54 protein-coding genes and 1 other RNA gene (2 of these 55 running past the window's edge) are annotated in these 56,115 nt (G+C 59.2%); 19 read left to right on the top strand and 36 right to left on the bottom strand.

Annotated elements, in window-relative coordinates; all coding sequences use genetic code 11:
• Window positions 1-20, bottom strand: partial view of a transporter gene (locus ARC85_RS05735; protein WP_286714491.1) — the 5' portion only. Its footprint begins 1,042 nt before the window's first position; 20 of the gene's 1,062 nt are visible here — the first part of the coding sequence; its start codon is at window positions 18-20; its stop codon lies off the left edge, out of view.
• The gene (locus ARC85_RS05740; protein WP_286714492.1) at window positions 17-1,399 is read right to left on the bottom strand and encodes a sigma-54 dependent transcriptional regulator; all 1,383 of its coding nucleotides are present in this window, start codon (window positions 1,397-1,399) and stop codon (window positions 17-19) included. The genes ARC85_RS05735 and ARC85_RS05740 overlap by 4 nt, the downstream gene beginning before the upstream one ends.
• 261 nt (window positions 1,400-1,660) lie before the next feature.
• On the opposite strand from ARC85_RS05740, the gene ARC85_RS05745 reads away from it, so the two are divergent.
• Window positions 1,661-3,475, top strand: coding sequence for an SLC13 family permease (locus tag ARC85_RS05745; protein WP_286714493.1), 1,815 nt, complete (start codon window positions 1,661-1,663; stop codon window positions 3,473-3,475).
• A gap of 7 nt (window positions 3,476-3,482) precedes the next feature.
• On the opposite strand, the gene ARC85_RS05750 is transcribed toward ARC85_RS05745, so the two are convergent.
• Window positions 3,483-4,091 carry a TetR family transcriptional regulator gene (locus ARC85_RS05750; RefSeq protein WP_014422725.1) on the bottom strand — a complete coding sequence of 203 codons (609 nt, stop codon included), beginning with the start codon at window positions 4,089-4,091 and terminating at the stop codon, window positions 3,483-3,485.
• A gap of 220 nt (window positions 4,092-4,311) precedes the next feature.
• Between ARC85_RS05750 and ARC85_RS05755 the strand changes: the two genes are divergently transcribed.
• From ARC85_RS05755 to senA, 3 genes are all read left to right on the top strand, one after another.
• Window positions 4,312-5,487, top strand: coding sequence for an efflux RND transporter periplasmic adaptor subunit (locus ARC85_RS05755; protein WP_286714494.1), 1,176 nt, complete (start codon window positions 4,312-4,314; stop codon window positions 5,485-5,487).
• On the top strand, window positions 5,487-8,597 hold the full coding sequence (locus ARC85_RS05760) for an efflux RND transporter permease subunit (protein WP_014422723.1): 3,111 nt from the start codon (window positions 5,487-5,489) through the stop codon (window positions 8,595-8,597). Before ARC85_RS05755 ends, ARC85_RS05760 begins: the two co-directional genes overlap by 1 nt.
• A gap of 295 nt (window positions 8,598-8,892) precedes the next feature.
• The gene (senA, locus tag ARC85_RS05765) at window positions 8,893-10,227 is read left to right on the top strand and encodes a selenoneine synthase SenA (RefSeq protein WP_286714495.1); all 1,335 of its coding nucleotides are present in this window, start codon (window positions 8,893-8,895) and stop codon (window positions 10,225-10,227) included.
• Here senA and ARC85_RS05770 read toward each other — a convergent pair.
• From ARC85_RS05770 to ARC85_RS05825, 12 genes are all read right to left on the bottom strand, one after another.
• Window positions 10,197-11,768 carry a cation:proton antiporter domain-containing protein gene (locus ARC85_RS05770; protein WP_286714496.1) on the bottom strand — a complete coding sequence of 524 codons (1,572 nt, stop codon included), beginning with the start codon at window positions 11,766-11,768 and terminating at the stop codon, window positions 10,197-10,199. The genes senA and ARC85_RS05770 overlap by 31 nt on opposite strands.
• 78 nt (window positions 11,769-11,846) lie before the next feature.
• Window positions 11,847-12,782, bottom strand: coding sequence for an alpha/beta fold hydrolase (locus ARC85_RS05775; RefSeq protein ID WP_286714497.1), 936 nt, complete (start codon window positions 12,780-12,782; stop codon window positions 11,847-11,849).
• A gap of 103 nt (window positions 12,783-12,885) precedes the next feature.
• Entirely contained in the window at window positions 12,886-14,172 is a 1,287-nt protein-coding gene (purD, locus tag ARC85_RS05780) for a phosphoribosylamine--glycine ligase (protein WP_286714498.1), read from the bottom strand.
• A 22-nt stretch (window positions 14,173-14,194) separates the two neighbouring features.
• On the bottom strand, window positions 14,195-15,775 hold the full coding sequence (gene purH / locus ARC85_RS05785; protein ID WP_286714499.1) for a bifunctional phosphoribosylaminoimidazolecarboxamide formyltransferase/IMP cyclohydrolase: 1,581 nt from the start codon (window positions 15,773-15,775) through the stop codon (window positions 14,195-14,197).
• A 104-nt stretch (window positions 15,776-15,879) separates the two neighbouring features.
• The gene (gene fis / locus ARC85_RS05790) at window positions 15,880-16,197 is read right to left on the bottom strand and encodes a DNA-binding transcriptional regulator Fis (RefSeq protein WP_011786861.1); all 318 of its coding nucleotides are present in this window, start codon (window positions 16,195-16,197) and stop codon (window positions 15,880-15,882) included.
• The gene (dusB, locus tag ARC85_RS05795; protein ID WP_153740511.1) at window positions 16,194-17,192 is read right to left on the bottom strand and encodes a tRNA dihydrouridine synthase DusB; all 999 of its coding nucleotides are present in this window, start codon (window positions 17,190-17,192) and stop codon (window positions 16,194-16,196) included. The genes fis and dusB overlap by 4 nt, the downstream gene beginning before the upstream one ends.
• A 208-nt stretch (window positions 17,193-17,400) precedes the next feature.
• A complete protein-coding gene (locus ARC85_RS05800) occupies window positions 17,401-18,666 on the bottom strand; it encodes a DUF3426 domain-containing protein (protein ID WP_153740512.1) in 1,266 nt (421 codons plus the stop codon).
• 73 nt (window positions 18,667-18,739) lie between these two features.
• A complete protein-coding gene (gene prmA, locus ARC85_RS05805; RefSeq protein ID WP_153740513.1) occupies window positions 18,740-19,636 on the bottom strand; it encodes a 50S ribosomal protein L11 methyltransferase in 897 nt (298 codons plus the stop codon).
• A gap of 2 nt (window positions 19,637-19,638) precedes the next feature.
• Window positions 19,639-20,979, bottom strand: a complete 1,341-nt coding sequence (gene accC, locus ARC85_RS05810; RefSeq protein ID WP_227499547.1) for an acetyl-CoA carboxylase biotin carboxylase subunit — start codon at window positions 20,977-20,979, stop codon at window positions 19,639-19,641.
• A 24-nt stretch (window positions 20,980-21,003) separates the two neighbouring features.
• Window positions 21,004-21,474 carry an acetyl-CoA carboxylase biotin carboxyl carrier protein gene (gene accB, locus ARC85_RS05815; protein WP_121207727.1) on the bottom strand — a complete coding sequence of 157 codons (471 nt, stop codon included), beginning with the start codon at window positions 21,472-21,474 and terminating at the stop codon, window positions 21,004-21,006.
• A 26-nt stretch (window positions 21,475-21,500) separates the two neighbouring features.
• Window positions 21,501-21,941 (bottom strand): type II 3-dehydroquinate dehydratase, encoded by a 441-nt coding sequence (aroQ, locus tag ARC85_RS05820; protein WP_011786855.1) that lies wholly within the window; start codon window positions 21,939-21,941, stop codon window positions 21,501-21,503.
• Window positions 21,942-22,196: 255 nt separating this feature from the next.
• The gene (locus tag ARC85_RS05825; protein WP_286714500.1) at window positions 22,197-23,810 is read right to left on the bottom strand and encodes a diguanylate cyclase; all 1,614 of its coding nucleotides are present in this window, start codon (window positions 23,808-23,810) and stop codon (window positions 22,197-22,199) included.
• A gap of 213 nt (window positions 23,811-24,023) precedes the next feature.
• Here ARC85_RS05825 and ARC85_RS05830 point away from each other — a divergent pair, with 213 nt between their 5' ends.
• Complete coding sequence (locus tag ARC85_RS05830; RefSeq protein ID WP_286714522.1) at window positions 24,024-26,015, top strand: bifunctional diguanylate cyclase/phosphodiesterase; 1,992 nt, start codon at window positions 24,024-24,026, stop codon at window positions 26,013-26,015.
• A gap of 22 nt (window positions 26,016-26,037) precedes the next feature.
• Window positions 26,038-27,090: a DUF2333 family protein gene (locus ARC85_RS05835; RefSeq protein ID WP_286714501.1), complete on the top strand. Its 1,053-nt coding sequence runs from the start codon at window positions 26,038-26,040 to the stop codon at window positions 27,088-27,090.
• An 87-nt stretch (window positions 27,091-27,177) separates the two neighbouring features.
• On the opposite strand, the gene ppa is transcribed toward ARC85_RS05835, so the two are convergent.
• From ppa to rpiA, 3 genes are all read right to left on the bottom strand, one after another.
• The gene (gene ppa / locus ARC85_RS05840; protein WP_014422707.1) at window positions 27,178-27,705 is read right to left on the bottom strand and encodes an inorganic diphosphatase; all 528 of its coding nucleotides are present in this window, start codon (window positions 27,703-27,705) and stop codon (window positions 27,178-27,180) included.
• 97 nt (window positions 27,706-27,802) lie between these two features.
• Entirely contained in the window at window positions 27,803-28,942 is a 1,140-nt protein-coding gene (locus ARC85_RS05845) for an acyl-CoA dehydrogenase family protein (protein ID WP_286714502.1), read from the bottom strand.
• Window positions 28,943-29,088: 146 nt separating this feature from the next.
• Window positions 29,089-29,766 (bottom strand): ribose-5-phosphate isomerase RpiA, encoded by a 678-nt coding sequence (gene rpiA / locus ARC85_RS05850; RefSeq protein ID WP_286714503.1) that lies wholly within the window; start codon window positions 29,764-29,766, stop codon window positions 29,089-29,091.
• 134 nt (window positions 29,767-29,900) lie between these two features.
• Between rpiA and ilvA the strand changes: the two genes are divergently transcribed.
• Together ilvA and ARC85_RS05860 are read left to right on the top strand one after the other, a co-directional pair.
• Window positions 29,901-31,436, top strand: a complete 1,536-nt coding sequence (gene ilvA, locus ARC85_RS05855) for a threonine ammonia-lyase, biosynthetic (RefSeq protein ID WP_153740524.1) — start codon at window positions 29,901-29,903, stop codon at window positions 31,434-31,436.
• Between the two features lie 150 nt (window positions 31,437-31,586).
• A complete protein-coding gene (locus tag ARC85_RS05860) occupies window positions 31,587-31,751 on the top strand; it encodes a hypothetical protein (RefSeq protein ID WP_022993092.1) in 165 nt (54 codons plus the stop codon).
• On the opposite strand, the gene ARC85_RS05865 is transcribed toward ARC85_RS05860, so the two are convergent.
• Window positions 31,733-32,368 carry a 5-formyltetrahydrofolate cyclo-ligase gene (locus ARC85_RS05865; RefSeq protein WP_014422703.1) on the bottom strand — a complete coding sequence of 212 codons (636 nt, stop codon included), beginning with the start codon at window positions 32,366-32,368 and terminating at the stop codon, window positions 31,733-31,735. The two genes, ARC85_RS05860 and ARC85_RS05865, sit on opposite strands and share 19 nt — an antisense overlap.
• 118 nt (window positions 32,369-32,486) lie before the next feature.
• Here ARC85_RS05865 and ARC85_RS05870 point away from each other — a divergent pair, with 118 nt between their 5' ends.
• The gene (locus ARC85_RS05870; protein WP_199454053.1) at window positions 32,487-34,271 is read left to right on the top strand and encodes a tetratricopeptide repeat protein; all 1,785 of its coding nucleotides are present in this window, start codon (window positions 32,487-32,489) and stop codon (window positions 34,269-34,271) included.
• 7 nt (window positions 34,272-34,278) lie between these two features.
• On the opposite strand, the gene ssrS is transcribed toward ARC85_RS05870, so the two are convergent.
• The 5 genes from ssrS to ARC85_RS05895 all read right to left on the bottom strand — a co-directional run bounded on the left by ssrS (window position 34,279) and on the right by ARC85_RS05895 (window position 37,129).
• Window positions 34,279-34,459, bottom strand: a non-coding RNA gene (gene ssrS, locus ARC85_RS05875) — 6S RNA.
• A gap of 61 nt (window positions 34,460-34,520) precedes the next feature.
• Window positions 34,521-34,817, bottom strand: coding sequence for a cell division protein ZapA (locus tag ARC85_RS05880; protein WP_023009596.1), 297 nt, complete (start codon window positions 34,815-34,817; stop codon window positions 34,521-34,523).
• On the bottom strand, window positions 34,817-35,023 hold the full coding sequence (locus tag ARC85_RS05885; RefSeq protein ID WP_011786845.1) for a TIGR02449 family protein: 207 nt from the start codon (window positions 35,021-35,023) through the stop codon (window positions 34,817-34,819). The genes ARC85_RS05880 and ARC85_RS05885 overlap by 1 nt, the downstream gene beginning before the upstream one ends.
• 118 nt (window positions 35,024-35,141) lie before the next feature.
• Entirely contained in the window at window positions 35,142-36,419 is a 1,278-nt protein-coding gene (locus tag ARC85_RS05890) for an ABC transporter permease (RefSeq protein ID WP_199454055.1), read from the bottom strand.
• Window positions 36,416-37,129, bottom strand: a complete 714-nt coding sequence (locus ARC85_RS05895) for an ABC transporter ATP-binding protein (protein WP_199454057.1) — start codon at window positions 37,127-37,129, stop codon at window positions 36,416-36,418. Before ARC85_RS05895 ends, ARC85_RS05890 begins: the two co-directional genes overlap by 4 nt.
• Window positions 37,130-37,198: 69 nt before the next feature.
• On the opposite strand from ARC85_RS05895, the gene ARC85_RS05900 reads away from it, so the two are divergent.
• Entirely contained in the window at window positions 37,199-37,714 is a 516-nt protein-coding gene (locus ARC85_RS05900) for a DUF3299 domain-containing protein (protein WP_014422699.1), read from the top strand.
• Window positions 37,715-37,718: 4 nt separating this feature from the next.
• On the opposite strand, the gene ARC85_RS05905 is transcribed toward ARC85_RS05900, so the two are convergent.
• Window positions 37,719-38,285 (bottom strand): ZrgA family zinc uptake protein, encoded by a 567-nt coding sequence (locus ARC85_RS05905; RefSeq protein ID WP_286714504.1) that lies wholly within the window; start codon window positions 38,283-38,285, stop codon window positions 37,719-37,721.
• Window positions 38,286-38,484: 199 nt separating this feature from the next.
• Here ARC85_RS05905 and ARC85_RS05910 point away from each other — a divergent pair, with 199 nt between their 5' ends.
• The 5 genes from ARC85_RS05910 (at window position 38,485) to ARC85_RS05930 (ending at window position 43,927) form a co-directional block, all read left to right on the top strand.
• Window positions 38,485-39,081: a UPF0149 family protein gene (locus tag ARC85_RS05910; protein ID WP_011786840.1), complete on the top strand. Its 597-nt coding sequence runs from the start codon at window positions 38,485-38,487 to the stop codon at window positions 39,079-39,081.
• A gap of 12 nt (window positions 39,082-39,093) precedes the next feature.
• The gene (gene pepP, locus ARC85_RS05915; protein WP_023009601.1) at window positions 39,094-40,413 is read left to right on the top strand and encodes a Xaa-Pro aminopeptidase; all 1,320 of its coding nucleotides are present in this window, start codon (window positions 39,094-39,096) and stop codon (window positions 40,411-40,413) included.
• Between the two features lie 4 nt (window positions 40,414-40,417).
• On the top strand, window positions 40,418-41,704 hold the full coding sequence (ubiH, locus tag ARC85_RS05920) for a 2-octaprenyl-6-methoxyphenyl hydroxylase (protein ID WP_286714505.1): 1,287 nt from the start codon (window positions 40,418-40,420) through the stop codon (window positions 41,702-41,704).
• Window positions 41,694-42,920: a UbiH/UbiF/VisC/COQ6 family ubiquinone biosynthesis hydroxylase gene (locus tag ARC85_RS05925; protein WP_286714506.1), complete on the top strand. Its 1,227-nt coding sequence runs from the start codon at window positions 41,694-41,696 to the stop codon at window positions 42,918-42,920. Before ubiH ends, ARC85_RS05925 begins: the two co-directional genes overlap by 11 nt.
• Before the next feature lie 92 nt (window positions 42,921-43,012).
• Entirely contained in the window at window positions 43,013-43,927 is a 915-nt protein-coding gene (locus ARC85_RS05930) for a DUF808 domain-containing protein (protein ID WP_199454065.1), read from the top strand.
• Between the two features lie 21 nt (window positions 43,928-43,948).
• Here the strand turns inward: ARC85_RS05930 and ARC85_RS05935 are convergent, their stop codons facing one another.
• The 9 genes from ARC85_RS05935 to ubiE all read right to left on the bottom strand — a co-directional run bounded on the left by ARC85_RS05935 (window position 43,949) and on the right by ubiE (window position 50,077).
• Entirely contained in the window at window positions 43,949-44,668 is a 720-nt protein-coding gene (locus ARC85_RS05935) for a 16S rRNA (uracil(1498)-N(3))-methyltransferase (protein ID WP_286714507.1), read from the bottom strand.
• Window positions 44,668-45,450 carry a twin-arginine translocase subunit TatC gene (tatC, locus tag ARC85_RS05940; RefSeq protein WP_206853479.1) on the bottom strand — a complete coding sequence of 261 codons (783 nt, stop codon included), beginning with the start codon at window positions 45,448-45,450 and terminating at the stop codon, window positions 44,668-44,670. Before tatC ends, ARC85_RS05935 begins: the two co-directional genes overlap by 1 nt.
• Window positions 45,447-45,902: a Sec-independent protein translocase protein TatB gene (gene tatB / locus ARC85_RS05945; RefSeq protein ID WP_014422691.1), complete on the bottom strand. Its 456-nt coding sequence runs from the start codon at window positions 45,900-45,902 to the stop codon at window positions 45,447-45,449. Before tatB ends, tatC begins: the two co-directional genes overlap by 4 nt.
• Before the next feature lie 11 nt (window positions 45,903-45,913).
• A complete protein-coding gene (tatA, locus tag ARC85_RS05950; RefSeq protein WP_222448658.1) occupies window positions 45,914-46,141 on the bottom strand; it encodes a Sec-independent protein translocase subunit TatA in 228 nt (75 codons plus the stop codon).
• An 86-nt stretch (window positions 46,142-46,227) separates the two neighbouring features.
• The gene (locus tag ARC85_RS05955; RefSeq protein WP_011786831.1) at window positions 46,228-46,557 is read right to left on the bottom strand and encodes a phosphoribosyl-ATP diphosphatase; all 330 of its coding nucleotides are present in this window, start codon (window positions 46,555-46,557) and stop codon (window positions 46,228-46,230) included.
• 12 nt (window positions 46,558-46,569) lie between these two features.
• Window positions 46,570-46,986 (bottom strand): phosphoribosyl-AMP cyclohydrolase, encoded by a 417-nt coding sequence (gene hisI, locus ARC85_RS05960; RefSeq protein WP_023009608.1) that lies wholly within the window; start codon window positions 46,984-46,986, stop codon window positions 46,570-46,572.
• A 27-nt stretch (window positions 46,987-47,013) separates the two neighbouring features.
• Window positions 47,014-48,657, bottom strand: a complete 1,644-nt coding sequence (gene ubiB, locus ARC85_RS05965; protein WP_286714508.1) for a ubiquinone biosynthesis regulatory protein kinase UbiB — start codon at window positions 48,655-48,657, stop codon at window positions 47,014-47,016.
• Entirely contained in the window at window positions 48,654-49,295 is a 642-nt protein-coding gene (locus ARC85_RS05970; protein WP_286714509.1) for a ubiquinone biosynthesis accessory factor UbiJ, read from the bottom strand. The genes ubiB and ARC85_RS05970 overlap by 4 nt, the downstream gene beginning before the upstream one ends.
• A complete protein-coding gene (gene ubiE, locus ARC85_RS05975) occupies window positions 49,295-50,077 on the bottom strand; it encodes a bifunctional demethylmenaquinone methyltransferase/2-methoxy-6-polyprenyl-1,4-benzoquinol methylase UbiE (RefSeq protein ID WP_014422685.1) in 783 nt (260 codons plus the stop codon). The genes ARC85_RS05970 and ubiE overlap by 1 nt, the downstream gene beginning before the upstream one ends.
• Before the next feature lie 116 nt (window positions 50,078-50,193).
• On the opposite strand from ubiE, the gene ARC85_RS05980 reads away from it, so the two are divergent.
• Window positions 50,194-50,472 (top strand): polyhydroxyalkanoic acid system family protein, encoded by a 279-nt coding sequence (locus tag ARC85_RS05980; protein ID WP_011786826.1) that lies wholly within the window; start codon window positions 50,194-50,196, stop codon window positions 50,470-50,472.
• Between the two features lie 6 nt (window positions 50,473-50,478).
• Here the strand turns inward: ARC85_RS05980 and ARC85_RS05985 are convergent, their stop codons facing one another.
• Window positions 50,479-51,228 (bottom strand): DUF8198 family protein, encoded by a 750-nt coding sequence (locus tag ARC85_RS05985; protein WP_199454085.1) that lies wholly within the window; start codon window positions 51,226-51,228, stop codon window positions 50,479-50,481.
• Between the two features lie 81 nt (window positions 51,229-51,309).
• A complete protein-coding gene (locus ARC85_RS05990; RefSeq protein ID WP_153740537.1) occupies window positions 51,310-52,233 on the bottom strand; it encodes an alpha/beta hydrolase in 924 nt (307 codons plus the stop codon).
• Between the two features lie 347 nt (window positions 52,234-52,580).
• Between ARC85_RS05990 and ARC85_RS05995 the strand changes: the two genes are divergently transcribed.
• The 3 genes from ARC85_RS05995 to acuR form a co-directional block, all read left to right on the top strand.
• Window positions 52,581-53,945, top strand: a complete 1,365-nt coding sequence (locus ARC85_RS05995) for a WS/DGAT domain-containing protein (protein WP_286714510.1) — start codon at window positions 52,581-52,583, stop codon at window positions 53,943-53,945.
• 124 nt (window positions 53,946-54,069) lie between these two features.
• Complete coding sequence (gene exaC, locus ARC85_RS06000) at window positions 54,070-55,590, top strand: acetaldehyde dehydrogenase ExaC (RefSeq protein WP_199454089.1); 1,521 nt, start codon at window positions 54,070-54,072, stop codon at window positions 55,588-55,590.
• Window positions 55,591-55,713: 123 nt separating this feature from the next.
• Window positions 55,714-56,115, top strand: partial view of an acrylate utilization transcriptional regulator AcuR gene (gene acuR / locus ARC85_RS06005; protein WP_199452770.1) — the 5' portion only. The gene runs 237 nt beyond the window's last position; the window shows 402 of its 639 coding nt (coding positions 1-402); the start codon lies at window positions 55,714-55,716; the stop codon falls past the right edge of the window.

The following is a 56,115-nucleotide window of genomic DNA, read 5'->3' on the forward strand; positions in this document are numbered from 1 at the left end:
AACAGGGCCAGACGTTTCATGACAGATCTCCATGATCGCGTTTCTTGGGAAGGCCGTGGTTCGACGGTGGTTGCAGCTGGTGTTTTTCCAGCAGTCGGTAAAACGACACTCGGGAAATATTCAGTAGCCTCGCCGCAGCCGAGACGTTGTGATGCGTCAGGGCGAGACTGGTCGCGATGGCTTCCTGGTCGGCCCGGGCCCGGTAGGCCTCCAGGCTGAACTGGTCGATGTGTGTGGGTAATGTGGCCGGAGGCAGCCCCAGGTCTTCGGGCTGGATGTTTAATTGCCGGGCAAGCAGAACGGCCTGCCGGAGCCGGTTCTGCAGTTCCCGCAGATTGCCCGGCCAGGAATGTGCGGCCATGGCCAGCAAAGTGGCGTTACCAAGCCGGTAGTGTTCTCCCTCCGATGTGCCCAGGGCCCGTTGGGCCAGATATGGCAGGTCTTCCAGACGTTCTCTGAGCGGTGGCAGGGTTACCGTGAGGTTGCCAAGCCGATAGAACACGTCGCTTCTGAAACTGCCCTCTGTGACTTTCTGGTCCAGTTGGGTATTACAGGTGGCGATCACCCGCACATCGACTTGCACGGCATGATTCGAGCCCACGGGTTCGATTGTGCCTTCCTCCAGGAAGCGCAGGATGGCAGATTGCTGCATAAGGCCAAGCTCATCGGCACCCAATAGCACCAGGGAGCCGCCGTTGGCGGCTTCGATACGACCTTTTCTGGATTTCAGTGCGTGCGTGAAGGCACCGCGCTCATGGCCGAACAGTTCGCTCTGGGTCAGGGGCTCGGGTAGCGCGGCGCAGTTGATGACCGCTATGGGGCCATGGTGGCGCGGCGAGTGTTCATGGATAAACCGGGCTGCTGCCTCCTTGCCGGTGCCGTTTTCCCCGTAGACGATGACGGGTTCCTGAGTTGCGGCGAAGCGTCGCAACAGGCTGCGGGCCTGACGAATAGCCGGTGACGGACCATCCAGTACATAGTCCTGGTAACTGAGCAGTTCCGGGCCAGTCAGGTTCGCGCTCAGGGCGTGCATGCCCCACATATGGCCAAGGCTATTGATCAGTCGTTGATGATCCAGTGGAAGAGTGTGGTAATCCTGGCAGTAGTCGCGGATCAGGCGGCACACCATCGCGTTGTTCAGTTGCTGTCGCCCGACCACCGCCAACCAGGTGGTTACCGGTAGCAACTCCAGCCAGCCTTTGGTGTTTTCCAGGGTGGGTGGGTCCTGGTCGGCGAGAACACAGACCCCAACGGGTTTGCCCAGGTAGTCGGGCATTGGGAGCACGGGGGCATGCCGACTACTGATGACGGTCATCTGCCAGCCAGGAAGGTTGGGCAGCTGTGTGTTTTCAGCATCAGGGGCCGCCGACAACCAGACAAGCGGTCGTTTCTGTTCCATAGCTTTGCTCCGGCAAAGGGACTGAACAACCGACAACGCTGTATTCGAAAACGAGAGGGGACTGCTGCGGGAACTGCTATAGTCGACCACGACCCTGTGACCTGCCTGGGCTTCCATGCAGGTAATGTCTCAGCTGATCGATAGCAGGTTTTGCACCAGAATCGGGTAATCCCGTTAATACAGATGCTTGCTGATGGTTCCGGAGCCGGTGCAGGCTCGATCTGTAAAACTTATTGACGGTTATGGAGGAAGTCGAGGGGCATGGTAGCGGATCAATGGATTGTGTTTGCCGTTCTGTTTGTCACCCTGGCAGCGTTTATCTGGAACCGGTTGCGGTTTGATGTTGTCGCCATGCTGGCGCTGCTGGCGGTGGCCATTGCGGGACTGGTGCCGGTTGACAGCGTATTCGCCGGTTTCGGACACCCGGCCGTGATTACCGTGGCGGCGGTGCTGGTTATCAGCCAGGGGCTGGTTAACGGTGGTGTGGTAGACGAGGTGGCGCGGCTGCTGGCCCGGGTGGGGAACAATGCCGTGATTCAGGTGCTGACCCTGACCCTCGTGGTGGCCGTGTGTTCGGCATTTATCAACAATGTGGGGGCACTGGCGCTTCTGATGCCGGTCGCCATCTGGATGTCCCGGGAAGCCGGGCGGTCGCCTTCACTGCTGCTCATGCCTCTGGCGTTCGGGTCGCTGCTGGGCGGCACCATTACGCTGATCGGTACCCCGCCCAACATCATCATTGCCAGCTATCGAGAGGCGGGCACCTTCGGGCTATTTGACTTTGCGCCGGTGGGGCTGGCCATTAGCCTGGCGGGTATCGTCTTTATCGGATTGATCGGCTGGCGTCTGACACCGAAACGGGAGGACCCGGCCGCCGGCGAGAAACTGTTCAGCGTGGGCGATTACCTGACGGAGCTGAAACTGACCGAAGGTTCTGACTATGCCGGTAGCACCCTGCACAACCTGCTGACGGCCGGAGATAGCCAGAACAATCTGGTGGTCTTGTCGTTGATCCGCGATGACAAAACAACGCCGGCACCCTCAACTTTTACCATTCTGCGTGAAAACGATGTCCTGCTGGTGGAAGCCGATACCGAGAGTCTGGGCGAGTTTCTGGAGATCACCGGTCTGACGTTGGCTTCGGGCGCCCCGAACGAGGAAGAAAAGGATGGCACCGGAGGCAAAGGGCGTCGGCAACAGGCGGAGGATGAGCTGGTTGCCGGCGATGCCCGCTTGATCGAGGCGGTTGTGACACCCGGTTCACAGCTGGTCGGCCGTACCGCAAACCGTCTGAATCTTCGGGAGCGCTACAGTGTCAACGTCGTGGCCGTCGCCCGGCAGGGCCACCGTCTCAAACAGCGGCTGGCGGATATCCGTTTTCGTTCCGGTGATATCCTGCTGGTGCAGGGCTTCGAGGAGACGCTTCCGGCTAATCTGAGGACGCTGGGCTGTCTGCCGCTGGCTGAACGGGGGCTGGCGTTTGGCCGGGAGAAACGCCTCGGACTGGCCGGTGGGCTGTTTGCCGTTGCCATCCTCGTTATTGTCGCCGGCTGGGTGACGCCTCCCGTTGCGCTGGTGGCGTGTGCGGTCGCCATGGTGCTGGCCGGACTGCTGGAAGCCAGTGATGCCTACAAGGCCATCGACTGGTCGGTGGTGGTATTGCTGGCGGCGATGATTCCGGTGGGGCAGGCCCTGGAGACCACCGGCGGCGCCGATCTTATCGCCCGTCAGATTCTGGCCATCGGTGAGGGACAGGCGCCCTGGCTGGTGCTGTCGATTATTCTGATTGGCACCATGTTGTTATCCAATGTGGTGAACAATGCCGCGGCGGCCATTCTGGTCGCACCCATTGCCCTGGGTGTTGCTGGTCAGTTGGGGCTGTCGTCGGACGCAACGCTGATGGCCGTCGCCATCGGCGCATCCTGCGCGTTTCTGACCCCGATAGGGCATCAATCCAATGCTCTGGTCATGGAACCCGCGGGTTACCGGTTCGGCGATTATTGGCGCCTGGGGTTGCCACTGTCTGTGGTGGTCACCGCCACGGCGGTGCCGGTTATTCTCTGGGTATGGGGCTGACTGGAGCTCAGGCTTCCGGCTCACCCAGCAGACCACTGAAAACGGTTTCCACCAGTATCGGTGCAACCTCGGCCAGCGGAAGGCGCTCAGGTTTGGCCAGCCAGTCGAAAAACAGTCCCAGCATCTGGGTATGCACCAGATAGCCCGCCAGTTCCGGGCTCAGGCCCGGACGCAGTTTTTTCGCGTTTTCAGGACTGCGGAAAATGTCGGTCACAAAGGCAATTCCCTCTTCCGCGAGCTCCCGGTGTTTGTTCAGCGCCTGATCAGATTCGTTGCGGTGGAAGAGGATGTAGTACACCCGGAAGTACTGTTCGTCTTCGGCCAGCTTGCTGAGAGCGATAACGCAGAGATGCTTCAGGTTGGTCAGGCTGTCCTGGCTGATGGCCGCTTCATCGAGCATTTCGCCGAGCGGCGCGCGAACCCGCTCCAGCATGGCATCCAGGATGTCCTGCTTGTTGCGGAAGTGCCAGTAGACCGCGCCCCGGGTTACACCGGCGGTACGGGCAATTTCTTCCAGCGATGCCCGGGCAACGCCTTTCTCCATGAACATGCTCTCGGCGGCATCGAGCAGGGATTCGCGGGTGGCTTCCGCCTCGGCTTTTGTCTTTCTCGCCATGATGAAGTCTTCCGGTGGTGTGTTGCGCCGGCTTTGTCCCGGCCCGTCAGGGTATGAACCGCTTGCGGGAACTACGTAAGTATACCTGAAGACAGTTTACATACATACATGGATGAATGTATCTTGCCTGATCTTACCGATTGCCACTCCGGGCTGGCTGGCCCGGACACATTTACATAATTGATGACACGATCTGTTTCGGTGTTCAGGAGAGCGCGCCATGCCCGTTGAAATGTCTCATCGCCCTAACGCCCGCAAGGGGCTGCTTTTTGCTGGTTTGTCGACACTGCTGATGCTAACGGGGTGCAGCGGTCAGGATGGTGAAGGCCAGCAGGCCGGCGCGGGCGGGATGCCTCCGGCGGCGGTTGTGGTGCAACAGGCGACGCTGGCCGATGTCACGGTGAGGCAGGATTACGCCGGCCGTGCCCGGGGTGCCCGGGAGGTGGAAGTCCGGGCTCGCATCAGCGGCATTCTGGAACAGCGGCTATACGAAGAAGGCCAGATGGTGCGGGAAGGTGATGCCTTGTTCCGCATAGATCGCAAGCCCGCAGCGGCGGCACTGCAGCGAGCCCGGGCCCAGCGCCAGGTTGCCGAAGCGGATGTTCAGCAAGCGGAGCGGGAATGGAACCGTATTTCCTCCTTGTTTGAGCGTAACGCCGTCAGTGAACGGGATCGGGATTCAGCCCAGTCTGCACTGGAACTGGCCCGGGCCAACCTGGCGGTGGCCAATGCCGGCGTGGCCCAGGCTGAACTGGATCTCGGCTACACCGATGTCACGGCGCCAATCAGCGGCGTGACCAGTCTGGAGGATTTTCCGGAGGGTAGCCTGATCGATACCGGCACCCTGCTGACCACCATTGTTCAGCTGGACCCGGTTCACGTTCGCTTTGCGCTGCCGGAAAACGACGCCAACATTCGCCGTGCTGCTCGTGAGGGCATGGTACGGGCAGACCAGGAACAGAATGTCTCGGCGCGCCTGGTTCTGGCCGACGGCAGCGAATACGGCCTTGATGGCCGCATCGACTTTACCGCTTCAACCCTCGACCCCCGCACCGGCACGGTGTCGGCCCGAGCCGTGTTCCCGAATCCGGAGCATGTGATTGTGCCAGGGCAGTTTGTCCGGGTACGGGTGGAACTGCAGAGTTTTGACGATGTGATTACCGTGCCCGAGAAGGCGGTAACCCAGGGGCAGAATGGCCCCGTGGTCTATGTGGTTGATGAAGAAAGCAAAGCCCGGGTCCGGCAGGTGGAGCTTGGGCCGGTGAGTGATAGCCGGCAAATCCTTCTGAGCGGCCTGGAAGCAGGCGATCGCTACATTGTCAGTGGTCTGGTGAACCTCCGTGATGGCGCCGCCGTCAACGTCACCAATCCGGATAGCCCGGAGGAGGCCAAGTGATGCTGAGAACATTCATCGACCGGCCGATCTTCGCATCGGTTATCTCGATCATCATTACCCTTGGCGGGGCGCTGGCCCTGCTGGGTTTGCCGGTGGAACAGTACCCCAACGTGGTACCGCCTCAGGTGGTGGTGGACGGCCGCTTCCCGGGAGCCAGTGCAGATGTGATTTCAGATTCGGTGGTGGCGCCGCTTGAGCAGGAAATCAACGGCGTGGACGACATGATCTACATGGAATCCAGTGCCACTGACTCCGGCAGTTTTCGGGTGACGGTGTCGTTTGAAATCGGTACCGATCCGGACCAGGCTACGATCAACGTCAACAACCGCGTGCAGCAGGCTTTGGCCCGGTTGCCCCAGACCGTCCGGGACCAGGGCCTGAAGGTGGAATCCCGTTCCACCTCAATCCTGCAGGTGATTACCCTGTCCTCACCGGACAACTCCATGGATGTGGTGGAGATTTCCAACTACGCGCTGCTGAACGTGCTGGATGAGCTGGTGCGCCTGCCCGGCATCGGGGACGCCTCGCTGTTTGGCGCCCAGGATTACTCCATGCGTATCTGGCTGCGCCCGGACAAACTGGCCCAGTTCGAGCTGACGCCGGCGGATGTGGCCGGAGCGTTGCGGGCCCAGAATGCCCAGTTTGCCGCTGGCCGGATCGGGGCAGAGCCGGCGCCGGAAGGCCAGGCGTTCACCTTCAGCGTGTCCGCTCCGGGCCGGCTCACCAGCCCGGAAGAATTTGGCGAAGTGATTCTTCGCAGTGATGATCAGGGCGCGTCGTTGCGCCTGAAAGATGTGGCACGGATAGAGCTGGGTGCCCAGAACTACGATTTCGCCGCCATCTACAACGGCGGAGCCACCGTGCCTATGGGGGTGTATCTGCAGCCGGGCGCCAATGCGCTGGATGCAGCGGAAGCCGTCAACGAAGCCATGAAGGAAATTGCCGACCGTTTCCCGGAAGGCCTCGAATACAATGTTCCCTACGACACCACCCGCTTCATTGATATCTCCATTCAGGAGGTGATCTCCACCTTCATCGTGGCGGTGCTGCTGGTGGTTGTGGTGACCTTCCTGTTCCTGCAGCATTTCAACGCCACGCTGATTCCGTTGATCGCCATTCCGGTATCCCTGGTGGGCACGTTTGCCGGCATGCAGGCCATGGGGTTCTCGGTCAACCTGCTGACCCTGTTTGGCTTGATACTGGCCATCGGTGTGGTGGTGGATAACGCCATCATCATCATGGAAAACGCGGAACGGCTGATCAAGGAAGAGGGCATGTCGCCCTACAATGCCGCCGTGACTACGGTCAGCCAGGTATCCGGGGCCGTGGTGGCGTCCACACTGGTGCTGGTGGCGGTGTTTGCACCGGTTGCGTTCCTGGGTGGGCTCAGCGGTGAACTCTACCGGCAGTTTGCCATCACCATTGCGGTATCTGTGGTGATCTCCGGTGTCGTGGCTCTGACGCTGACACCCGCCATGTGTGCCCTGTTGCTCGGCCATGAAGGCAAACAGCTCACCGTATTCCGCTGGTTTGATGCCGGTTTCGACAAGGTCACCAATGGTTTCTCGGCGGTGGTGGACTGGCTTCTGCGCCACGCTGTGATCGGCGTGCTGCTGTTTGCCGCCATGATTGGTGGCACCGTTTTCCTGCTCAACAAGATGCCGTCCGGGCTGGTGCCCCAGGAAGACCAGGGTTTTGTGCTGACGGCTTATTCATTACCGGCCACCTCTTCCCTCAGCCGCACCGAAGGCACCCGGGACGAGCTGGCGCAGAACATGCTGCAGCTGCCTGAGGTGAAAGACGTTGTCGCCTTTGCCGGTTTTGACATTATTTCCAGTGCCTTGCGCACCAACAGCGGTGTCGCGTTCGTAACGCTGGAGGACTGGGCTGAGCGAGAAGGCGAAGGCCAGGGCGCGGCCGACATTGCCAACAAGATTATGGGTATCGGGTTTGGTATGCCCGAAGCCTTTGTCATTGCCTTTACCCCGCCACCGATCCAGGGGCTGTCGACCACCGGCGGTGTGGAAGGTTACATCCAGGCCCGTGGTGGCCGCACACCAGCCGAGATCAAGGCGATGGCGGACCGGTTCACTCAGGCTGCCAACCAGCGCCCGGAACTGACCAACGTCCGGGTGACCCTGGATACCGGCATTCCCCGCTATCAGGCGATTGTTGACCGGGAAAAAGCCCAGGCGGCAGGTGTGCCGGTTGATCAGATATTCACCACCATGCAGAGCACGTTTGGCGGCCTGTATGTGAACGACTTTACCCTGCAGGGGCGGAACTGGCAGGTGACACTGCAGTCTGAAGGCGAATTCCGAAGCCACCCGGATGACCTGCGCAAGGTGTTTGTGCGTTCCTCCTATGGGGAGATGATTCCCCTGAGCTCACTCGTGGAGCTGGAGCGGGTGAGCGGACCGGACATCCTGAACCGCTTTAACGTCTACCCCGCGGCCAAACTGCTTGCGGACCCGACGCCGGGCCACACCACGGGCGAAGCCCTGACCGCGCTGCAGGAAGTTGCCAATCAGCAGTTTGACCGAAACACGTTGCTGGGTTGGACCGGTGAAGCCTATCAGCTGCAGGACTCTGCGGACTCCGGCACGCTCGCCTTTGGCATGGGGCTGCTACTGGTGTTTCTGATCCTCGCCGCCCAATACGAGCGCTGGGGTTTGCCGGTGGCAGTGGCTACCGCGGTACCCTTCGGGGTATTCGGGGCAGCACTGGCCTCGCTGTTGCGTGGCTTCCCCAACGACATCTACTTCCAGGTAGGGTTGCTGGTGCTGATTGGCCTGGCGGCGAAAAACGCGATTCTGATCGTTGAGTTCGCCGCCCAGAACCGGCAAACGGGCATGAGCTCGTTTGAGGCGGCCAGCACCGCAGCCCGCCAGCGCTTCCGGGCGATCATGATGACCGCGCTGACGTTCATCGTGGGTTCTTTGCCGCTGGCATTCAGTACCGGCGCGGGTGCCGTGAGCCGGCAGGAAATCGGTACCGTGGTGGTTGGCGGCATGCTGGTGGCCAGTACCCTGGCCCTGTTCTTCGTGCCCTTGTTCTACAAGCTGATCGAAGACCTGGCGGACTGGCGGCGCAAACGCAAAGCCGCCTGATCGCAGTTTTTGCGCCCTGCTTGCCACTTGCGAGTGAGCTGAATCGGGGCAGGCTATCGTCGTCATAAAGAGATAACCGTCGTCGGTGACTACCGGCGGCGGTTTTTTGTTTGATACTCTCGTCTATCTAAGGCGTATGAAGAGCAAGTTCCGAGAGGCTTTCCAAAAATTTGTGGAGCCATGGATGGCGGAACATAAGCGACACATGGATGTGCCGGCAGGAGCGCTTTTTGGAAAGCCTCTCGGAACTTGCTCCTGCACCGAGGTTTCAGGCTGAGAGAGATAAGGTCTAACCATGAACAAAAAAGAGCTTCTGGATGAACTGGAAAAGGCTCGCGTCCGCACCGAGAGCCTGATTGTGTCGTTACCGGAAGACAAGCTCGAGGTCCCGTATCATCCGGGTGTGAATCCGCCACTCTGGGAAATGGGCCACTCAGCGTTTTTCTACGAGGTCTTTGTCTTCAACCTGTTGGACGGAACACCGAGCTACGATCCCTCCATGGATGACCTTTGGGATTCATTCCATGTCGATCACAAGGATCGCTGGCGCCGTGATCTGTTTCCCGGCCGGGAGGCCACGCTTCAGTATTTCAATACCATCTACGACCGGGTCGCGGAGCGGATTCAGTCCCGGGAGCTCACTGACCGGGAGCTGTACCTGTACCGCTACGCCATCTACCACCAGAACATGCACATCGAGTCGCTCATCTGGTGTCGGCAGACAGTCGGCTATCCGGCGCCTTTGGATTACAAAGGTGATCGGCCTGCTCCGGGCGAGTCGATCAGCGGTGATGCTCAGATCCCGGCCGGTCGCTGGGTGATTGGCATGCCCGGTGAGTCGCAACAGTACGCGACCGAAGACTTTGCCTTTGATGCCGAGAAGCCCCGTTTTGAGGTAGAGCTGCCGGCGTTTGCCATCAGTCGCACGCTGGTGAGCAACCGGGAATTCCAGGCGTTTGTAGACGATGATGGTTACAGGCGTCCCGAACTCTGGTCGTTCGGCGGCCGCAAGTGGCTGGAAACCGAGCAGGACGTCAGTCTGGTCCATGGGGTAAACGAGCCAATGATGCGGTTGCCCCGGCATCCGCTGTATTGGCGCTGGCATGACGAACAGTGGCAGGAGCGGGTGTTTGATCGCTGGCTGCCGTTGCAGCCAGACGCCCCGGTTAGCCATGTCAGCTACTGGGAGGCGGAAGCCTTCTGTACCTGGGCCGGGCGGCGGTTGCCGACCGAGTATGAATGGGACGTGGCGGCGCTGGGCAATAAACCCGGTGAGCCGTTCAGGCGTTTTCCGTGGGGTAATGAGTCACCGGATGTTGTGCGGGCGGATATGGATGCCCGGACCATGGCTCGCAACCCGGTGTCGGATTACCCGGCCGGCGATAGCCCGTTTGGCTGCCGGCAGATGGTGGGTTCGGTGTGGGAATGGACCAGCAACGAGTTCCTGCCCTATGACGGCTTCAAGGTAGATATGTACCCGTTCATGTCGACCCTGCAGTTTGCCACGCACAAAGTCACCAAGGGCGGCAGCTGTGCCACCTCATCCAACCTGATCCGTGGCACCTACCGGCAGGCGTATCTGCCGTTTCGCAGTGATGTTTACACCGGGTTCCGCACCTGCGCCGCCTGAATTCCTGATTTGTCCATAAGGTGACTTGCCAGGGCCACGCCGGTCTCACTCATCGTGAGGTAGGCATCATTGGCGCCGGCTTCGCGAATTTTTAAGGCTTCATCGGCATACATGGTGTGCGCCACGATATAGCCCTCGAAGCCGAGCTTGCGCAGCATCCGCGCGGCGATAAGCTTGCCTTCGATGTCACTCATTGCCAGTACCACCGAGTTGAGTTCCGGCATGTGCAGACCTTCCCAAAAGGTGGTGTCTTCGGCGTCTGCAAAGACGACATTGCGCCCATCTTTCTGGTGTTTCTCGGTTTTGGCAGGGTCTGAGTCGATCCCCATGATTCGCGTTTCATGGGGCGCAAGCCAATCGTAAGCCGCAGTGCCTGTTCGCCCCATGCCCATCACCAGAACCCGTGTAGTACCCAGCGAGATAGGTTGCTCATCAGGATGACGTTTCTGACTCTCGAAACGAACCAGCTTGTGGGCAACATGCTCGTAAATACTGTGGGAAAACCGGTTGAGCGGCGCCGAAAATACAAACGACAGGGAAACCGATATCGCCAGCGGAACCAGCCATTCTGGCAGGGCAACACTGGCGACAATGAGCCCGAATTCACTGTAGTTTGTGAGTGACAGCGAGGTGAGGAAGCTACTGCGAGCCCGCAGGCGGAAAGCCAGCAGCAGGAAGTAGAACAGGATGCCTTTGAGTGGCAAGAGCAAGGCTGCTACTGCCGCAAAGATCAGAGCCTGCTGGTCTGGCAGGCCGTCAATGCCGATCTGCAGGAAAAAACCGACCAGGAAGATTTCTTTCACGCTCCAAAGGGACTTGGCCAGTTCCTGGGAACGGGGGTGGTTGGCCAGCATGGCACCGAACACCAATGCACCCAATTCCGAGCTCAGACCCACGGCCTCAAACCCAAGGCCACCAACCACCAGGGCCAGCAGAAGCCCGAGCAGTACCAGCAGTTCGTCGTGCCCGCTGGCATCCAGCAGCCTGTAAAGCAGCGGCCGGAGCAACGGAAGGCCGAATACAATGACAGCCCATTCTGAGGGTGTTTTGCCGGCCGCGAGACTCATCACCACCAGTGCAATCAGATCCTGCATAATCAATATGCCAATAGCGACCCGGCCGTGGAAGGCTCTGAGTTCCCGTTTGCTTTCCAGTACCTTGGCGGCCAGTACGGTGCTGGAAAAGGACAGGGCGATCGCCAGCATCAGGGCCGTTGTCCAGTCCAGGTCAAAAAGCAGGTAGAGGCCGGGGGCAAACACCACACAGGTAATCGCGAAGTGGAGCAGACTGCCGCCGATGACTTCCGGGCTGACAATGGAGCGTAGCTTCAGCTTCAGGCCGACTGTAAACAAGAGCAGCAAAACGCCAAGATGAGCAATGTGGGCCAGTACATCGGTGGGCTCTGCAGTGATGCTGGTAGTTGCGCTGAGGCCGCTGAGCACAAAGCCGGCGGCCAGATAGCCAACCAGCGGAGGCAAACCGATTCCCTTGACGAGAAGGCCGATAACAAAGGCAAAACTTATCCAGATGGCTTCAGGCATGGGCGAATCTTCTGACGACGGAATCCAAAGCTCTGAAGCCTACCTTTTTTTCGGGCCTAGCTGTAGTGGCGAATGGTTTCAGGGCTGCCGGTCGGCAAGAAAGTCCCGGAACAGGGCTGCCGATTCCTCCGGCGCCTCCACCATCGGCGCGTGGCCGATATCATCGAGAATGGCCTTGCGCGCGTTCGGGATAGCTTCGACAAAGACATCGGCATTGCGATAGTCAATTACCCGGTCGAGTTTGCCCCAGACCACCAGAACCGGCGCCTGGATGTTGGTGATGGCGTTGCGGAAATCCGGCTCGAAGCCGGTGTCTCGGATGGCCCGGAAAATGACTTCGTTGACTTCCCGGTTGGCGATGGCCTTTTCTTCCATCACATCAAAGATCGGCCAGGGCACGAAAGGGCGTTTTTCCAGAGCGAAGTCCAGCAGGCGGTCGAAATCGCCTTCCCGTTTCGGGATGAGCGGGTTGTCGCCATCCATGACCAGGTCCACCAGCTCACTTTCATATTCGAAGATACCGGCAGGGTCGAACAGTACGGCTGTGTGAACCTGTTCTGGATGGGTGGCAGCGTAGAGGGCAGTGATGGCACCGCCCATGGAGTTGCCCATCATGTGGAAGCGTTCCACCCCGAGTTCCTTCAGTATCTGGTGGACGTAATCTACCTGATCCTCAAAACGGTAGCCGATGTCCAGGGGTTTACTGCTGTCGCCATGGCCTGGCAGATCGAGGGCATAGATGTTGAACTCACCCTGGAACTCTTTGGCCAGACGGGTCCAGTTATCCTTGTTGGCGCCGAAGCCGTGGATCAGAACCAGAGTGTCGCCATCGACCGGTTCTTCACTGCGAAGATAGGCAATGTCCAGATCGCCAACGGTGACCTGTGCGGCCTTCAGGCCGGCGCTTGAGCGTTCCCAGTCTATGGCGTTTTCGTAGATGCTCTGGCGGGAGCAGGCGCTGACCAGCAGGGTAACGGTCAGCAGCAGGAACAGCTTCAGGTGAGTACGGCGCACAGGGAACTCCTTTTCGTTATGACTATTATTGAATGCCAACACTAACCCATAAAAAAGCCCGGTCAATGACCGGGCTGACGCTGTTACTCGACGAGCCGGAGCCTCAGCTCTGCTCCCGGGCAATGGCCCGGTAGGCAATGTCGTTGCGGTAGAACATGCCGTTCCAGCTGATTTTCTTTGCCAGCTCATAGGCCCGTTGCTGGGCTTCGGTGACGGTGTTACCCAGAGCGGTAGCGCAGAGCACGCGGCCCCCGGCAGTGACTACGTCGTCGCCGTTGAGTTTGGTGCCGGCGTGGAAGACCTTCTCACCTTCTGTTTCACCGTCCGGCAGGCCGGAGATGACATCGCCCTTGTCGTAGCTGGCGGGATAGCCACCGGCAGCGAGTACAATGCCGACAGAGGCGCGTTCATCCCACTCGGAATCGCACGCGTCCAGCTTGCCATCCACGGCGGCCTGGCACAGTTCCACCAGGTCGGACTTCATGCGCAGCATGATCGGCTGGGTTTCCGGATCGCCAAAGCGGCAGTTGAACTCAATGACCTTGGGTGCACCGCTGGTATCGATCATCAGGCCGGCGTACAGGAAACCCTTGTACGGGTGGCCTTCCGCCGCCATGCCGTTGACCGTGGGGTAGATCACCTCGTCCATGATCCGCTGGTGCACATCGGCAGTGACCACCGGGGCGGGAGAATAAGCTCCCATGCCACCGGTGTTGGGGCCGGTGTCGCCGTCGCCTACGCGCTTGTGGTCCTGGGACGTGGCCATGGCCAGTACGTTCTTGCCGTCGACCATCACGATGAAGGAGGCTTCTTCGCCGTCCAGAAACTCTTCCACCACCACGCGGCTGCCGGCATCGCCAAAGGCGTTGCCTGCGAGCATGTCGCGGATGGCATCTTCGGCTTCTGCCAGGGTCATGGCGACGATTACACCTTTACCGGCGGCCAGGCCGTCCGCTTTGACCACGATGGGTGCGCCTTTTTCACGCACGTAGGCGAGGGCCTCGTCGACATCGGTGAAATTGGCGTAGTCGGCGGTGGGAATCTTCTGGCGGGCCAGGAAGTCCTTGGTGAAGGCCTTGGAGCCTTCCAGCTGGGCGGCGCCAGCGCTGGGACCGAAGATGCGCAGGCCGCGGGCTTCAAATTTGTCCACCACGCCGGCCACCAGCGGGGCTTCCGGGCCAACGATGGTCAGGCCGACGTTGTTCTGCTCGGCGAAGTTGGCCAGGCCGTCCAGGTCCATCACGTCCAGGTTGACGTTCTCCAGGTTCGGTTCCCGGGCGGTACCGGCGTTACCCGGCGCCACGAAGACCTTGCCTGCCTGCGGAGACTGGGCTGCTTTCCACGCCAGGGCGTGTTCGCGCCCGCCACTGCCAATAACCAGAATGTTCATGTGCTGCTCCTGAATACGTTGATCAGTGACGGAAATGGCGCATGCCGGTGAAGACCATGGCAATGCCATGCTCGTTGGCGGCGTCGATCACTTCCTGGTCGCGCATGGAACCGCCCGGCTGGATCACGGCGGTAATACCGGCTTCCGCAGCCGCATCAATGCCATCCCGGAACGGGAAGAATGCATCTGAGGCCATCACCGAACCCTTCACTTCCAGGTTTTCATCGGCGGCTTTGATACCGGCAATCTTCGCGCTGTAAACGCGGCTCATCTGGCCTGCGCCCACACCGATGGTGCGGCCCGCCTTGGCGTAGACGATGGCGTTGGATTTCACGTACTTGGCCACTTCCCAGGCAAACAGCAGGTCGTTGAGTTCCTGTTCGGTGGGCTGGCGCTCGGTGACCACTTTCACGTCTCCCATAGCGACCATGCCCAGGTCACGGTCCTGCACCAGCAGGCCGCCGGTTACGCGCTTGTAGTCCATGGTCTGGGCGCGCTCGCCGTCGAATTCGCCGCAGGCCAGAAGGCGTACGTTCTTCTTGGCAGCAACAATCTCGACCGCTTCCGGAGCCACGCTCGGGGCAATGATGACTTCCACAAACTGGCGATCCACGATGGCCTTGGCAGTCGCCGCATCCAGTTCCCGGTTAAAGGCGATGATGCCGCCAAAGGCAGATGTCGGGTCGGTGGCAAAGGCCAGGTCGTAGGCCTGCAGGATGTCGGCACCGATGGCCACACCACAGGGGTTGGCGTGCTTGACGATGACACAGGCCGGGTCGGCAAACGGCTTAACGCATTCCAGGGCGGCATCGGTGTCGGCCACGTTGTTGTAGCTCAGTTCCTTGCCCTGCAGCTGTTTGGCAGTGGCCACGCAGGCTTCTCTCGGGTTGCGCTCGGCATAGAAGGCCGCGCGCTGGTGCGGATTTTCGCCGTAACGCATGTCCTGAACCTTCACGAACTGGGCGTTGAAGGTGCGGGGGAAATCAGCGTTGTCGTTGTCCGGGGTACGGCCGCCCAGGTAATTGGCGATGGCACCGTCGTAACCGGCGGTGTGCTCGAAGGCTTTTACCGCCAGATCGAAACGGGTGCTGTAGGTGAGCTGGCCATCATTGCTGTCCAGCTCTTTCAGAACCCGGCTGTAATCGGAAGCGTTCACCACAATGGCAACATCGTTGTGGTTCTTGGCGGCGGCACGAACCATGGTGGGGCCGCCAATGTCGATGTTTTCAATGGCTGTGGCCAGGTCGCAGTCCGGGTTGGCCACGGTGTCCTCGAACGGATACAGGTTCACCACCACCATGTCGATGGGATTGATTCCGTGCTCAGCCATGATGGCATCGTCGGTGCCACGCCGGCCCAGAATGCCGCCGTGGATTTTCGGGTGCAGAGTTTTGACCCGGCCATCCATCATTTCCGGAAAACCGGTGTAATCGGACACTTCGGTAACCGGTACGTTGTTTTCCTTGAGCAGGCGGAAGGTTCCGCCGGTGGAGAGCAGCTCGACGCCGCGTTCGGTGAGGGCACGGCCGAAATCGACGATGCCGGTTTTATCACTCACGCTGATCAGGGCGCGACGGACGGGGGTGTTTGCCTGGTTTGCCATGGGTCACTTTCTTCGCTGGTCAGATAAGCCGGATTGTAAGCCTGGGTGCAAATAACAAGGGCCTCGCGAACGCATCCGGGAGGCCCTTGTGGGGTCAGGTCTGATTATAGCAGACCGTATTGCTTGAGTTTCTTGCGCAGGGTGCCGCGATTCAGCCCGAGCATGGTGGAGGCCTTGGTCTGGTTGTTGCGGGTGTATTTCATCACCTGCTCCAGCAGCGGGGCTTCCACTTCTGACAGTACCAGTTGGTACACGTCGGTAACCGGCGCGCCATCGAGTTGCTCAAAGTAGTTCTTCAGGGCAACTTCGACGCTGTCACGCAGGGTGACGCTGTTGCCGCTGTGGTTTACCGTGTGCAACTGATGCAGATCATCGTTGGCCGGGGTGCTTAGGGATTGATTTGCCAAAGTCTCAGCGGTCATGCTGCGAATACCTCTCCATTTCGTAAGCCTGCAAAATACTGTGAGATGCTGTCTTTCTGCTCCAGCGCATCATCGATGGCGTTGAAGCGTTTGCGGAACTGTTTGCTGTCATCATGGGACTGCAGATACCAGCCCACGTGTTTTCTGGCGATACGCACGCCCATCAATTCGCCGTAGAAACGGTGCAGTTCTTCCAGGTGCCCGGCCAGAATGCGCTCCACTTCATCCATGGGCGGTTGGGGCAGGTGTTCTCCGGTTTCCAGATAATGAAGGATCTCCCGGAAAATCCAGGGCCGGCCCTGGGCGCCCCGGCCAATCAATAATCCGTCGGCACCGGTATGGCTGAGCACCTGCCGGGCTTTCTCCGGCGTGGTAATGTCGCCGTTGGCGAACACCGGTATACCAACGCTGGCCTTAACCTGCGCGATGGTGTCGTACTCCGCGTCGCCGTTATATTTGTCCGCGCGGGTACGGCCGTGTACGGCCAGAGCCTGAATGCCGGCATCTTCCGCCATTCTGGCGATGACCGGGGCATTGCGATTGTCTCTGTCCCAGCCGGTTCGCATTTTCAGGGTCACCGGCACATCCACCGCCTTCACCACGGCTTCCAGAATTTCCCGCACCAGCTTCTCGTCTTTCATCAGGGCCGAACCGGCGGCCTTGTTGCAGACTTTCTTGGCGGGACAGCCCATGTTGATGTCGATGATCTGAGCACCGAATTCAGCGTTTTGCCGGGCGGCGTCGGCCAGCATTTCGGGGTCGCCGCCGGCGATCTGGACCGATCTGGGCTCCGGTTCGCCTTCGTGGTTGAGGCGAGTCCGGGATTTACGCGTATGCCAGAGCTTGCTGTCCGCTATGACCATTTCCGATACCGCCAGCCCGGCCCCCATTCGTCGGCATAACAGCCGGAAAGGGCGATCGGTTACACCGGCCATGGGTGCAACAATCAGCGGGTTGGGCAGGGTGTACGGCCCGATTTTTGCCGTTGGCAGCATGATCTGAGTCCGTGTCACAGCGGGTTGAGCAAAATTCGGCTGGAGCGGTTGTTCAATTTCTGACCGCTCCGGTCTCCGAAGGGCGGTAATGATACCGCCGGGGGCAAGCTGATTGAAGGGGCGAAAGCGTTAAAAAATTGATTATTTTTCGCGCTTTCTGGTTGACTTTTGCGCTGTCAACTGTCGGCCCGAAGGCTATTGATTCGCATCAAGGCGCCCAGGGACGAAAGCTCAGGTTGTAGTTGACGGCATCCCGCCCGGGGTCGCGTATCCGGATGGCGATCCGCACTGGCGTCTCTACCGGCATGCTGGCAAGTTCTGCGGCCTCACCGGCCAGGTACTCTTCTGGCGTAAAGGTGCTTTGGGCCACCACATCGCCATTGAGGTTGGAGAAGGTCAGAGCTATCGCCGGGAACGGCTGCTCAAAGCCGGCGCGGTTGAGAATCACGGCATCGACAATGAGTTGATCCCGGTTCTCCGGGTCCGTGCGCACCACCAGTTTACGGCTCTGGATAGCCTCGACATTCACCAGCGGCTTGAGTTCGCATCCGGCAATCTCGCAGCCCTTCTCGTAGAACGGTCGGAGCTGGGGGATGGCAGAAAGCTGGTCAAACTGGTACCAGGTAACCTGGGCAATCAGTACGCCCAGCAGGGCCAGCACCGCCAGTGCCCAGAATACGGTTCTGAGCCGGCCTCCGCCGTTCCCGACGGATACAGGATCCCGTCGCAGGTCATGGTAGAGGGTGTCTGGCGCCGCTTGCTTGCGGGTACGGCTGACAATCGGGTCGCCCACGCGATCGTCATCCGCCAAGCTGAGGTCCGTAATATCCGGTTCCGTGGACGGCTCCGCTGAAGTGGCCTCGTTGGCGGGCAGGGTTGTTTCATCGGATTCGCTGTCCTCACGGCGCAGCGGCTCCGGCCGTGTTTCGGCAGCAGGGGGCGTCTGAAGTGATGCCTGTTCCGGTTCGGGCTGCGCCGGGGCAGGGCGCTGAGGCTTCGCTGATTCTGGCTGAGCCGATGGCTTCGCGGGCTCGTCGTCGTTGAGCATGGCCTCGGCCCAGCTCTCGTCGATATTCTGGTTTTCCGGTGTCAGGTCGTCGTCGCTGAAGCCGGATTCCTCGGGCTCGTCGAAATTGCGGAAGCTGTCGCTGAGCTCATCATCTGAGAACGTCAGTTTGCTGCCGGCATAGCGGCCTTCGGTGGCATCTTCTTCGGGGTTGTCAGCAAAGATCAGTTCTTCTTCATCGTCGAACCGGCTGGGCTTTGCTGCTTCGGTTTCAGGAGCGGATTTCGAGGGTGGCTGGCTGGTCCCGGCTTTATCCTTGCCGGAGACCACCTGATGTTCGACCGCATTGAAAATCTTCATGCAGTTCCCGCAGCGTACCTTGCCCCTGGCGACGCTCAGCTGTTCGTCTGTTACTCGAAAACGGGTTTCGCAGTTGGGGCATTGGGTCTGCAGGCTGCTCTGGGTCATGCTTCGTTCCTGAAAGCTCGATCTCTGGTCGATCACTACGATGGAGGCAGTTTAGACATAAACGCCTGTGTCGTCATCCGTCCTTGCGCCGTCCTGTGAGGCGTATCCAGTCTTCTTTCTGTTCCGGCTCGTCCATGATGAACCAGGGCTCATAGGCCTCCATCACGTCGCGGGCCTGATTGAACAGGATGCCGGACAGTACCAGATCCCCGCCGGGCCTGGTCAGTTCGGCCAGTCTCGGAGCCAGGCCGATCAGTGGCTGGGCCAGGATATTGGCCAGCATGATGTCGGCCCGGGTGTCCGGGTCGTTGCCGGGCAGGTACAAATCCAGGCGGTGGTCTTCAACGCCATTCCGGCGGGCGTTGTCCCGGCTGGCTTCGAGAGCTTGTGGATCGGTATCCACGCCAACCACATGTTCTGCACCCAGCAACAGGGCGGCCAGGCCAAGAATACCGGAGCCACAACCGTAGTCGGTCACCTGCTTGCCCGCGACATCCTGGCTGTCGAGCCATTCCAGGCACAGGGCGGTGGTGGGATGGGTGCCGGTGCCGAAGGCGAGGCCCGGGTCCAGCAGCAGGTTGGCAGCGTCCGGGTCTGGCGCCTCGTGCCAGCTGGGCACAATCCACAGGCGTTCACCGAACTGCAGCGGGTGGAAGTCGTCCATCCAGGCCCGCTCCCAGTCTTTGTCTTCCACCAGGGTAACGTCAATGTCAGCCAGAGACTGCTGGGTCTGCTGGTGCCAGGCGTCGCGAATGTCCGCCAGTAACTGTTCGATATTGCGGTCAGACTGGAACAGGCCGGTGACGGTGGTCTGGCTCCAGAGGGGTGTGGTGCCCGGGTCGGGCTCGTACAGCGGCTGGTCGGCGGCGTCTTCCATGGAAACGGCATCGGCGCCCATTTCCATTAACAGATCTTCCAGCTGATCCGCAGTGTCCGGATCAGCTGGAATCTGGAGTTGTATCCAGGGCATGGTTAATCCCGCATCAGTTTCTCAAGGTAGTGGATGGTGAAGTCTACCTGTTTAAAGCCACCATCGCGTACCAGTTTTCGATGCAGGGGTTGGTTGGTCTTGATGCCCTCGACCAGCATCTCGTCCAGTGCATTCTTCATGCGCCGGCGGGCGATCTCCCGGTCGTCGCCCCAGGTAATCAGTTTGGCCACCAGGGAATCGTAATACGGCGGTACGGTGTAGCCGCTGTAAAGGTGGGAATCCACGCGGATGCCGTTGCCGCCAGGAGCGTGGAAATGACTGATCTTGCCAGGGCTGGGCACGAAGGTTTTCGGGTCTTCGGCGTTGATCCGGCATTCAATGGCATGGCCGGAAATGTGGATCTGGTCCTGGCTGTATTGCAGTGGCAGACCGCTGGCAATACGCAGCTGCTCGCGCACAATGTCCACACCAGTGACCATCTCCGAGACCGGATGCTCAACCTGTACCCGCGTGTTCATTTCAATGAAGTAGAACTCGCCGTCCTGATACAGGAATTCGAAGGTGCCGGCGCCAACGTAGCCGATTTCCTTGCAGGCATCCACGCATGCCTTAAGCGTTCGCTCGCGGGATTCCTGGTTGATGTTTGGCGCCGGCGCTTCCTCAATGACCTTCTGGTTGCGGCGCTGCATGGAGCAGTCCCGGTCACCCAGATGGATGACGTTGCCGTGCATGTCGGCCAGAACCTGGACTTCCACGTGGCGTGGGGTTTCCAGAAACTTTTCCAGATACACAGTAGGGTCACCGAAGGCATTCTTGGCTTCGCTCTGGGTGATCTGTACTGCTTTCAGCAGGGCGGCTTCAGAGTGCACCACCTGCATGCCTCGGCCACCACCACCAGAGGCCGCCTTGATCATCACCGGGTAGCCGATCTGTTTCGCCAGCTTGAGGGTGCGTTCGTCGTCGTCCGTCAGGGGGCCGTCGGAGCCGGGAACGGTGGGTACGCCGGCCTTTTTCATGGCTTCGATGGCGGACACCTTGTTACCCATCAGGCGGATGGTCTCTGCCCGAGGGCCGATAAATCGGAAGCCGCTCTTCTCGACCTGCTCGGCAAAATCGGCATTCTCGGCCAGGAAACCGTAACCCGGGTGAATGCCCACGGAATCGGTCACTTCAGCGGCGCTGATGATGGTCGGGATATTGAGGTAGCTGTCTGTGGCACTGTTCGGGCCAATGCAGACAGATTCGTCGGCAAGGCGAACGTGCATCAGGTCGCGGTCTACCTGGGAATGTACCGCAACGGTCTTGATGCCCAGCTCCTTGCACGCGCGGAGAATACGCAGGGCGATTTCACCGCGGTTTGCGATCAGAACTTTTTCTAACATGGCCATGGTTAGCAATCACCGAATTCAGGAAATGACGACCAGGGGCTGGTCAAACTCAACCGGCTGGCCATTTTCGACCAGGATTTCGGTAACGGTACCGGCCTTGTCGGCTTCGATCTGGTTCATCATTTTCATGGCTTCAACGATGCAGATCACGTCACCCACGTTAACTTTCTGGCCCACTTCAACAAAGGAGCTGGCGGTGGGGGACGGCGCACGGTAGAAAGTGCCAACCATCGGGGATTTCACGGCGTGCCCCGAGGGGGCTGCCGGAGCCGAGGATTCCGCAGCCGGGGCGGCATCAGCCGCGGGTGCCGGAGCCGGCGCAGCGGCCTGGGGGGCTGGTGCCGCGTAATGGCTGACGTAATGTCCACCGGCGGCGGGCTCGCGACGGCGGGAAATGCGAACCGAATCGTCGCCTTCCTGGATCTCCAGTTCTTCGACGTCTGATTCCTCAAGGAGCTCAATGAGTTTCTTGATTTTGCGAATATCCATAACTATTCCAGTCCCGTTTCTGTGTTCTATCGGTGAATTCTTTGCAGGGCCGCTTTCAGGGCGAGATCGTAGCCCTGGCTGCCCAGCCCGCAGATAACGCCTTCGGCGATATCTGAAAAATAAGAGTGATGGCGGAAAGGTTCCCGCGCATGCACGTTTGAAAGATGCACTTCAATAAAGGGAATGCCCGACGCCAGCATGGCATCCCGAAGGGCCACGCTGGTGTGGGTGAAGGCGGCGGGATTGATGATGATGAAATCCACCCCTTCAGCCCTGGCTTCATGCACTCTTTCTATCAATTCATATTCCGCGTTTGACTGCAGGTGTAACAGATGATGGCCTTTCTCAGCCGCCTTGCTGCGCAAGCGGTCGTCTATATCGGCCAGGGTCTCGTGGCCATAGACCTCGGGCTCTCGGGTTCCGAGCATATTCAGGTTCGGGCCGTGGAGCACAAGAATGGTCGACATGGTTCTGTCTGCCTTGATGGTTTTTTAACAGGATCGCCGAAGATGACGGCACGTTACCCCAATGGTGCGTGCTTGTTATCCCCAGATCAACACTTTTTGACAATCCTGCCGGTTGTCCATTGCTCTGAAAAGGTTACACAGCAACCTGCTGTCACGCGATGACATTTCGTTGATGACAATCATTGTTGATCATGGCGGTGAATGTCGGTATTCGACATTGGTTTCATGGGCCGGGCGATTGCCCGGCCCGGAAGGTCAGGTCTCAGCCAGGGTCACGCAGTTGCGGCCGTGCTCCTTGGAGGTATACAGGGCGCGGTCTGCGCGCTCGCACAGGGCCTGGGCGGTTTCACCCTGCCAGTCGGCAATACCGCAACTGAAGGTGACATTGAATTCCCGGTCGCCGGCCTGCTGGGTGAGCTCGGAGAAGCGCTCACGAATTTCGTTGAGGACATTGCGGGCATCGCCCGGGCGGGTGTTCGGCAGGATGATGGCGAACTCTTCTCCACCGTAGCGGCCAATATGATCGGTCTTGCGCAGACGTTGTTTCAGGAACATGGACAGGCTGCGCAGAATCCGGTCGCCAATCGGGTGGCCAAAGGTGTCGTTTACCTTCTTGAAGAAGTCGATATCGATCATGGCAAAGCACATGGGCTGATCTTTCTGGCGCGCACGCACGATTTCCTGCTCCAGCAGATGCAGGGTGTGGGTGTGATTGAACAGGCCGGTCAGGCTGTCGCGGATCATCAGTGCCAGCAGTGAGCGGGCCCGCCGACCCCGGTTGTGCAGGGTCGCAATCAGGTGCTTGGGATCGATGGGCTTGGTCAGGAAGTCGTCACCGCCCAGGCTCATGGCGTGCAGCTGTTTGCTGACGTCCTCTTCCGCCGACAGGTAAATGATGGGAACACTGTGGAAACGATCCTGCTGGCGGATGACACGGGCAATCTCCATGCCGGTGCAGCCGGGCATGTACATGTCCAGGATGATGATTTCTGGTGAGAACTCCTCCAGGGCATGAATGATCTGCATCGGATCGGTGATGATGTGAGCGGTCATTCCCGCCTTTTTCAATACCGTTTCCATGTATTTGGCCTGGGCCCGGGAATCGTCCAGGACCAGCACCTTGTAGGGCTCGACAGTGTTGCCGTGGGTATAGGTTTCGATTTTTTCAATCAGCTGGCCAGGATCCACCGCCGGGTAAAAGAATTCCTCCCCGCCACAGCGTGAGGCCCGTAACCGGGTTTCAATGCTGCCATCCTCGTCGCTGACAAAAATGATGGGGATCGGAGTGTCGTGTTGCTCCTGCAGCTGTTCCACGGTCGCAATGCCGTCATTATCTCTGCCGCCGAAGCTGACATCCATCAGGATGGTTTCCGGTTTGCTGAGCGCACAGGCCTCAATCAGGTCTGCTGATGCGCTGAAGGCGGAAGCGCGAAAACCGAAAAATTCCAGTTGCCGGATCAGTCGTGAGGCCATCTCTTCGTTCGACAGGGCAATATAAACTGGTGTTCGACGATACTGCTGGGGCGCGCTGGAGGTGTCCTGGTCGGTGCGACGCTGGGTGGATAGGCGCAGGTTTTCGGTGGCATCTTCCAGGGCCTTGGCTTTGGCATCGTCCAGGGGGGTGTCCTGATGCCAGTCGGTCAACAGGGACAGGATCAGCTCGCCGGCAGCCGCGTGGCTGTCCATTTCGAAACGCCGGGCATAACGAACGAGTTTGTCGGCTGCGGCAATCAGATCTTCCCGATGGGCTGGCGCCTGACTGCGGTCGTCGCGGATTTTCTGCCAGGTATCAAGCACCACCCGGGCCTGGGTGGTGACACGGCGGGCGAAATGCTGCCTGAGTTTCTCTTTCTGGCTTTCGTCGTTCATGGTGCTCCGGCCTGTCTGTCCAATTGTTGATCGCGATATCCGTCTGCGCGAATTTTTGCCATTTATGAGTTATACAGAGGCTTTATGGTCCTTGTGTAGAGTCTATAGTGTTTAATGTTGTGGGCGTAGGTTGCGCTATGTAAATGTTTGTCAACTCTGCGGCCCGGGTCACAGCCAACCTGATACTCGTTTCTCTGATGGAGCCCCGATGTGATGGCAGGGATGCTCGACAACTTTCCTACCCGCAGGCAGCGAGGGGAGATTACCTTGCAGACCCTGCTGTTGCTGTTCGCCGGCACTCTGCTGACACTAACTCTGGTAGTCGCGTTCGTGACCAGTTATGGCTATTTTCGGGACTATGTTGCCGATCAGCTGACGGCTCATGCTCGCGATGGAGCCACTGCAACCGGGCTTTCGCTGTCCAATGCCATTGACGGCGCTGACCCGGTCGCCTCGGCGTCACTGATCGATGCGGTATTCGACAGTGGTCGTTACCTGGCTGTCGAATATCTGGGGCACGATGGTGAGATGATTGCCGGTCGGCGCATGCCGCTGCAGGCTAATCGTGCACCGGAATGGTTTGTCTCCCTGGCTGCGCTGCCCTTGCCGGAGGCGGAAGCGGAGGTGGTCAGGGGCTGGAGCCGGTTGGGTAAGGTGCGTGTGGTGAGTCATCCGGGCCGGGCCTATGACGATCTCTGGCGTATTACCCTGGGGTTGGTGCTATCCGCCCTGGTGATCGCCGCTGGAGGCTTGCTGGGGCTGTTTTTGCTACTCCGGCGGACATTGAAGCCTCTGAAAGAGGTGGAGGCCCAGGCCCGGGCCCTTGGCCAGCGGGATTTCAGGAAGCGAGTGAGTATTCGCTCCACCCGGGAGCTGAACCGGGTGACGGAAGCCATGAACCAGATGGCGGATGATCTGGGACAGTTGTTCGAGGGGCAGGGCAAGCTTATCCAGCATTTGCGGCGTGTGAACAATGAAGATCCGGTGACCGGGTTGGCAAGCCGCAGCGCCTTTGACCAGCGCATGAAGGTGGAAGTGGAATCGGAAGAAAAATCGGCGCCCGGTGTTCTGATCATGCTCCAGCTGGCCTACTTCGCGGATTACAATCTGGCCTATGGCCGGGACGAGGGGGACCGATTGCTGCGTCAGGTTGCTGCCGGTATCCGTGCCTTTGTTGCCCGCCATGCTGAATCCTTCGCCGGGCGCAGAACCGGCGCGGAATTCGCCGTGTTTGTGCCCGGGGCTTCGGCAGCGGATGTGCGTATCTGGGCCGAGCAGCTGGTGCAGGAGTTGGATGGCATTTACTCCGATCTTTCCGCCCCGATGGATGCCCATGTGCATGCGGGCCTGGCTGTGGCGAGGCCTGATGAAGGTGTCAGAGCCTTGTTGGCCGCCGCGGATGAAGCCCTCCGGGCCGCCCAGCAACGAGAGGAGTCCTGCAGCCTGTTGCTTCCCGATTCCGGTGTTGAGAACCATCATAATATGGAGACCTGGCGCACCATTATTGCTCAGGCGATTCGGGAAGATAACCTGTCGCTCTGGCTCCAGCCAATGGTGCATGGTAACGATCAGTCACTGGTCCATTATCAGGTGTTCTCCCGTATTGATACCGCAGAGGGTGCTCTGAAAGCCGGGTTGTACGTGCCTGTGGCAGAACGCCTGGGGTTGTTGGCAGACATCGACCGAATGCTGATTGCCCGCGCGCTGGAGTGTCTTGAACGTCATCCGGAACGCGCGCTGGCGGTCTCACTGGGTAGCAGTTCGGTAGCCAGCAAGGACTTTCGAGACAATCTGGTGGCCATGCTTGCTCAGGCTGGGGGCGTAGCTGCTCGTTTGTGGGTGGGCATTGCGGAAGTGACCATTCACCACCACCGCAAAGCGGTCAGTGCCCTGGTGCGGGAGTTGTCTCGCCTCGGGGTGCCGGTATTGGTGGACCGGTTCGGCGTGGGCGGTGTGCCGTTCAGTTATCTCAAGCGGTTGCCGTTCAGGGCCGTTCGGATTGATCACAGCTTCATCCACAACCTGGACCGTCATGATGAAAACCGGTTCTGGCTGGAGTCGGTTGTGGGTATTGCCCATAGTCGGGGGGTGAAGGTGTACGCTACGGGAGTAGAAACCGCGGCGGAATACTCGGTACTCTGTAGACTGGGTTTTGACGGCGCCATGGGCTACCATCTTGGCAGACCATTTGCCGCAGACACGTAATCAACAGGAGATCAGGAGTCTTATGCCTGGCAAGATCAGACAGTACTTCAGGGACAAGAAAGACGATGTGCAGGATTACACCGGCGGTAGCGGTGTTATTGGCAAGTTGGTGGTTGCCTTGCTGGTGGTCTACCTGCTGATTGCGATGGTTCTGGGTATCTACTGGAGCAGTGAGCCAGATACCTTTTCTGTACGTGATCACACCCGTACGCTGGCAAGCACCATGGATAGGGAGCCGGTGACCGGTTTTGCCTCCACCGCCACCATGATCCGTATTGCCGAGACCCTGCTGGATAAGCCCGGCGGTTATATTTCCAACGACATCGCGCCTCCCGGTCTGTGGATGGACAATATGCCGAACTGGGAATATGGCGTGCTGGTCCAGTTGCGGGATCTTTCCCGGGCGATGCGTAAGGATATCAGTCGTTCCCAGAGCCAGTCAGCGGAAGACCCGGATCTGACCATTGCCGAGCCCCAGTTCCACTTTGACAGTGAAAGCTGGGCCATTCCATCGACCGAGAACGAGTACCGGCGTGGTATCAATGCGCTCAAGCGCTATCTGAATCGCCTGTCCGATCCGGCCCAGGCGGACGCCCAGTTTTTTGCCCGGGCGGATAACCTGAACAACTGGCTGGCGGATCTGGAAACCCGGTTGGGTAGCCTGTCCCGCACGCTCAGCGAAAGCGTGGGCAAGGCGTCGGTGTCGGATGCCGTGGCTAATCTGAATCCGGATGATCCTCTGGCGGAAGAGACCGGTGGCGAGGATGTCAAAACCTCGTGGACCAAAATTGATGATGTCTTTTACGAGGCGCGAGGCAGTGCCTGGGCGTTGCTGCATATTTTCCGGGCGGTGGAAGTGGACTTCCGGAAGGTGTTGCAGGACAAGAACGCCATGGCGAGCGTAAAGCAGATCATTATCGAACTGGAGGGCACCCAGGCTTCCATGTGGAGTCCGGTGATTCTCAATGGCAGTGGTTTCGGTGTGCTGGCCAACCATTCGTTGACCATGGCGGCTTATCTGTCACGGGCGAATGCTGCGATCAGTGATATGCGGGACCTGTTGTCGCGGGGCTGATAAGCGCCGTTGTCTGAGCTTTGGCTCAGGCACAAAAAAGCCGGGCAGTCGTTAGACTTGCCCGGCTTTTTTATGTTCGAAGCGTGATCAGCCCTTGTAGGCGTTGATGGCGTCTTCGATAGCTTTCTTGGCGGCTGCAGCGTTGTCCCAGCCCTGCACTTTCACCCACTTGCCGGGCTCCAGAGTCTTGTAGTTCTCGAAGAAGTGACGGATCTGATCACGCAGCAGTTCCGGCAGGTCTTCGATTTCACGAACGTTGTGGTAGGTCTGGGTCAGCTTGTCGTGGGGCACGGCTACCAGTTTGGCATCACCACCGGCTTCGTCTTCCATGTTCAGTACGCCTACCGGGCGGCAACGAATAACCGAGCCAGCCTGCACCGGGTACGGGGTGACCACCAGGACGTCCAGTGGGTCGCCGTCGTCGGCCAGGGTGTGGGGGATGAAGCCGTAGTTGGCCGGGTAGAACATCGGAGTGGCCATGAAACGGTCAACCAGCAGGGCGCCCATGTCTTTGTCCAGTTCGTACTTGACCGGGGAGCTGTTGGCCGGGATTTCGATGGCAACGTAGATGTCTTCTGGCGGGTTTTTGCCAGCGGGGATGTTGTCGAATTGCATGTGCGATCCTTCCTGGTACGTTAGGGTTCGTTTAACTGCGTTTAAAAAGTGGGCGCAATTATACGGAAGTCTCTTGCCATTCGAAACTAAACCTTGGTCACAGCCTGATCTGTTTGGCTATCAACTCCTTCATGATTTCCGTCGTGCCGCCGCCAATGGACAGAATCTTGGCATCCCGGTACAGCCGCTCCACCACTGACTCCCGCATATATCCCATACCACCAAACAGCTGCACCGCCTCGCTGGTGACTTTTTCGCATACGTCCACAGAGAAATTCTTGGCCATGGCGACCTGTTTAATGGGGTTTTTACCGGCCTGCATCAGCGCCGCGCACCGATAGGTGTATTCCCGGGCGATGTCGATCTGGGTGGCCATGTCCACCAGCTTGTGGCGGGTTACCTGGAAGCCGGCAACGGGGCGGCCGAAGGCCTGGCGTTGTCTGGTGTAATCCAGAGCGGCTTCGTAGGCGATCTGGGCGGTCATGTAGGCCATGATGGACAGGCTCAGGCGTTCGGCCAGGAAGTTGCTCATGATGGCGATAAAGCCGGCGTTTTCGGCGCCGATCAGGCGGTCGGCCGGTACCCGGCAGTCCTCGAAGAAGAGTTCGGCGGTGTCGCTGGCCCACCAGCCCATTTTCCGGAGCTTGTTGCCGGTGGTGAAGCCTGGGGTGCCTTTGTCGATCAGCAGCAGGCTGATGCCGCCGTGGCCTTCGCCCCCGGTGCGCACGGCGACGGTGTAATGGTCGGCGCGGATACCGCTGGTGATGAAGGTTTTGCTGCCGTTGACGATGTAGTGGTCGCCGTCTTTTACGGCACGGGTTTTCAGGTTGGCGACGTCGGAGCCGCCACTGGGTTCGGTTACGGCCAGGGCGGCGATTTTTTCACCGCGCAGGACGGGCGGCACGATCTGTTCGCGAATGTCTTTTTTGGCCCACTTGGCCACCGGCGGCAGGCCGATATCCAGGGAGCCGATACTGGCCACGAAGCCGCCAGAGGTGGATCGCATCAGTTCCTCGGAAACCGCGACTTTCATAAAAATGTCGCCTTCACCGATGCCGCCCAGAGCTTCGGGGAAACCGATACCCAGCAGTCCGGCGTCGCCGGCGAGTTTATAGATTTCACGGGGGAATTCGCCGGCTTCTTCCCAGTCGTCGATGTGTGGCCGTACGTGGGTTTCGATGAATTTCCGGGCGGTTTGGCGCACCTGTTCATGGGTTTCGTTGAAGTAGTCAGACACGGATTGGCTCCCTGTGTTCTTGTTTTGCGATAAGGTGAGTGTCGCGCAACCCTGGTCACCAAGCAAGCGCTTGGTTTAGTTTTGTTCAGACAATAAAAAAGCTGGCCCGAATGGCCAGCTTGTCAGGCGGAGTGCCTTACTGGGGTTTATGCACCGCGGACAATGCTTTTCACGCCGTCACGGGTGCCGAGCAGCAGCAGGTCGGCCGGGCGGCGCGCGAACAGTCCGTTGGTGACAACGCCGACAATGTTATTGAGTTTTTCTTCCACCACCAGCGGGCGGGAGATATCCATGTTGTGGATGTCGATGATGATGTTGCCGTTGTCGGTGACAAAACCATCCCGGTAAACCGGATCGCCCCCGAGTTTTACGATCTCGCGGCCGACATGGCTGCGGGCCATGGGGATAACTTCCACGGGCAGCGGGAATTCTCCCAGGATGCCTACTTGCTTGGACTCATCGGCGATGCAGATAAAGGTCTTGGCGACGGCGGCCACAATCTTTTCCCGGGTCAGGGCACCGCCACCGCCTTTGATCAGTTCCAGGCTCTCGTTGGTTTCGTCGGCACCGTCGACGTAAAACTCGATTTCGTTGACGGCGTTGAGGTCGTATACCGGGATGCCGTGCTTTTTCAGTCGTTCGGCGGTTGCCTCGGAGCTTGCGACGGCGCCGTCGAAGTCGTTGCGGTATTCCGCCAGATAGTCGATGAAAAAGTTGGCGGTGCTGCCGGTGCCCACCCCGACAATGCTGCTCGGTTCCAGGTGAGGGGCGATGTGATCCACTGCAGCTTTGGCAACGGCTTGTTTCAGTTCGTCCTGGGTCATGGGGGGCTCCCGGAGGTTTGCGTTGAATTTGGGCACTATTATACGCCTGCAGCAACTCTGCTTATAGACGGCAAGCGTGCAAACTTTCTACACTGTGGGTTTTTCCTGATCACTCACCAGCAACCGGAACCATCATGCCGCAACGCTATATCAAGAAGATACTCGATGCGCGCGTCTACGACGTGGCCATCGAAACACCCCTGACTGAAGCCCGTAGTCTTTCCAAGCGCTTTGGCAACAATATTATGCTCAAGCGTGAAGACCTTCAGCCGGTGTTTTCCTTCAAGATTCGCGGCGCCTACAACCGGATTGCTCAGCTGTCGGAAGAACAAAAGGCCAAGGGAGTTATCTGCGCCTCCGCTGGCAATCATGCCCAGGGCGTGGCTCTGGCCGCCAAGAAGCTGGGTATCAAAGCCGTTATCGTGATGCCCCAGACGACCCCGGAGATCAAGGTACGCTCAGTTCGCGACCATGGTGCCAGGGTGGTTCTCAAGGGCGATGCTTTTGATGAGGCTGCGGCCCACGCCCAGGAGCTGATCCAGAAACACGGGTACACCTACATCCCGCCCTACGATGACCCGGACGTCATCGCCGGTCAGGGCACTGTAGCCATGGAAATCATGTGGCAGTTCAGCAAGCCGATTCATGCCATCTTCATCTGTGTCGGTGGCGGCGGGCTGATTGCCGGCATGGCAGCCTATATCAAGTATCTGCGCCCGGAAATCAAAGTGATTGGTGTGGAGCCGGAAGACTCCAACTGTCTGCAGGCGGCGATGAAGGCCGGTGAGCGTGTGGTGCTGGATGAGGTGGGCATCTTCGCCGATGGCGTGGCGGTCAAACAGATCGGTAAGTATCCCTGGGAAATCTGCAAGGATCACGTAGATGAAGTGATCACAGTGTCCACGGATGAGATCTGTGCGGCCATCAAGGATGTGTTTGAAGATACTCGCTCCATTGCCGAACCGGCAGGTGCTCTGGGTGTAGCGGGTATCAAGAAGTACATCGAGCGGGAAAAGATCGAGGATGAAAACCTGATCGCCACCCTCAGTGGTGCCAACATGAACTTCGACCGACTGCGCTATGTGTCCGAGCGCACCGAAGTGGGAGAGAGGCGCGAGGCGATTCTGGCGGTAACGATCCCGGAGAAACCGGGCGCGTTCAAAACGTTCATCAATGCGCTGCACAAGCGCAGCATCACCGAGTTCAACTACCGCTATGCGGATGCTCAGAACGCCACCATTTTCGTGGGGATCCAGATTGCCGCTGGCGGACATGGCCGGGAAGAACTGGTGCAGGATCTTCGGGAAAGCGGGTACTCGGTGGTCGACCTTACCGACAGCGACCTGGCCAAGCAGCATATTCGCCATATGGTCGGGGGCCATGCGCCGACGATTACCAACGAAAAGGTGTTCCAGTTCGAGTTTCCGGAGCGGCCGGGCGCTTTGCTGAAGTTCCTGATGTCGCTGGGAACGCGCTGGAATATTTCCATGTTCCACTACCGCAATCATGGTGCGGCCTACAGTCGGGTGCTATTGGGCGCGCAGGTTGAGGACAATGAGGTGGCGGACTTTGAGGGCATGCTCGACAAGGTCGGTTTTCGTTATGAAAACATGACTGACAACGAGGCCTATCGGCTGTTTTTGGGAGCAGGCAACGGGCGTTCCACCTGAGGGTGGAACGCCACAACTCTTACATAACGGTAATCTGTCAAAAATTGTAAAAATCAAGTTACGTGTTAGTCTTTCGTCTAATTCTGCGAATCAGTAATAGTTGTCTGATTTTCCTGCCAATTGAATGAAAGAATAACGGGAATCCAAGAAATGGGGAGCAAGCCTGACATCATTCGTGCCATTGTGCTCATCTTTGCTGTCGGCCTTGTGATTACGGGTTTTACGTCCATTCAGGCGTCTGAGGACAAGCGTGCCGACCGCGAAGCATCTGCAGTAGGCTATGTTCTGTCTGCCAATCAGGGTCTGAAACGGTAACAACGCTTATCCGTTACCACACCGTGTAAAGGCACATCCCAGGGCTCAATTGGCAACTGTTCCACGCGCTGAAAATCGTGGGCCAGGCCAACCAGCTTTGGTGCCATGCAGGGCCTGATTCGGCTGAACGCGAAGGTTCGGTCGTAGAAGCCGCCGCCCATACCCAGTCGCCCTCCGGTTTCGTCAAACCCTACCAATGGAAACAGCACTGCATCCAGTGCCCAGGCCGGCTTGCGTCTTGAGCGCGGGAACGGGGGTTCTGGAATGCCGAAGCGGTTTGCCGTCAGTTGCACTCCATCAAAATAGGGGCTGAAAACCAGCTTGCCCGTGTAGATCGGGTGCAGAATGGGCAGGTAGAACCGGATGCCTTTTTTGCGAGCCAGATCAATATACAGGGACGGGTCAATTTCGCCGTCGTTGGCCAGGTAGATGCCAATGTGGCGTGCCCGGTGCAGGTCGGGGTGCCTCAGCAGGTTAAGGGCGAGACGTTCGGAAGCTTGCCGCTGTTCTTCAAACGACAGACTTCTCCGTTTCTGGCGAAGAGTTTGGCGGAGCTGGCGGCGTGAGGCCCGATCATTGCCGGCGTCAAACGTCCTTGCTTGATGATGCGGATTCAAGATGGCGATTACCTGCTGCTGCGTCGTGAATTCGGCCTATGTTGTATCACATCAATAACGCCCCGTTAAAATTCTGCTAGTCTGCAGTCCGTTGTTTTTTCAGAGGCTGTATTCTGCCATGGATTTCCCCCGATACGCTCGCCTGTTGCTTCCTGCGGTTTTGATTGTTGCTTTGTCTGGTTGCGCGACCGGATCCCCCGAGGTTTACCGGGTGGGTGTTCGTGCGTTGGCTTCTGCTGAATATTCCGGTGCCCGCCACCATCTCCAGAGTTACCTTGACGGTGAGACCGAGAGTTATGAAAGCAGTCGGGCGCGCTATGAACTGGCTCGCTTAATGTATCTTGGCCTGGGCGGGCCAGCGGATGAGCAGGCAGCTGCCGAGTTGCTGGAGCGAGAGCTTCAGAAACCGTTTTCGGTCTACGAGCGCGAAGCGCGGCATTTGTTGGCGGAGATCTATCGGCGAGGGCAGGCAGAGAACCGTGATGTGTCCAGGTCGTTAGTGCTTCTCCGTGCGGCGGACTATCCGCGAGCCTTGATTGATCTCGCGATGATCTATTGGTCCGGGGAGCTGGTCGAGCAGGATCGCAAACAGGCGGTGGCACTGATCCCCGAAATCGGTGAGGTAGATAATGCTTCGAATCTGTTTCATCACCGGGCTCTGGCTGAATACTGCGGCTCCGACACCCGGGACAGGGTACCTGCCTGGGCCTGTCTGGATGAGGAAGGCGAGTTTATTCTCCAGAGTGCAGACGAGGTATGGCGCGCAAGTCGTCCGGACACCGATGCAGGCACCATGCGCTACCTGGCTACATTGTATCCGGCCCTGGTGGATCCCAGTGCGCAACGCCGGATAGCGTGGTACCGGTATGCCGGAGATAAAGGCAGCGCCCGCGCCCAGTACATGATGGCCCAAATATACGGAGCGCCAGATTCACCTTGGTTTAACCCTGCCGAAGCAGAGCAATGGCTGCAACGGTCTGCCGATCAGAACTACCCGAAAGCACTGCTGGCCCGAGGTGTGGCGCTGGCTCGCGGAAAGCAGCGTTCCGAGGCTGATTATCTTGAGGCGCTCGATCAGCTGGAGCGTGCGGCCGACCGGGGCGAGAAAGAGGCGAATCTCTGGTTGGCTCACCTGTATCTGAATCCCGAAGACGGGCGCTCGATGCAAGTGGGTCTGGCCGTTGCGCGTCTTGAACAGATAGAGCGAGAAGACGATCGGGCCAAGCACTTGCTGGCCGATATCTATCTCTCGAGCCTGCCGGGTATGGCCGAAGAACAGCATCGCCGAGCCTTGGATCTGTTGGAAAGCATGGCTTACCGGGATGCGGAGGCGGCCTACAAACTTGGTGCGATCTACAGTCAGGGGCTGGCCAGTATTCCGCCCAGTCTGGTGGATGCTGTAGGTTGGTTGAGGCGCGCCGCTGATAAGGGCCACCTGCCCGCACAGCTGCTTTTGGCGCGAGAGTTGCAGCAGGATGGCCGGGATGAGAGCGCTGCGAAAGCTCGCGAGCGGTTTGTATTTATGCCGGTTGCCGATGTGCCGGATAATCTGCGTCAAGCTGTCTCAAATGCGCGCTATAGACAGGCAATGTATTACGCCGGTCAGGCTGAGGTTCATGCAGAAGAAGTTCGACAGCTTCTGGAGAGGGCGGCGGAGGAGGAGAACATGGCCGCCCTGGCGTACCTCGGGCTGATGTACTACCGGGGTGAGCAGGTGGCCCCGGATGATGAGCTGGCCTATCAGTACCTGGAACGCTGGGATTCGCTGTATCAGCAACGAAAGGATCAGGCCAGGTCGGACGACTCAGTGTGGTCTGGACTGTTGTTCGATGAGCGGTTCGGTAACCAGGAGGTTCAGGACGCTTTGCTGCACTTGAGATTCAGGAAGTCGCAATCGGAGTAACGGTGAAAAGCTTCCCGGGCTGCCGTTATCGGATGTAGCCCTTGAACCCAGAAGTTCAAGGTCGGTGGCCGCTGTGACATATTAGGCTTTCCCCCTTGGGGGACATGCTCACAATGCCCTGAAGTAGCCACCTGGGTAATGCGCATCGGCTCGAGGACGTACCCGACCAGCGAACAGCCCAGGAAGTTGGTTCCATTATACGGGCAGGGCCGGGGAGGATTGCAACCCCGTTTCCGGATTCTTTCCGGATCAGTTGTCCGAAGGCTCTCCCAGCGCTTCATCAAGCCGGTTATCCATGGCACGCAGGATGCTGCTGGTGGCGTCTGACATGGTGTCGCGTTCCAGCAGTTCATGGGTGATGTTCAGGGCGGCCATCACGGCAATGCGCTCGGTACCGAATACCTTGCCGCTGGAGCGGATTTCACGCATTTTGGTGTCCAGATGCCGGGCCGCACGTAGAAGGGCTTCCTGCTCTTCCTGCGGACAGGCCACCAGGTATTCCTTGTCGAGAATCCTGACTTCCACGGTGGTTGGGGTCTGTGACATCAGTGGTGCTCCAGTGCCCGAAGACGGCCGATCATGGCTTCGATCTTGTTTTTGGCAAGATCGTTTTTGTGCATTAGCTGGGCCCGTTCCCGGTTCCAGTCGTCCTGCAGCTCCCTTAGCAGGGCGTTGTCTTTCTCCAGCTTGTCGCAGCGCTCGATCAGCTTGTCCAGCTTGTCCGCTAATGCCTGTACTTCGGACTGTTCCATGACCTGCCCAACATCGGTGATTTTGATGAGAGTTACTATAAGTGCGCGCGCCAGACCGGTCAATTTACCGCATTGTCATGGCGTGCTCGCCGTGAGGCCTGTCACCTTTTGCGTCAGTTCAGCTGGAGTCCGGTGCCCCGAACCCCTGTTGTCGGCCTGCTCGCCAGGTGTTCAGTGCGGGGAGGGCGGACACTGCCAACGCAGAGAGCGGCACTGCCACCAGTAACAGCCACTCCTCCCGGGCCAGCGGCCGAAGCCGGATTTGCAGTCCGTAGTGTTCCAGGAGCCAGGGGCTGAGGCCGGCGATGGCGGCAGCGCCGAGCAGCAGGGCGAACAGGCAACTGGCCAGGGCAAGCCCGACGCACTCCAGGCTGTACAGGCCGGCAATCAGCCCCGGTGAAGCTCCGGTCGCTCGCAAAACGGCAATCTCCCGTTGCCGCTGGGCTTGCAGGGTGAGCAAAACCGCAATCAGTCCCACCAGGCTGGTGATCACGACAAAGCCGCTGATGCCCAGCAGGGCTTTTTCAAATTGCCCCATCATCCGCCAGAGCTCGCTCAGGGCCACACCCGGCAGGATGGCCGACAGAGGTTCCTCGCGGGCCTGGTTCAGCTCCCGTTGAACCTGGAAGGTGAGGATCGGGCGGTCCAGGCCAACGAACACGGCGGTGATGGTGTCCGGTGTGTAATCCCGGTTACGGGCCTGGTCGGCCGACAGGGTCCGGCCCGGGATGGCCACGCCGGATTCCCAGCCCACATGCATGGCTTCCATGGCTTCAAGGCTGATGTAAACCGCCTGGTCGACGGGCGTGCCGGTTGGCGCGAGAATGCCGGATACCCGGAATGGCAGGTCCTTGTGGTTCGAGAAGCTGGTGCGGCCACCGCCATGGGAAAGCACCAGGTCGTCGTTCAGTTTATGGTCAAGCTGCCGTGCCACGCCGGCGCCGATCACCACGTCAAACAGGTCAGAAAACCAGTCTCCGCTCGCCAGGGTCAGCGGTTGGTCGTTGCCATAGCGGAAGCGGGCCAGGAACTGCTCGTTGGTGCTGACAACCCGAAAGCCGCGGTAGCTGTCGCCCAGGGAAATAGGTATCAGCCAGTCGATGCGGCTGTCCTCAGTCATGGATTGATAGGTGGACCAGCGAATGTTGTTGGTGGCATCACCGATGTGGAACACCGTGTAAAGCAGCAGATTCAGCTGGCCACTGCGGGCCCCTACGATAAGGTCGGTGCCGCTGATGGTACTGGTGAATGATTGTCGGATTTCTGTGCGCAGGTACTGGATGCCAAGCAGCAGGGTTACGCTCAGCGTCAGGGTCAGGCAAACGAGAGCCAGTACACGGCGCCGGTACCACAGACTGGCGGCGGAGAGGAAGATGGTGAGCTTGAGCTTGTTCATGGCGCCACCTCCAGGGCCATGCGATGATGAAAGTGCCTGGCCAGTGACTGATCATGGCTGACAAATACAACCGAGCTGTTACTGCGCTCGGCCAGAGTTAGCAGTAGTTCAAGAAAGCGGTCCCGATTGTTGCTATCCAGAGCAGACGTGGGCTCATCTGCAAGAATGATCTCCGGAACGCCGATCAGCGCGCGGGCGGCAGCCACCCTCTGCTGCTGGCCGATCGATAGCCGGGTCACTCCCTGGTGCCAGTGGCTTTGCGGAATGCCCAGTTGTGTCAGCAGGTGTTGGGCAGCTTCGGTGGCGGAGGGTATCGCTCGCGAATGGCGCAGATTTGATAGCCGGCAAGGCAAAAGTGCATTGGTCACAGCGCTCAGATAGGGCACCAGGTTGAACTGCTGGAAGATGACGCCCATATGATCGGCGCGAAGTCGATCCCGGGCGCCGGCCTTCATGGTGGTCAGTTCCTGATTCAGCAGCTGAAGGCTGCCACGGCTGGGCGTGTGCATGCCTGCGAGTAGTCCCAACAGCGTACTTTTACCCGTACCACTGGGGCCGTGCAGGAACAGGTGTTCACCCCGTGTCAGCTGAATATCGGGGAAGGCCAGTTCTCGAGCCTGATTTTGCCATCGGAAGTGCAGATTCCGGGTTCGGATGGCCAGAGTGTCCGGGCGGGAACTGTCCGGCGGTTGTCGTGTCTCGCTGTTCATATCCGTATCGTGCTCGCCGTTGTATGATGGCGCCGGTTGCTGATCTGGTTTTTTGGAGAACCCGTGTTGATGTTCACTGATGTTCTGTCCCGCAAGCTGCTTGCCTGTCTTGGCCTGGGCTTGTTGTTATTGGTTTCCCTGGCGGTCCGTGCCGAGCCCCGGGAGATCGACTGGCTTGAGTTAATGCCTGCGGAAGATCTGGCGCTGCTCGAGACTATGCCGGAAATCGAACATGAGGGCGATGGCCCGCCCCTGTTGCCGGACGAAATCATGACCGGGCGGGTGGTTCCGGAAATGGGCAACGTCGAGGGCCGGATTCCGGGCTTTGTGGTACCTCTGAAAACCACGGACGATATGCGCATTCTCGAGTTCTTCCTGGTGCCCTACTACGGCGCCTGCATCCATGTGCCGCCACCACCCCCAAACCAGATCATCCACGTAAAATACCATGAAGGGTTTACCCTGGAGGCTCTATACGACCCGGTCTGGATCGAGGGGGAGCTGGTGATTGAGCGAACCGAGAATGATCTCGGCACTTCCTCCTATTCCATGGTGGCGCAGTCGGTAGAACCTTACACCGAGTAACGGTTCAGCGGCCAACCCGGAATTGCTGGTCGCCGGCTTCCAGTCTTGTGGCGCCCTGGCCTTCAGGGCCGATCCACTGAACATCCAGGTGTTCCAGTGCCGGAAAGTGCTTCACCATTGGTGTGGTCAGTGTCTGGTGATCGGCAAGTCCGTCACAGGTCAGTGATTGGGTAATCTCGATATCGCTGTGGTCGTTTGCTTGCCCGTCCTCGTGGTCGTGGTCATGGTGTTCGTGCGCATGGTCACTGTGATGGCGGGTCGCCTCGGGCCACGAGCTGTGAAAGCTGGCATCTTCCACGTTGCAGTTGCCATCCTCAGTGTTAATCAGAGGGGTCGATATCAGCCACTGCTCCAGATCCGCCAGTTGCCGATGCTGTTGCTCTGTGCGTGGCTCGTGCTCGAAGCCAAGCAGATTGTATGCGGGTGAGCGAAGGAAGACATCGGCGGTGTTGGTGTCTATGGCTACCTGGAGCTCCGCGTGGCCATGTTGATGGGCGCTGGGGTTGTTGGCCGCGCCCGCGGGCAGCGGAGCCAGTACGGCGCTTGCCAGTGCCACGGTCATGAGAGGCATAACGTATCTGCGCATCGGGTCATTCTGTCCATATCTGATATGTTATAACATTTTTGTCTGACGTGAAGATAAAAGCAACCCCGCCTGCCCGGGTATTCGTGCCAGGATTTCCCCAGAATGCTAGGATACGGTATTCGTCGGGGCACCGCCCCGGCGCGTATCTGAACGTACACCACCGATTTAAGGAAACGGCAGCTTCATGTCCGAAACCGATACCTCCGCCGCCCGTGCGGCTGAATTTGAACGCTGGGCCAACGTGTTTACCGCGCACAAGGCGTTCAGCCACCCCTCTGAGCTGCATGGCGTGCTCTGTGGCCGGCTGGCGGCAGGCTCCCGTATTGACGAGCCCGAGTGGCTGGCTATGGTTTGCGAACACATGGGGCTGGCTGATGAAGCGGCTGAAGAGTCGGATGACCTCGCCCCCTTTATGAACAGCGCCTACGGTAAAACGCTCAAGCAATTGCAGTCCACCGACATGAGTTTTCAGCCGTTGTTGCCAGATGACGACTATGCCATCGAACAACGACTGGAAGCCCTGGTGGCCTGGGTTCGAGGATTTCTGGAAGGCATGGCGCTGGCGGCCGGCGCTTCCCTTGGCCAGGCTCCGGATGAGATCCGGGAGCTGATCGAGGATATGGTGGCCATCAGCCAGCTGTCGGAGGACGAAGAATCCGACGACGAAAGTGAACAGCAACTGCTTGAAATTACCGAGTACGTGCGCCTTGGCGCGCTGGCGGTGTTCACCGAGTTCAATGAGCCGGAGAAGCCGGCAGGCGATTCGCCCACCCTGCACTGATCAGGAGCTATCATGGCTGTGACCATTCCCGTGAAAGAGTTTGCCGAGCGCCGTCGCAAGTTGATGGACCGGATGGCCCCGGACAGCATCGCCATTCTGCCTGCGGCGCCGGAGCGGGTGCGTAACCGCGATGTGTTACACCCGTTTCGTCAGGACAGCGATTTCCAGTATCTGACTGGCTTCGGCGAGCCCGAAGCGGTGTTGGCCCTGATTCCAGGCCGCGAGCATGGTGAAGCGGTTCTGTTCTGCAAGGAGAGGAATCCGGAGAAAGAGCTCTGGGATGGTTTTCTGGTGGGCCCTGAGGGCGCCATCGAACGTTACGGCTTCGACGATGCTTTCCCCATTGCGGATATCGACGATATTCTGCCCGGCATGATTGAAGGCCGAAGCCGGGTCTACTATCCGCTGGGCAAGGATCCGGCATTCGATAACCGGGTGATGGACTGGCTCAAGGTGATTCGCAGCAAGGTTCGTTCCGGAGCGCACCCCCCTGGGGAGCTGGTGGCGCTGGAGCACCTGCTGCATGATATGCGGCTGTACAAGAGTGCTGCCGAAATCAAGGTGATGGCAAAGGCCGGCCAGATCAGTGCCGAGGCCCACTGCCGGGCCATGAAGCGGGCTCGTCAGGGCGGGTATGAGTACAATCTTGAAGCTGAACTGATTCATACCTTTATGGAGCATGGTGCGCGCTCTACCGCTTATCCCTCCATCGTAGGTGGTGGTGCCAACGGCTGCATCCTGCACTACATCGAAAATGCGGCACCGCTGAAAGACGGCGACCTGGTACTGATAGACGCGGGTTGTGAGCTGGAATGCTACGCCTCGGACATCACCCGCACCTTCCCGGTCAGTGGCAAGTTCAGCCCGGAACAGAAGGCGCTTTACGAAGTGGTGTTGGCGGCCCAGTACGCGGCGATCGATGCGGTGAAGCCGGACAATCACTGGAACCAGCCCCATGAAGCGGCTCTGAGGGTGCTGACCCAGGGCCTGATCGATCTGGGCCTGCTCGCAGGCACGCTGGACGATGCTCTGGCCAACGAATCCTACAAACCTTTCTTTATGCACCGCACTGGCCACTGGCTGGGGCTGGATGTCCATGATGTTGGCGATTACAAGGTGGGCGATGCCTGGCGGGTACTGGAACCGGGGATGGCGTTGACCGTTGAGCCAGGGCTGTATATTGCGCCCGACAATACCGACGTAGAGCCGCGCTGGCGGGGTATTGGCATCCGTATTGAAGACGATGTGGTGGTCACCAAAGAGGGTTGCCGAAACCTGACCGAGGGCGTGCCGAAGACCATTGCCGATATTGAAGCTCTGATGGCGGACTGATTCAGTGAATACCGAGCGCGTGGATACTGACCTGATCATTGCCGGTGGCGGCCTGTCCGGGGCCACTCTGGCCCTGGCCCTGGCGCGCCTGGTGCCGGAACTGAAGGTAACGGTAGTTGAGGCGTTTCCGCTGTCACCAGAGGCGTTGCCGGAGGATTACCAGCCCAGCTATGACAGCCGGTCGACGGCACTGGCCTGGGGCTCCCGCCTGATCTTTGATCAGTTGGGGCTGTGGCGGCAGTTGTCTGAGCACGCCACCCCGATCCGCCACATTCATGTCTCTGACCGGGGTCGTTTTGGCGCTACCCGTCTGCATGCCAACGAACACGGTCAGGATGCCCTGGGTTATGTGGCAGACAACCGCTGGATGGGCCTGTGTCTGATGCGGGCTTTGCTGGACACCAGGGTAAGTTGGCAGGCGCCGGCTCAGGTGGAAGGCATGAAGCCCGTGGCTGGCGGTGTCCGGGTGGCCATCCGAAAGGATGGTGCACAGAAGGAACTGACCGCGCGTTGTCTGGTGATCGCCGATGGCGGGCGTTCCGGGCTGCGGGAGAAGCTGGGCTTTGTAACCCGCACCGAAGCCTATGGTCAGAACGCGCTGATAGCCAATGTCTCCACCAGCGACAGCCACCAGTTTACGGCTTATGAGCGTTTTACTGAGGCCGGTCCCATGGCTTTGCTGCCCCATGGTTCCCCGAAGCGGCCGGGGCATCAATCGGCCCTGGTCTGGACCCTGGAAAACGAGGCTCTGGACGAGATCCTGTCACTGTCGGATGAACAGAAATGTCAGAAACTGCAGGAACGGTTCGGTTGGCGCCTTGGGCGTTTTACCCACATTGGCCAGTGCCATCATTATCCCCTGAACCTGACTACGGTAGATGAACCCGCCCGCCCGGGGGTTGTGCTGGTTGGTAATGCCGCTCATGCCCTGCACCCGGTGGCTGGCCAGGGCTTTAACCTGGCACTCAGAGGATTGATGACCCTGGTGGAACAGTTTCGTCGGGCGGTTGATGAAGGGATTTCTATTGGTGAACTTTCGGTACTGGGGCGTTACCAACAACTGCATCGGCAGGACTGGCAGCAGACGGTGCAGTTCTCCGATTCCCTGATCCGGATATTTGGGCAGCCGCTGGCGCCCGTTGCCGCCGCCCGGGATGCAGGGCTGGTGGGGCTGGATCTGTTGCCGGGGGCCAAACGCTGGTTCGCTCGCAAAGCCATGGGCACCGGTGGGCGCAAGCCGCTGGTAGGTTCCGGAGTGTCATCTTTCGAGGCGGAAAAACATGACAGGTAAGTCGGTGGGTGCGGCGTGTTTTGACATTCTGGTGGTTGGTGGCGGAATGGTCGGCTCGGCCCTGGCTCTGGGGTTGTCGCGGCAAGGCTGGAATACCGGGCTGGTGGAAGGAGCCCGGGTTCAGGATCTGTTGGCCCCGGGAGCGACCGCCAGCCATACCGATGACTTCGAGCCCCGGGTCAGCGCCATCTCCCTGGCCAGTGAGCAGCTGCTGGAGCGTCTACGGGCCTGGCGCCATGTCCAGGCCGGCAGGCATTGCGGCTATCGTGGCATGACGGTCTGGGATGCCGACGGCACCGGGCGAATTCACTTCGATGCGGCTGAACTTCATGCTGATACCCTGGGTACCATTGTTGAGAACCGGTCGATTGTCCGCGCTTTGTTTACCGAGCTGGCGGACAGTAACGTTACGGTGATTGATGGTGTGCGTGTGCAGGGCTGGAGTGCCGGAGCCGGAATCCAGTTGGACGATGGCCGAACGCAGTCCGCCAAACTGGTGGTCGGGGCCGATGGTGCCCAGTCGCGGCTGCGCCAGTGGTCGGGACTGGCTACCCGGGAATGGGATTACGATCAGCAAGCGATTGTGTGCACCGTCCGTACCCGGCAGCCGCACCAGTACACTGCGTGGCAGCGTTTTTCGCCCACCGGGCCGCTGGCGTTTTTGCCGTTGTTGACGGAGTCTGGAGACGAGCACTATTGCTCTATCGTCTGGTCACAGGATACGGCCGAAGCCCGCCGCCTGATGGCGTTGGAGACCGAGCAATTCCGGTTAGAGCTGGAGCGGGCGATTGAGCAGCAGCTCGGGGTTATCGAATCCGTTTCGCGCCGCTTTGCGTTTCCGCTGCGTCAGCGTCATGCCAAGGAGTATGTTGCCGACGGCCTGGCACTGGTGGGCGATGCTGCCCACACCATTCACCCGCTCGCCGGCCAGGGTGCAAACCTCGGCTATGGCGATGTGTCGGCCCTACTGGGCGAGCTGGGGCGGGCCAAAGAGCTCGCACTTTCGCCGGCAGACCAGACCGTGTTGGCTCGTTATCAGCGCCGCCGTAAAGGCGAGAACCTGGCGATGATGGCGGCCATGGAGGGCTTCAAGCAGTTGTTTGCCCGGGATGAGCTGGCTATCCGGTGGTTGCGCAATACCGGTATGCGCTGGCTGGACAACCTGGCGCCGCTGAAGAACCGCATTGCCGCCGAGGCTATGGGTATAAAACGCTAACGGTTGTCCATTCTGAGTCGCCGGAACTGTTTTCCGGCGGCCTGTTTTCGTAAACTCCTCGCCTTCGTGTTCAATTTGCAAAGGAACTGTCTATGGCCGGCTCCAGCCTGCTCGTATTACTTGATGACATTGCTGCCGTACTGGATGACGTGGCGGTGATGACCAAAGCTGCTACCAAGAAAACCGCCGGTGTGCTGGGCGATGACCTGGCGTTGAATGCGCAGCAGGTCACCGGTGTTCGACCTGCCCGGGAAATCCCGGTGGTGTGGGCGGTCGCCAAGGGTTCGTTTATCAACAAGGCCATTCTGGTGCCGGCGGCACTGGCCATCAGCTTTTTTGTACCCTGGCTCATTACCCCGCTGTTGATGCTCGGTGGTGCCTTCCTTTGCTTTGAGGGGGCCGAGAAGCTGGTTCACAGGTTCCTGCACAAAGAGCAGGAAGAAAAGCACCGGCAAGAGCTGCGGGAGGCTCTGAAAAAGCCGGAGGTGGACCTTAAAGCGGTTGAGAAAGACAAGATCAAGGGCGCTGTCAGGACCGACTTTATTCTCTCCGCCGAAATCATCGCCATCACGTTAGGAACTGTGGCCGACAAGAGCTTCGGAATGCAGTTTGCGGTGCTGACCGTCGTGGCGTTGATGGTGACCGTCGGTGTGTATGGGCTGGTGGCGGGTATTGTGAAGCTGGACGACGCCGGCCTTTACCTGAGCCAGAAAACCAGTGCCTTCGCTCAGAAGCTGGGGCAGGGCATTCTGTGGCTGGCGCCCTGGATGATGAAAACCCTGTCGGTACTGGGCACCATTGCAATGTTCCTGGTGGGCGGAGGTATTCTGACCCATGGTATACCGGCGGTGTACGGGGCCATTCACCATGTGGCCGGAATGATTTCTTCAGTGCCGGAAGTGCTGGTCACCACGGTCGGGGATGGCCTGTTTGGCCTGCTGGCCGGTGCTATTCTGGTTCTTGTTATTACGCCCGTTGCGAAGCTTTGGGAGCGCCGGGCGGCGTAATCCGTGGCGGGGCCGGCCCGTTCACAGGCAGGCGTCAAACAGCCGGCTGATCAGCACTGGCACAGCGGTTTCAACCCGAAGAATTCTCGGGCCCAGATGCACGCTCCGGCAGCCGGCCTCCTCCAGCTTTCCGACTTCGTAATCGGTAAAGCCCCCTTCCGGACCAATGCACAGGGCAGCCGGCTCATTGAGGTGGGTGGGGCAGGGGGCCGCCATGCCCGGATGCGCTACCAGCGCCCGCTTGCCACTTAGCAGTGCCGGCAGTTCATCTTCCACAAAGGGTTTGAACAGCTTACGGATATGGATCTTGGGCATCACCGTGTCTTTAGCCTGTTCAAGCCCGAGGGTCAGGTTCTCTCTCAGGTGATCTTGGGATAGCCAGGGCGTTTGCCAGAAACTCTTCTCCACCTTGTAGCTGTTGATCAGCCAGAGGTCCTTTACCCCCAGAGAAGCACAGGTCTGCAGTACCCGCCGGAACATCTTGGGCCGGGGCATAGCCAGTATCAGCGTGAGCGGTAAGGGGGCAGGGGGTCGCTGATTCAGGGTTACCAGCAATTCGGCCTCGGTCTCTGTCATTGACAGCACTTCACCATGGCCCATCAGGCCGTTTACCCGGCCAGCCGGTATGCGATGGCCGGTGCCGGCTTTGAGCACCGTTTTCAGGTGCTCCAGCCGACGGCCGCGGAGACGCACCCGGTCCGGGGCGACGAAGTCTTCCTCAAACAGCAGGGCCAGATTCATCAGGCTTCGGGCTCTTCTCCGTCGGCCTCTTCCCGTTCCCGGTAGGCGAGGCGACCAAATATGATGCCGAACTCGAACAGAATCCACATGGGCACGGCCAGGAGCGTCTGGGAGATGATGTCTGGTGGGGTCAGCAGCATGCCGATGATGAAACAGGCCACGACCACATAGGGGCGCTTGGCGGCCAGGTCTTGCGGAGTAGTGGCGCCGGTCAGAATCAGTAGTACCGTCGCAATGGGGATTTCAAACGCAATGCCGAAGGCAAAGAACATCTTGAGCACGAAGTTCAGATAACTGCTGATATCAGGCAGTTCGACAATGCCCTCCGGGCCGATGGCGGTAAAGAAACCAAACACCAGCGGAAAGACCACGAAATAGGCGAAAGCCGCGCCAGCGTAGAACAACAGCACGGAAGTAAACAACAGCGGGAAGGCCAGCCGCTTTTCATGGGCATAGAGCCCGGGCGCCACAAAACTCCAGAGCTGGTAGAGAATGATCGGAATGGCGACAAATACCGCCAGAACCAGTGCCAGCTTCAGGGGCGCAAAGAAAGGCGAGGTGATGTCGGTGGCGATCATGGTCTGGCCGACCGGCAAAAGTTCGCGCAACGGCTGGGACAGCAGAAGATAGAGTTCGTTGGCAAACGGATAGATGACGGCGAAACAGATAATCACCGCCAGCACCATTTTCAGTAGCCGGTTGCGGAGCTCGAGCAAATGCTCGATCAGGGGCATTTCCTGCTGTTCAGACGACGTCTGCTGGCCGTTTTGGGTGGCACTCATGAATGCTTGTCCGAAGGGCTGGTCGGTGAGGATTCACTGGGTTGATCGCTGGCCGCCGCCTCGTCCCTGACGGGTTCATGCGGAGGTTCGGGCTGGTCGTCCGCCTCCGGAGAGGGGGGCGTGACCCGCCGGGTTGCCGGCGCCGGCCTGGGCTTGCGGGTCTGATCGTCCGGCAGGATCATGTGCTCGTACTTTTTCGCCTCATCCAGGGCGCCGCGCACGGTCTTCTCCACATCGTCCAGGCCCACATCACCCGCCTTGCGCAGCTCCTCCCGGAGTTCTTCGGCCTTCAACTGCCGGTCCAGTTCACTGGTGAACTGGCTGACCATGCGCCGGGCGCCACCGATCCAGCGGCCAGCCGCCCGCGCCGCCGTCGGCAAACGCTCCGGGCCGAGCACGAGCAATGCAATCACGCCGCAGATCAGCAGCTCTAGAAAGCCGATGTCGAACATTCAGGGGGTGCTCAGCCTTGCTTTTCTTTGGGCTTGTCTTCCGCCTGGGCTTGGTGCTCGGCGTTCTGTTTTTCCAGCGGTTGCTGTTCGGCGTTCTTCTCTTCCTCGTCGTTCATGGATTTCTTGAATCCACGGATGGCGCCGCCGAGATCGCTGCCGATGTTCCGGAGTTTCTTGGTTCCGAATAACAGGATGACGATGCCAAGTACGATAAGAAGTTGCCAGATGCTGATACCCATGAGGGTTCCTCGTTCAAATGTTGCTGTTGCATGACATTGTACGCCAACCGCTACCCCTTGCGGAAATACCCCTTGGGGGTACTCCTTTACGGATTCCGGGAGGCTTTTTCTTCCAGGCCTGACAGGTCGAAGCGGCTGGCCAGTTCATCCAGAACATCCTTCGGGCCCAGGCCTAACCGTGACAGCATCACCAGGCTGTGAAACCAGAGGTCGGCCGTCTCGTACACCAGGTCCCGGGTTTCGCCGGAATGCTCTGCATCCTTGGCAGCGAGCAGCGTCTCGGTGCACTCTTCGCCCACCTTCTCCAGAATCTTGTTCAGCCCCTTGGCATGCAGGCTGGCGACGTAGGATGTGTCGGGATCCGCGTCTTTGCGGGCTTCCAGTACCTGTGCCAGTCGTTCCAGTACATCACTCACGGTGTCTGCTCCTCAGTTGCTGCCGTAGATGGTGTTCGGGTCTTTGAGAACCGGATCGGCGCTCACCCACTGGCCATCTTTCAGGGTTCGGTAAAAACAGCTTCGCCGGCCAGTATGGCAGGCAATGCCACCTTTTTGTTCCACTTTCAGCAGCACCACATCGGCATCGCAGTCGAGCCTGATATCCCGGAGCACCTGCTGGTGCCCGGAGCTCTCGCCCTTGCGCCAGAGTTTGCCACGGGAACGGGACCAGTACACCGCCTGTCCTTCCTCAACCGTGAGCCGGAGAGATTCCCGGTTCATCCAGGCCATCATCAGGATATCGCCATTATTGGCATCCTGGGCAATGGCCGGCACCAGACCGTCTTCTGTCCATTGGATCTCGTCGAGCCAGTCAGGCTGTACGACGTTAGCGGGAGAATCTTGCATTTTTATGAATCCTGAATCTTTGATGGTTCAGCGACTGCCCCGGAGCATGACGCCTGCCGCTCCGGCAAGCAAGACCCAGCTCCAGACCGGCAGATCGGCCAGCCACTGCCCGGCGTGGGGCTGGCTGCCCACCAGGGCCGCGCCTGCCAGAACCAGGGCGATGAAGCCCCGGCGCCAACGGCGTTCGCTGCGCATTTGCTGCTCTTTCATCAGCGCCAGGGTTGCCCGGTTTTGCGCTTCGGTGGGGCCGCTGGAGCGTATCTGTAGTAGTGCGTCGTGAACCAACTGGGGCATCTCTGGCGATTGCTCGAGCCATGATGGCAGGTGGTTCTGCAGAGACTTGATCAGGCCGGACGGACCGATGCGTTTCCGCATCCAGTCTTCCAGAAACGGCTGGGCGGTACTCCACAGATCCAGATCCGGATAAAGCTGGCGGCCAAGGCCTTCGACATTGAGCAGGGTTTTCTGCAACAGCACCAGTTGGGGCTGCACTTCCATGTTGAAGCGCCGGGCGGTCTGGAACAGGCGTAACAGGAAGTGACCAAAGGAAATATCCTTCAGGGGGCGCTCGAAGATGGGTTCGCACACCGTGCGAATGGCGGCCTCAAACTCGTTGACGCGGGTTTCCGGCGGCACCCAGCCAGACTGGATGTGCAGTTGCGCTACCTGGCGGTAATCCCGGCGGAAGAACGCCAGCAGGTTGCGGGCCAGGTAGCTTTGATCGTCCGGCGCCAGGGTGCCGACAATGCCGAAATCGATGGCAATATATTTTGGGTCGGCCGGATTGGAGATATCCACAAAGATGTTGCCCGGGTGCATGTCGGCATGGAAGAAGCTGTCCCGGAACACCTGGGTGAAGAAGATCTCCACCCCTTTTTCCGCCAGTACCTTCATGTTGACGCCCGCCTTTTCGAGTGCGGGTACGTCGGCAATAGGAATGCCGTGAATGCGTTCCATCACCAGCACCGATTTGCGGGTATAGTCCCAGTCGATAAAGGGGATGTAGATCAGCGGGGAGTTCTCGAAATTCCGTCGCAACTGGCTGGCGTTGGCGGCCTCCCGTTGCAGATCCAGTTCGTCGTGGATGGTGGAGTCGTAGTCTGCCACTACCTCCGCCGGGTGCAGCCGCTTGCCTTCGGACCAGTACTTCTCCAGCAGGCCGGCCATCAGGTACATCAGGCCCAGATCCTGGCGAATGACTTTGTCGATGCCGGGGCGCAAAACCTTGACCACCACCTTCTGGCCGTTGGGTAGCGTTGCGGCGTGCACCTGGGCCACCGACGCCGAGGCCATCGGATCTGGACTGAACTCGGCAAACAGTTCCGAGACGGGCGCACCCAACGATTTCTCGATAATGCCTCGGGCCTGTTCACTGGGGAATGGCGGAACCCGATCCTGTAGCTGTTTCAGGGATTCGGCCATGTCATCCGGCAATAGATCCCGGCGGGTAGAGAGAATCTGTCCGAACTTAACGAAAACCGGGCCCAGCTCTTCCAGGGCCAGACGCAGGCGGTCACCCCGGCTCAGTTTTGGCTGTGGGAACAGGTGCCAGGGTGCCAGCAAAAAAAAGATTTTCAGGGGTGTGGGCAGCTCAGACAGCGGCAGAAATGTGTCCAGCCGGTAGCGGCAGAATACCCAGGCAATTCGGAACAGGCGTTGCAGGCGGGTCACAGGGTCTCCGTATTGTTATCGCTGCCGGGTGCTTGCAGTTGCTTCAGCCGAGCCTCCAGGCGTTCGGTGCGCAGGCTCAGCTCATCGATATCCTGAAATGTGGCCTCCAGCTCCCGCCGGCCGGGCAGAGTGCGGCTCTCTTCGTGGACGTATTCCTCCACATTGGCGTTCATGGTGCTGAAAGCCTGGCGGCTCCACTTGACTGCCTGGCGGATGCGTTTGCCGATGAAATGGGCCGGCACATCGCCCAGGTGGTTTGCCATGGCCGCTTCCCAATCCGGTTGCAGCTGGTTCAGAGCGAGCTGCAACTGGTGGGCCAGGGCCGTGTCGCCCTCCACCGTCAGGCGTTCGTCCGCAAATACCCGGTCATCGCCCAGTGCCAGGGCGGCAAAGGCGACCGGCCGCCCGGTGATGATTAACACCGGTTGCGGATCCGGCTGACTGCGAACCTGTACCCGTTCGCCAACGCGATTCAGGGTCCAGTGTATGGTGACCGGGGCCGTAATGGTGAACTGAACCGGCCCGCCCAAGGCGCCCAGCAAGGCACGTTGGCCCGCCGGGTCCAGTGCCAGCGCCCGGTTCAGGGCGCCCTCAATAATGGCGCCTGTCGCAGACAGCAGGGTCGGGCCGGGGAACATCAGGGTTTGATTCCCACGTGCAGGGCCACGATGCCGCCGGTCATGTTGTAGTACTTGCAGTTCACCAGGCCGGCAGTTTCCATCATGCCCTTCAGGGTTTCCTGATCCGGATGCATGCGGATGGACTCGGCCAGGTACTTATAGCTCTCGCTGTCCCCGGCAATCAGCTGGCCCATCAGGGGCAGGGCGGTGAAGGAATACGTGTCGTAGGCCTTGCTCAGCAGCGGGTTGGTGGGCTTGGAGAATTCCAGCACCATCAGCTTGCCGCCCGGCTTAAGTACCCGGGCCATATCCCGCAGGGCCTGATCCTTGTCGGTCACATTGCGTAGGCCGAAAGCAATAGACACCGCCTGGAAACTGTTGTCCGGGAACGGCAGGTGTTCGGCATCGGCCTGTACGTATTCGATGTTGCCGGCGTAACCCCGGTCGGTCAGGCGGCTGCGACCCACCTGCAGCATGGAGGCATTGATATCGGCCAGCACCACTTTGCCGGACGGGCCCACCAGATCGGAAAACTTCATGGTCAGGTCGCCGGTACCGCCGGCAATGTCCAACACCTGATGGCCCGGGCGTACGCCGCTCAATTCAATAGTAAAGCGCTTCCACAGGCGATGAATGCCCATGGACATCAGGTCGTTCATGAGGTCGTACTTGCCGGCGACACTGTGGAAAACCTGGGCCACCTGACCGGCCTTCTGGCTTTTCGGCACATTGCGAAAGCCGAAGTGGGTAACGTCGTCCTGGCCGTTGCCTTGGGTGCCCGGTGCTTGCTGCTCGCTCATGGAAGTTGGTCCTGTCAGAATCTAAGCCCTGTATTCTAACCTTTGAGGGGTTGGCTACAAGTTTATTGCCGGCTTACACTGTAAAACCGTTTCCAAATCACTGAGAAAACTGATTCATGTCTGTTATCGATATCCATCGCGCCCATTCCCTGGACAAGGAGCACGCCCGCGAGGCGGCCGAAACCCTGGCCAAGGATTTGTCCAAACAATTCGATGTCAATTACCAGTGGGAAGGCGATCTGCTGAAGTTCAAACGCAGCGGTGTCAAAGGGCAGCTGGATATTTCCGAGAACGACCTGCATATCCGTCTGGAGCTGGGGTTGATGCTGCGGCCGTTCAAATCCCGCATTGAGCAGGAAATTCACTCCCAGCTGGATCAGATCATTCAGGCCTGAATCCCGCTACAGGTCATCCGGCAGGGAGAAAGGGGTCGGGTGGCCTGCCAGAATGTTGTCCATCACTCGTTGCTCCCGGCTGAGCAGGCGATCAATCAGCAGGTCGACCCGATTCATTTTCCGAAAGGCGCTGTAGCCACGGTGCAGAAAGCTGTGCAGATCACCCAGGTCGGCCATCTCGGCCGGACCGCGGGTCATGGACAGTAGCCAACCGAGGGTGCGATTGCGAACGTAGCGATCCAGTTCCTGCCCGGTTTCCGCTACCAGAGCCAGTTGTCGCTCGCGAATTGCAAGCTGTTTGCTGGCGCGATAAGCCTCGCAGTAACGCTCATCATCAAGACCTGTTGCCGAAAAGCCCTGCTGCGCAAGTATCTCTGCCAGCTCAAGATCGAGGCTCTGGGTAATCAGGTTGAGCTCGACCAGGCCGGCAAAGGTGGCCAGCAGGTGGTCGGGAAGCCATTTCACCATCTTCGGAAATACCCGGTCGATGTTGTCGTCCCGGCGGGTCATGCCGGCAGGGGCATAGAGGTCGGTCAGCAGAAATTCCAGGCCGGTGTGGTAGCCCGGGTGACGGTAGAGATCCAGATGGGTGTTTTTCAGCCGCTCTGCCTGCCAGTCTGCCACCTGGTGGGCCTCATCCCGCAGGGGGTGCCCGGCCTTGTGTTGGCGGAAATCGTGGTATTCCAGCAGCAGGTGTTTCAGACGGTGGGCGTTCTCTGTGTGCACATCCGTGGCAACCAGCCGCTCACGATACATTAAAGGCTCCAATCAACCGGGCAGAAAAGCGCCAGTTTAACGAAGCCTTCGGTGTGACGCACCTGCCCGTTTGCGTTGAATTCAGCCTTGGGCCGCAGCCTCAAGGGTTTCCAGGCCCGGCACCCACTCCTTGCTGTCCAGCGTGATGAAGTGGCTGGGGGCTTCGGTTTCGACAATGCGCATGGTGGTGGGGCTGGTGCGAGCGCTGGCCAGCATGGCCTGGCGATCCAGTATTCGGTCGGTGGCCGGTATCAGGAAGGTCCCGTGGCGCACATGGCGATACACCGAGGTGTCGGTGCGGGCCATCCATTCCATGATGTTCTCGATGTTGCGAACAATGGTCAGATGGTCTTTGGTGGCATAGAACAGTTTGCTCAGCAATTGGCGCTTGCGCGGGTTCATCTTGCCGAAGAAGGTCTGACCATAGGCCGACTGGGGGGCGCTGTTGATCAGGCGAATCAACCAGGGCCACATGCCATGGCTGACTGGTTCGAGCAATGTGGTTACCAGCGCATGCAGTTTGCCCTGGGGCAGGACCGGCGCTTCCAGTACCACTTCCACGTTTTCGTAAAGCTCCGGCCACTGCCGGATGGCCTCCAGAATCACCGCGCCACCCCGGGAATGGCCATGGATCCGGATGTTCTCGGTGCTGGGCAGGTTCTGCAACGACTGGTTCAGGATGCAGGCGTCGTATTCGATGGTGCCTTCAAGGTGTTTGATGGGCACTTCCCAGGCCGGATTCTCTGGCGTTACACCGTTCACCGGGATGTGATAGTTACTGCAGGTGAGCAGAATCAGTTCGGTGGTGGGGCCATCGTAGGCCTGGGTAAAGTAACAGTGATTCTCAAGAAAGCCATGCACGCCAATAACGGTGTGCTCTGCTGTGCCACTGTGATTACGCACAGACACAGCACCCCGGCCCACGCGGTAAACCCGGCCGGAAAACATTTCGGAATAGGCGCTTTCGATCGGTTTGATCAGCTTGCGAACATGACTGGCTTTCATGATTCATCTCCCTCCGGCCGCTTTTCGTTGTGTTATTGGTTTTGCTGAGCCGGTATGACATTTGTACCGTGAATGCCGAACGGGTTTAGTGGCGCCAGTGCCTGCAAAAATGGTGTGTTGAGGCCAATTGGCCGATCCGGGGCACGGTTTTATAACCATGGCACCGGGCCATATAACCAGTATAGGACTGAACAGTTACTCACGTGTAATTTTTTGTAACTCTGTGCGCGGTGCCCGAGGATGGAGCCGGTATCCGGACTCTGGCACAATGCCGGATTGGTTTTCTTTCCTACAGGCACGCTATTGATCGGGGATAATCGGGTTTGAGCCAGGAGCAATCGCATCTCATGCTGCCTTCGGATTCAGCCTGGCTGGCTCTGGAACGGCCCGAAAACCCGATGACCATCACCATCATGCTGAGGGTCGACGGGCTGACGCCGACCCGTTTCCGGGAGTTTCTGGAGGTATACTGGCTGGCCTGGGAGCGGTTCCGCTGCCGCCCGGTGTGGCGTGCGCCTGCCTGGTACTGGGAGAAAGACCAGACCTTTTCCGCCCCCCAGCACCTTGATGTGGCGCTGGACCGATTCGAGCCGGAACAGCTGCAGGACTGGGTCTCCGAGCGCCTGAACGAACCCTTGCCGCTGTATCGTCCACGCTGGAAATTCTGGTTGGCACCCAACGCACAGGGTGGCGCTGCGTTAGTTTTGAGGCTGCATCACTGTTACGCTGATGGCTTGTCCCTGCTGGGTATTTTTGACCGCCTGTGCCCGGCATCGCCGCGACAGTATCCGGCCGTTTATGGATCAACGGAGGAGCCCCGCGCTGGAGCCTGGATGGCGGCTGCCCAAAGCTGGCTGGAAGCCCGGATGGCAGAGGCGATTCCGGCCGTCTCTGGTTCTGTCGATACGCCATCAACGCCAGGCACTGGCAAGAGCATGGCAGGCCGTGCCCTGGAAAACAGTCTGCGCCTGGTGCACGAATTCAGTGAGTTTCTGGTGAGCCCAGAGGACTCTCCGTCTGAGTTGAAACGCCCGCTACTGGGCCGACGCAGCTGCCGCTGGTCCTCCCCGGTACCTCTGTCCCGCTTCCGCACGATTGCCCGGGCAACCGGTACAACCATCAACGATGTCCTGCTCGCCTGCGTGGCGGCGGCAGTCAAGCCCCGACTGGGCATGACTCCGGAGCAACTGGATGAGGCGGTGATGCACGCGGCGGTGCCGGTCGACATCCGGGCTCGCCTGCCCGACGGCGTGCGGCCGGAAGAGGGCGAGCCCGGTAACTGCTTTGGCACGGTGTTCGTGCCTTTGCCGGTGGATGGAGAGAGTGCCCTGGAGCGGTTGTTCCGGATCAAGCATGAAACCCGGAAACTGAAGAAGAGCTGGCAGCCTGGCCTGGCCTGGGGGCTAACCAGCTGCGCGGCACTGATTCCCGAACCGGGACGCAGGCCCTTCGCCGACCTGTTCTTCGGGAAAGCTTCGGCGGTGGTATCTAACGTTCCTGGCACTCCGGACACCCGCTATCTGGCTGGATGTGAGATCACCGAGCAGATGTTTTGGGTGCCTCAGGCCGGTGATATCGGGCTGGGTGTCAGCATTGTCAGCTACGGCGGACAAGTGCAGTTTGGTGTTGTGGCGGACGAGGCTGTGATGGCGGATCCTGCAGCCTTTGTTGAGGATTGCCTGAAAGAGCTGGAGCACTTCGGTGCCGACTAAGACCATCGGATAAGCGGATTATCTTCCCTCTCCATACAAATGTTCCGGATTGAGGTCTACCTTTGTTTTGTTAGCGCGAAAGGCTGCGTTGCCCCGCGACAAATACAACAAAGAGGAAGATGTCATGATCTATGCACAACCCGGAAAAGAAGGTTCCATTGTCTCCTTCAAATCCCGCTATGAAAACTTTATCGGTGGCGAGTGGGTGGCGCCGGTTAAAGGCCAGTATTTCGAGAACATCACCCCTGTTACCGGTGCGGTCATTTGTGAAGTGCCCCGTTCCTCGGCCGAGGATATCGACCTGGCGCTGGATGCCGCCCACAAGGCGGCGCCGGCCTGGGGCAAAACGTCGCCAACCGAACGTTCCAACATCCTGCTGAAAATTGCCGATCGCATTGAAGCCAACCTTGAGCAACTGGCCGTGGCGGAAACCTGGGACAACGGCAAGGCGGTGCGTGAAACCCTGAATGCCGACATCCCGCTGGCCGCCGATCACTTCCGTTATTTCGCCGGTTGTATCCGGGCTCAGGAAGGGCACATGGGCGAAATTGACCATAATACCGTCGCCTACCACTTCCACGAACCGCTGGGCGTGGTTGGTCAGATCATCCCCTGGAACTTCCCGTTACTGATGGCGGCCTGGAAGCTGGGCCCCTGCCTGGCCGCCGGCAACTGTACGGTGCTCAAGCCCGCCGAACAGACTCCGGTCAGTATTCTGGTGCTGATGGAGCTGATTGGTGACTTGTTGCCTCCGGGTGTGATCAACATCGTCAATGGCTATGGCCCGGAAGCCGGCGAAGCCCTGGCGACCAGCAAGCGTATCGCCAAGATCGCCTTTACCGGTTCCACGCCGGTTGGTTCGCATATCCTCAAGTGCGCGGCGGAAAACATTATCCCGTCTACGGTGGAGTTGGGCGGCAAGTCGCCGAACATCTACTTCTCGGATGTTATGAAGGCCGAGCCGGAGTTCATCGACAAGTGTGTGGAAGGCCTGGTGCTGGCGTTCTTCAACCAGGGGGAAGTCTGTACCTGCCCGTCCCGGGCGCTGGTTCAGGAAGACATGTTCGAAGAATTCATGCACAAGGTGGTTCAGCGTACCAAGGCCATCAAACGTGGCAACCCGCTGGATACGGACGTCCAGGTGGGTGCCCAAGCCTCCAGGGAACAGTTTGACAAGATCATGTCGTACATGGAAATCGGTCGCCAGGAAGGCGCGGTTGTACTGACCGGCGGTGACCGTGAGCACCTGGAAGGTGAGTTCAACAACGGCTTCTACATCCAGCCAACCCTGTTCAAGGGCGACAACAAGATGCGGGTTTTCCAGGAAGAAATCTTTGGCCCGGTGGTGGGCGTTACCACCTTCAAGACCGAGGAAGAAGCCCTGGCGATTGCCAACGACACCGAGTTTGGTCTGGGTGCCGGTGTCTGGACCCGAGACACCAACCTGGCCTACCGCATGGGCCGCAACATCCAGGCCGGTCGGGTCTGGATGAACTGCTACCACGCTTATCCGGCCCACGCCGCGTTCGGTGGTTACAAGAAATCCGGGGTTGGCCGGGAAACCCACAAGATGGCGCTGGAGCACTACCAGCAGACCAAGTGTATGTTGACCAGCTACGACACCAACCCACTCGGATTCTTCTGAATAATATGGGTGCGCGGCCGCGGGCTTCCGTGGCCGCTTTGTTCGTCCAACTTTATATTTTGTAGACACTCGGTCTAATTTCTGGGATATTAATTAGACGCTCGGTCTAATTAAGGGTGATGGATGAATCAGCTACCAGTAAAGCGCCGACGGGGCAGGCCGCCCAAATCCTCGGCAGCGAGTTATCAGAACACCCGGGATACCTTGATCCAAGTGGGCCTGGGGGTGCTGACAGAGAAGGGCTACTCCTACACCGGTATAGACGAAATCCTGCGACAGGCGGGCGTGCCCAAGGGCTCCTTCTATCATTACTTCGACAACAAGGAAGCCTTCGGCAGGGCCCTGATTGAGGCTTACGGCCAGTTCTTTGCGAAGAAGCTGGAGCGCTCGTTGTCCGATGCGTCCCTCAGCCCCCTGGCGCGGATTCAGGCCTTTGTGGATGGCGCCAAAGCGGGCATGCAGAAGTTCGATTATCGCCGGGGATGCCTGATTGGCAATCTCGGTCAGGAAATGGCGGCTTTGCCA

The organism is Marinobacter sp. tcs-11, assembly GCF_002049515.1.
Lineage (GTDB): Bacteria > Pseudomonadota > Gammaproteobacteria > Pseudomonadales > Oleiphilaceae > Marinobacter > Marinobacter nauticus.

Bases quoted from the DNA above. Each gene is read 5' to 3' on its own strand.
- ARC85_RS05740 (WP_286714492.1), bottom strand. From the start codon at position 1,399: ATGGAACAGAAACGACCGCTTGTCTGGTTGTCGGCGGCCCCTGATGCT.
- ARC85_RS05745 (WP_286714493.1), top strand. From the start codon at position 1,661: ATGGTAGCGGATCAATGGATTGTGTTTGCCGTTCTGTTTGTCACCCTG.
- ARC85_RS05750 (WP_014422725.1), bottom strand. From the start codon at position 4,091: ATGGCGAGAAAGACAAAAGCCGAGGCGGAAGCCACCCGCGAATCCCTG.
- ARC85_RS05755 (WP_286714494.1), top strand. From the start codon at position 4,312: ATGCCCGTTGAAATGTCTCATCGCCCTAACGCCCGCAAGGGGCTGCTT.
- ARC85_RS05760 (WP_014422723.1), top strand. From the start codon at position 5,487: ATGCTGAGAACATTCATCGACCGGCCGATCTTCGCATCGGTTATCTCG.
- senA (WP_286714495.1), top strand. From the start codon at position 8,893: ATGAACAAAAAAGAGCTTCTGGATGAACTGGAAAAGGCTCGCGTCCGC.
- ARC85_RS05770 (WP_286714496.1), bottom strand. From the start codon at position 11,768: ATGCCTGAAGCCATCTGGATAAGTTTTGCCTTTGTTATCGGCCTTCTC.
- purD (WP_286714498.1), bottom strand. From the start codon at position 14,172: ATGAACATTCTGGTTATTGGCAGTGGCGGGCGCGAACACGCCCTGGCG.
- purH (WP_286714499.1), bottom strand. From the start codon at position 15,775: ATGGCAAACCAGGCAAACACCCCCGTCCGTCGCGCCCTGATCAGCGTG.
- fis (WP_011786861.1), bottom strand. From the start codon at position 16,197: ATGACCGCTGAGACTTTGGCAAATCAATCCCTAAGCACCCCGGCCAAC.
- dusB (WP_153740511.1), bottom strand. From the start codon at position 17,192: ATGCTGCCAACGGCAAAAATCGGGCCGTACACCCTGCCCAACCCGCTG.
- ARC85_RS05800 (WP_153740512.1), bottom strand. From the start codon at position 18,666: ATGACCCAGAGCAGCCTGCAGACCCAATGCCCCAACTGCGAAACCCGT.
- prmA (WP_153740513.1), bottom strand. From the start codon at position 19,636: ATGCCCTGGATACAACTCCAGATTCCAGCTGATCCGGACACTGCGGAT.
- accC (WP_227499547.1), bottom strand. From the start codon at position 20,979: ATGTTAGAAAAAGTTCTGATCGCAAACCGCGGTGAAATCGCCCTGCGT.
- accB (WP_121207727.1), bottom strand. From the start codon at position 21,474: ATGGATATTCGCAAAATCAAGAAACTCATTGAGCTCCTTGAGGAATCA.
- aroQ (WP_011786855.1), bottom strand. From the start codon at position 21,941: ATGTCGACCATTCTTGTGCTCCACGGCCCGAACCTGAATATGCTCGGA.
- ARC85_RS05825 (WP_286714500.1), bottom strand. From the start codon at position 23,810: ATGAACGACGAAAGCCAGAAAGAGAAACTCAGGCAGCATTTCGCCCGC.
- ARC85_RS05830 (WP_286714522.1), top strand. From the start codon at position 24,024: ATGGCAGGGATGCTCGACAACTTTCCTACCCGCAGGCAGCGAGGGGAG.
- ARC85_RS05835 (WP_286714501.1), top strand. From the start codon at position 26,038: ATGCCTGGCAAGATCAGACAGTACTTCAGGGACAAGAAAGACGATGTG.
- ppa (WP_014422707.1), bottom strand. From the start codon at position 27,705: ATGCAATTCGACAACATCCCCGCTGGCAAAAACCCGCCAGAAGACATC.
- rpiA (WP_286714503.1), bottom strand. From the start codon at position 29,766: ATGACCCAGGACGAACTGAAACAAGCCGTTGCCAAAGCTGCAGTGGAT.
- ilvA (WP_153740524.1), top strand. From the start codon at position 29,901: ATGCCGCAACGCTATATCAAGAAGATACTCGATGCGCGCGTCTACGAC.
- ARC85_RS05860 (WP_022993092.1), top strand. From the start codon at position 31,587: ATGGGGAGCAAGCCTGACATCATTCGTGCCATTGTGCTCATCTTTGCT.
- ARC85_RS05870 (WP_199454053.1), top strand. From the start codon at position 32,487: ATGGATTTCCCCCGATACGCTCGCCTGTTGCTTCCTGCGGTTTTGATT.
- ARC85_RS05880 (WP_023009596.1), bottom strand. From the start codon at position 34,817: ATGTCACAGACCCCAACCACCGTGGAAGTCAGGATTCTCGACAAGGAA.
- ARC85_RS05885 (WP_011786845.1), bottom strand. From the start codon at position 35,023: ATGGAACAGTCCGAAGTACAGGCATTAGCGGACAAGCTGGACAAGCTG.
- ARC85_RS05890 (WP_199454055.1), bottom strand. From the start codon at position 36,419: ATGAACAAGCTCAAGCTCACCATCTTCCTCTCCGCCGCCAGTCTGTGG.
- ARC85_RS05895 (WP_199454057.1), bottom strand. From the start codon at position 37,129: ATGAACAGCGAGACACGACAACCGCCGGACAGTTCCCGCCCGGACACT.
- ARC85_RS05900 (WP_014422699.1), top strand. From the start codon at position 37,199: ATGTTCACTGATGTTCTGTCCCGCAAGCTGCTTGCCTGTCTTGGCCTG.
- ARC85_RS05905 (WP_286714504.1), bottom strand. From the start codon at position 38,285: ATGCCTCTCATGACCGTGGCACTGGCAAGCGCCGTACTGGCTCCGCTG.
- ARC85_RS05910 (WP_011786840.1), top strand. From the start codon at position 38,485: ATGTCCGAAACCGATACCTCCGCCGCCCGTGCGGCTGAATTTGAACGC.
- pepP (WP_023009601.1), top strand. From the start codon at position 39,094: ATGGCTGTGACCATTCCCGTGAAAGAGTTTGCCGAGCGCCGTCGCAAG.
- ARC85_RS05925 (WP_286714506.1), top strand. From the start codon at position 41,694: ATGACAGGTAAGTCGGTGGGTGCGGCGTGTTTTGACATTCTGGTGGTT.
- ARC85_RS05930 (WP_199454065.1), top strand. From the start codon at position 43,013: ATGGCCGGCTCCAGCCTGCTCGTATTACTTGATGACATTGCTGCCGTA.
- ARC85_RS05935 (WP_286714507.1), bottom strand. From the start codon at position 44,668: ATGAATCTGGCCCTGCTGTTTGAGGAAGACTTCGTCGCCCCGGACCGG.
- tatC (WP_206853479.1), bottom strand. From the start codon at position 45,450: ATGAGTGCCACCCAAAACGGCCAGCAGACGTCGTCTGAACAGCAGGAA.
- tatB (WP_014422691.1), bottom strand. From the start codon at position 45,902: ATGTTCGACATCGGCTTTCTAGAGCTGCTGATCTGCGGCGTGATTGCA.
- tatA (WP_222448658.1), bottom strand. From the start codon at position 46,141: ATGGGTATCAGCATCTGGCAACTTCTTATCGTACTTGGCATCGTCATC.
- hisI (WP_023009608.1), bottom strand. From the start codon at position 46,986: ATGCAAGATTCTCCCGCTAACGTCGTACAGCCTGACTGGCTCGACGAG.
- ARC85_RS05970 (WP_286714509.1), bottom strand. From the start codon at position 49,295: ATGTTCCCCGGCCCGACCCTGCTGTCTGCGACAGGCGCCATTATTGAG.
- ubiE (WP_014422685.1), bottom strand. From the start codon at position 50,077: ATGAGCGAGCAGCAAGCACCGGGCACCCAAGGCAACGGCCAGGACGAC.
- ARC85_RS05980 (WP_011786826.1), top strand. From the start codon at position 50,194: ATGTCTGTTATCGATATCCATCGCGCCCATTCCCTGGACAAGGAGCAC.
- ARC85_RS05985 (WP_199454085.1), bottom strand. From the start codon at position 51,228: ATGTATCGTGAGCGGCTGGTTGCCACGGATGTGCACACAGAGAACGCC.
- ARC85_RS05990 (WP_153740537.1), bottom strand. From the start codon at position 52,233: ATGAAAGCCAGTCATGTTCGCAAGCTGATCAAACCGATCGAAAGCGCC.
- ARC85_RS05995 (WP_286714510.1), top strand. From the start codon at position 52,581: ATGCTGCCTTCGGATTCAGCCTGGCTGGCTCTGGAACGGCCCGAAAAC.
- exaC (WP_199454089.1), top strand. From the start codon at position 54,070: ATGATCTATGCACAACCCGGAAAAGAAGGTTCCATTGTCTCCTTCAAA.